Source organism: Nocardiopsis flavescens, assembly GCF_900141985.1.
GTDB lineage: Bacteria > Actinomycetota > Actinomycetes > Streptosporangiales > Streptosporangiaceae > Nocardiopsis > Nocardiopsis flavescens.
The window spans coordinates 115,011-169,318 of record NZ_FQZK01000014.1 but is presented as its reverse complement, the minus strand read 5'-3'; the positions used below and the strand labels follow the sequence as shown (position 1 = coordinate 169,318).

The window sequence follows — 54,308 nt, the reverse complement described above, 5'->3', positions numbered from 1 at the left end:
CCCGGTTACTTTCCGAACCCGGTCGTTAAGTCTCCTTGCGCTGATGGTACTGCCCTGTGGTGGGGTGGGAGAGTAGGTTGCTGCCACGGTTTTTTTCGGGTTGAGGGCCCCTCGTCTTTTGGCGGGGGGCTTTCCCTGTTGTTGGGGTGTGTTGTGGGGGGTTGTCCTTGGGGCGGCCCCCTTTTTTTGTGTGGTGTGGGGGTGGCCGGCTGGAGGGTTTTTCACCCGACCGGGGTGGTCGGCCCCAGCCGGTTGGCGGACCGCGACCTGCGCCACAGCCGTAGAGCGTCGCTCTCACCCTGGCCGCAGGGGGTGAGAGCTCGACCGGAGTTCTCCGAAAGCCCGGCCGCTTGGAAAGGGCGGCCAGCGGAGCGTGGACCTGGCCCCGGCGCGGTCGGCGCACGGCAGACCACTGGGGCGGTGCGTTCGATGCACGTCGCCGGTGGTGGGGGTGTCATCCGGGGCTGGGTCGAGCGAGGCGATCCCACCCCAGACACAGCGGCGGGAGGAATGCCCCCTGAAAAGGGCGGTGGGCGCGGCAAGCGGCCCGTACGTAGAGCACACCCATGCCCTCCCAACGCCGTAGGGGGTGAAACGTGCACGGTCTTCGGGCCCCAGGCACAACCCGTGAGCGTTGATCCATACCCCGACCCCAGGGGGTGTGGGGAGGGCGTACTCGGCTCCGCGAACCCGTGGGGGTGAAGGCCGCGCTTATCTGCCGGCCGCACCACGGGGGGTCGTCCACCCGCCCGGAGCCCTCGGCCACAGCGGGAGGGTGTCGCGTCCACGCCAGGTCGCTCGGGGTAAGGCCACGCGCACCTGCTCCGCTCGGCCATGTGGGGGTGGAGGCGGCACACACGCGCGACCCCGGACCCGTTTCCCGCCCTCAGTTCCCGCCCGCATCCAGCAGCCAGTGGTAGCGCAGCCTCAGCGCCCGCTCTGTACTGGCCAGCGCAGCCCCCACGGCGAGCGTGAAGTTGAGCCAGAAGGGCAACCGGACGGGCGAGGTGAAGGTCCCCAGGTTCTCCGCGATCGGCGGTATCTGCGACAGCGGTTCGGCGATCTGCACGAGGTTCAGGCCCACCCCGATGACGAGCATGAGCACCGACACGGTGCCGATCGTGCGGCTCAGTGCCGGGTGGTCGTGTTCGAGGCGGGCCCGTCTGCCCGCACTGGACTTCGGGTCCGGAACGAGCTGGTGCTCCTCGCCCTCGGCGGTGACGTAGTGGCAGCGCTTGAGTCCGAAGCCGCTCATCGCGACCTCGATGAGGCCGCCTTCCACGGGGAAGGCGGCGGGGGTCTTGGAACGGGCGTGGTGGCGGCCGTCGAGGTAGAGATCCGCGGAGATCTCCCCGTCCTTGTCGCCCCAGTGCTTGATGTCGACGGTGTAGGTTCCCGGGCGCAGCCCGTCGGGGGAGGGGTAGAGGTGGAACAGTGAACGCCCGAACGGCACCTGCCACCAGCGGAGCGGCTTGAGGGGGCGCCCGTCGCCCTGTTGGACCCGTCGGATCGCCCGTTCGCGCCGCCATGCCTTGAACACGATTCCCCGCTCTCTGTGCCGGCCTCTGTGTCGGTCTCCGGGGCGGGTGCCGTCCCGTTCGGTTCCGTCCCCTGCACCGGTCCAACGGGTTCCCCTGACCGGACTAGCACACTGTGATACATCCCTGAACGGCAAACTATCACAGTGTGCTAGTAAGGTGGTCTGATGAAGCGGAGGTCCACGAGATGACGGACGAGTACGAGCGGCTCGGCAGCCGCGACAGGGTTCTGCTGGCGGCGATGAAGATGATCGGGGAGAACCCCGGCGCCAAGCTCAGCGTGCGCGGGGTCGCCGCGAGGGCTGGGGTGAGCACCGGGTCCCTCAGGTACCACTTCCCGACCCAGCGCGAACTCCAGGACGAGGTGCTGACCCGCCTGTACGACGTCGTCGTCTCCGAGGGCCGGATCAACGACCGGACCGTTTCCGCCCGGGACCGCCTCGTCGACTGCTTGCGCCAGGTCCTTGCTCCCGCCGGCGTGGGAACCCGTGCGCGGGAGGCGTCGCGGGTCCTCTACGAGCAGTTCATCCTTTCCGAACCGACCGAACAGGTGCGGCAGGCGTACTTCGCGCTTGAGCAAGAGGGCCGGCGGCGTGTGGAGTACTGGCTGACGGTGCTCACCAACGAGGGGGCGATCCCCGCAGGGGACACCTCTCGGCGGGTGAACTTCCTGCTCACGATTCTCAACGGGCTTGCGCTGGAGAGAGCGCTTCCCGCAGAGGAGGGGATCCTTCGGAGTGAGAACGAGACGTTGTACATGGCGGTCGACGCGGTCATGAGTGATGGCGTGGGGTGAAGGCCGCAGGCACCTTTCCCGCTCTGCTCCAGGGGCTGCCCACCCACCGGGGGTCTCGGCCACGGCGGGAGGGTGTCGCTCCCTGCTGAAGTTGTGGGGGGTGAGAGCTGCGGGTATCTGCTCCGTCCTGCTTTTAGGGGTTTGTCCATCCGCTCGGGGCGCCCGGCCACTGCCCGGGATTGGACCGGGGCCTGTGCCGTAGTGGTTGTTCTCCGAACCGGAGTGCCCGGCCACCCGAACCAGGGCGCCCGGCCACTGCCGGTCGGCGGACCGCGACCCCGGCCAGAGCGGGAGGGTGTCGCTCCTCGCTCAGGTTGTGGGGGTGAGAGCTCGACCGGAGTTTTCCAAAAGCTCAGCCGCTTGGGGTGGGCGGCCAGCGGAGCGTGGACCTGGCCCCGGCGCAGTCGGTGGGCGGCAGATTTTCAGTGGGAAGCGTTGGGCGCACGTCGCCGGTGGCGGGGGTGTCTTCCGGGGCTGGGTCGAGCGAGGCGATCCCAGCCCAGACCCAGCGGCGGGAGGAATGCCCCCTGAAAAGGACCAGGCGCGCGAGGAGCGGCCCGTACGTAGAGCACACCCATGCCCTCCCAATGCCATAGGGGGTGAAACGTGCGCTGTCTTGGGGCCCAAGGCACAGCCGGTGAGCGTTGATCGGCACCCCGACCCCGGGGGGTGTGGGGAAGGCGTACCTCCCTCCGCAGACACACGGGGGTGAAGGCCGCGCGCACCTGCTCCGCCGCGCCCCTGGGGGTTGTCCACCCGCCCGGAGCCCCCAACCCCAGCCGGAGGGTGCCGCACTGCCTGGTCGCAGGGGGTGGAAGCCGCGCGTACCTGCTCGCTCGACCGCGCGGGGGTGAAGGCCGCGCGCACCTGCTTGCTCGCGGCCTCGGTGTGTCGTGGTGCGGGAGGGCGCTTGGGTGCGGGTTACTGCGTCTGGGGCTGGTGTTCCAAGCGAGGTCGGGAGCGACCGCGCGCTTCCGGTCGGACCCTTCCTCCGTTTCCACGTGGTGGGGCGGGGCAGGCCTCGCCCCCGGACAGCACACCCCCACCACCCGGGACGTGCATCCAACGCTCCTGCCCGGTGGTCTGCCGCCAGTTGCATCGTGGGGGCGGATCCGGCTCCGCCGGTCTGTACCTTCCCAAGCGGTGACCGTCCTGGAAACCAAAGGTCCTGGCCGGGCGCGACCACAGACCGCCCTTCCCAACGGGTGACCGTTCTGGAGACCTCGGAGTTCGTCTCACCCCCTCGGGCGGAGGTTCCGGGAGCGTGCCCCGAAACCCCCTGCGGCGGGCCGGGCGAGTACCCGCGGCCTCCACCCCGCGCGACCTTGCGTGGGAGCGATGCCCTCCGGCCGTGGCCGGGGGCTCCAGGCGGGTGGACAACCCCCACCGGCTGGGCGGGGAGGGTACCCGCGGCCCCTCACCCCCATGGGTCTGCGGAGCCGGGTACGCCCTCGTCAACCCCCTGGAGTCGGGGTGCCGCTCCATGCTCACGGGCTGTGCCCGGGGCCCAGAGACCGTGCACGCTTCACCCCCTACGGCGTTGGGAGGGCATGGGTGTGCTCTACGTACGGGCCGCTCCTCGCGCCCCCCACCCTTTGCAGGGGGCATTCCTCCCACCCCAAGCGGTCGGGCTGGGATCGCCTCGCTCGACCCAGCCCCGGATGACACCCCCACCGCTCCGGACGTGCATCGAACGCACCGGCCCAGCGCTCTGCCGCCCACCGACTGCGCCGGGGCCAGGTCCACGCTCCGCTGGCCGCCCTTTCCACATGGCTGAGCTTTCGGAGAACTCCGGTCGAGCTCTCACCCCCGTCACCTGAGCTGGGAGCGACACCCTCCGGCCATGGCGAAGGCCCCGGTCCGCCGACCGGCGGGGGCCGGGCGCACCGGTCGGGTGAAAAACCACCATGGCGCAGGCCCCCGGTCACCTCAGTGACTGGGACCAGGCGCTTCGGCCGGGTCGGGGACCACGTGCTCCAGGCCCGCTGGGCAGGGGCCGGTGCCGGCCTCCAACGGCGGCTGTGGAGGCCGCTGTTCCGCGCTGGGCTGGGACTTTGAGCACTTGGACTTTGGCGGTGCCCATCTACTCGATGACGTAAGCTGGACGGCACGAGTACTTGATGCGCTGCTACTGCTCAGTGGCAGCGCTTTTGACTGTTGACGGACGGGTTGGATGACTGAGGACAGCCGATCGGGAGACCGCCAGGACTCCGGAGCGAACGAGCACAGCGGTGACCGCTCAGGCGCGTCTTACGGTCGGGGACGTGGTGACGACTCCCGCTCCCGTTCCGGATACCGGGGCGACCGCGACGACCGCAGCGGCGGGTTCCGCGGCGGCGACCGGGACCGTGGTGGTTACCGGGGCCGTGATGACCGTGGCGGTTACCGTGGCGGTGACCGGGACCGCCGGGACGACCGCGGCGGGGATGACCGCGGTGGTTACCGGGGCCGCGATGACCGGCGCGACGACCGCAGTGGCGGGTTCCGCGGCGGCGACCGCCGTGAAGGCGGCTACCGCGGCGACCGCGACGGTAGGAATGACCGTGGCGGCTACCAGGGCCGTGATGACCGTGGCGGTTACCGTGGTGGTGACCGGGACCGGCGTGACGACCGGGGCGGGTTCCGCGGTGGCGACCGTCGTGAGGGCGGCTACCAGGGCCGCGATGACCGTGGCGGTTACCGTGGTGGCGACCGGGACCGGCGCGACGACCGCGGCGGTTACCAGGGCCGCGACGATCGCGGCGGCTACCAGCGGCGGGACGACCGGGGCGGCGACCGTCGTGAGGGCGGGTTCCGTGGTGGTGACCGGGACCGGCGTGACGACCGGGGCGGTTCTCGCGGTGGCGACCGCCGTGAGGGCGGCTACCAGCGGCGTGACGACCGTGGTGGTGACCGGGACCGGCGTGACGATCGCGGCGGTCCCCGGGGTCGGGACGACCACGGCGGTTACCGCGGTGGTGACCGTCGTGAGGGCGGGTTCCGTGGTGGTGACCGTGACCGGGGCGGTTACCGCCGTGAGGGTGGTTACCAGGGCCGCGATGACCGCGGTGGCTACCGTGGTGGCGACCGGGACCGGCGTGACGATCGCGGTGGTCCCCGGGGTCGGGACGACCGCGGCGGTTACCGTGGTGACCGGCGGGACGACCGGCGCGGTGGCGGATACCGCAACGACCGGGGCGGGTACCGGGGCCGCGACGACCGGGGCGGTCCCCGTGAGGACCGGGACCCCGCGGACATCGCACCGCCGCTTCCCGAGGAGGCGACCTACGACCAGCTCGACTCGGACACCAGGCGCGACCTCAGCTCGCTGCCCAAGTCCCTGGCGGAGCTGGTCGGCAAGCACATCGTGGCCGCCGGCCTCCTCGTGGACGAGGACCCCGAGCGGGCCTACACCCACGCCGCCTACGCCCGGCGCAAGGCCTCCCGGGTGCCCGGCGTCCGTGAGGCCTCCGGTGTGGCCGCTTACACGGTCGGCAAGTGGCAGGAGGCCCTCTCCGACCTGCGCGCGGCGCGGCGGATGAGCGGCCGGGACAACTTCCTGGCGATCATGGCCGACTGCGAGCGCGGCCTGGGCCGCCCGGAACGGGCCCTGGAGATCACCGGGGACCCCGCCGCCGAGCAGCTGGACGCCGCCGAGCGCATCGAGCTGCGCATCGTGGCGGCCGGCGCCCGGCGGGACATGGGCGACACCAAGGCGGCTCTGGCCGAGCTCCAGGTGCCGGAGCTCAAGGAGCGCCGGGCCCGTCCGTGGATCGCGCGCCTCTTCTACGCCTACGCCGACGTCCTGGAGGAGCTGGGCCGGGTGGAGGACGCCCGCGAGTACTTCTCGCGCGCGTCCGCCGTGGACACCGACGGTGTGACCGACGCCGACGAGCGCCTGGCCGTCCTGGAGGGTGTCGAGCTGGTCGACGTGGACCTGGAGGACGGCATCGTCTGGACCGACGCCGAGGAGCAGGACTTCTCGGAGCCGGAGGACGAGCCGGAGGCCGCTCCCGCCGCTCCCGCCCGTGACGTGCGGGCCCGCGAGGACGAGGTCGGTCCCGACGAGGGGGACGGCCCCGGTGTCGAGGACGGCTTCGACGACGGGACCGGGGACGAGGACGGCGACCGGGCCGGGGACACCGCGGTCCGGAGTGACGACGGTGACCGGGCCGACGACGGCGACGACGCCGACGAGGTTCGCGACGACGCCGTCAAGCGCGACGCGGACGGCGGGGAGCGCGGCTGAGTCGGGATGCGACGGCACCGCCGGGCGGGAGTGAACCGCTCGGCGGTGCCGTCGTGCGTCTGGGGGTCCTGCCCCCGGCGTACGACTCCGTGGTGTGCCTGACCCGCCGGGGCGGCCGGGCACTGATGGTGCGGCACCGGCGGCGCGCCTGGGAGTTCCCCGGCGGGCACGCCGAGGCCGGGGAGGGCGTGGCCGACACCGCGCGGCGCGAGGCGGCGGAGGAGGCCGGGGCGACGCTGGGCGAGGTGCGGGCGGTCGGCCACTACGTCCTCGCCGACGGCCACGTCACCGTCGTCACCCACGCCCCCGTCCTGGGGTCGGTGCCCCTCAGCGGCGAGTTCGAGACGGTCGAGGTCCGCGAGTTCGACGTCCTGCCGCCCGAGGAGTGCCTGTCGTGGCCCGACGGCCTCTACGCCCACCTGCTGCGGGCCCTGGGCCTGCCCGGCGCCCGCCCCTGAGGCGGGCGGTCAGCCGACGGGCTTGACGTAGCCGGTCTCCCGGCCCAGCAGCGAGTAGCCCAGCCTGGTGTTGATGGCCAGCATCGGTGCGTTGTTCTCGTGGTTGCCGGTGGTGGCGTGGGTGAACCCCCGTTCGCGCGCACGCAGCAGCGCGGTGTGCTTGGCGTACCCCGCCAGCCCGCGCCCCCGGAACTCGCGCAGGGTTCCCGTCATCGACGACTCCATGCGCGTCCGCCTGTCGGAGGCGTAGCAGGTGATGCCCGCCGGGGTGCCCTCGTGCAGGAAGACCAGGCTCAGGTCCGGGTCGGAGAGCGGGTGTTCCCAGGGCCCGGCGATCCAGTCCTCCAGCGACATGAAGCCCACCCCCGGCGCGGCGCCCGGTTCGTCGGCGCTGGCGCTCCGGTCGAGTTCGTAGACCGTCCCGGGGTCGTCGGCGTAGTCGGAGAACGGGCGCAGTTCGACGCCCGCGGGCGGTTCCGGCGCCGGCGGCAGCAGGGACAGGTCCAGGCCCAGGATGTGGTGGGTGTCCTCGGCCTCGTAGCCGTGCGCGAGGGCGAGTTCGCGCAGGGCGGGGCCGCCCGCCTGGACGGCCTCGTCGGCGGCCTCGGTCCGCAGCGTGCGGGCTCCCCGTTCCACCAGGGCCTTCTCGGAGGCGGTCAGCAGGAGGGAGGCCAGGCCGCCGCCGCGGTGGTGCTCCGCGACGGTGGTGAGGAAGGTCAGGCCGTGCGGGTCCCGGCCCCGGGGCCGGGTGAGCAGTGAGCGGACGAAGCCCCCGATCCGGCCGTCCGCGTCCACGGCCACGAGCGGGACGTCCGTGGCGTGCGGGGTGGGGTGCTCCATCCGCCACCGCACGGCCTCCCCGGTGAGGACCCGGTAGGGGTGGTGGGCGCGCAGGAACGGCAGGACCGTGGGGACGTCCGCCGTTTCCAGCGGCCGGATCTCGAACGTCATGCGGTGAGCTTAGGTGGCCCCGATCACGTTCGCACCGGGTTTTCCCGGCGCCCCCGGGGGCCGGCGTTCCGCCCGTGCCCGTGCTTTTCCGGGGCGCCGAACAGGGCGTTCACCTTGGGCAGTGAGGCGGTGTCACCGTTGTCCCGTGACTTTTCCCGGTCCCGGTCCATGACGTGCCGTCACTGTCCGCGTCCGCGGGGTGACGGCAGTCTGGGGCGTGTCGTCGCCGGCGGATGCGGACGCCCCCGAGGGGCGGGCGCCGGGCCGGAGCACAACCGGGTACTCAGGAGGTCGGACATGGGACGAGGATGGCGGGCGGGCCGGAGCCTGCCGTTGCTGGCGGGCGCCGCCCTGGCGGGGTCGCTGGTCGCGGCGGCACCGGTCACCGCGGACGACCGGGGCGCGGAACCGGGGCCGGGCTTGGAGTGGGGTCCGTGTCCCGAGGACGTTGCCACCGGGTCGACCGCCCTGGAGTGCTCCACCCTCGCGGTGCCGCTGGACTACGGCGACCCGGACGGCGCGGAGATCGAGATCATGGTGTCGCGCCTGTCCTCGGCGGCGCCCGGCGAGCGGCGCGGCGTCCTGCTGCTCAATCCCGGCGGCCCGGGGAGCAGCGGGCTGGGGATGCCCGCCGACCTGGTGTCCCTGGGGATTCCCGGGAGCGTCCTGAACAGCTACGACCTCATCGGCATGGACCCCCGTGGAGTCGGCCGCTCCTCGCCGGTGAGCTGTGGTTTCACGACGGACCAGGACTACATCGGCAACGTTCCCCCGTACGCCGTCGACGACGACGCGGTCGTCGCGCAGGCCGGGATCGCCGAGGCGGTCGCCGCCCAGTGCGCCGGGAACGACGGGGCCGGGCTGCTTCCGCACCTGTCGACGGCGAACACGGCCCGTGACATGGACCGCGTCCGGGCCGCGCTGGGCGAGGAGGAGATCAGCTACTTCGGGGTGTCCTACGGGTCGGCGCTGGGCGCCGCCTACACCTCCCTGTTCCCCGGGCGCTCGGACCGGATCGTGCTGGACAGCAACGTCGGGGACACCTACCTGGGCTCCGAGGGCGTGCGCGCCTTCGGCCGGGGCGCGGAGGAGGCGTTCCCCGACTTCGCCGCGTGGGCGGCGCAGCGCCACGACACCTACGGGCTGGGGGCCACCCCCGGGGAGGTGCGGGAGACGTACTTCGAGATCGCGGAGAGGCTCGACGCGGAGCCGATGGAGGGCTTCGACGGACGCCACTTCCGCTTCTACACGTTCATCGGGCTGTACGGGGAGGCCAACTACACGACCGCCGCGCAGATGTGGCAGTCCGTGCACGACCCCGCCCCCGGGCAGGCCCCGCGGCTCCCGCAGGAGGAGGCGGCCGGGGGGCCCGTGCCCGCCTCGGGCGCCGGGGAGCCGGCGCCCGCCGACAACGCCTGGTCGTCGTTCCTGGCCGTGACCTGTGCGGACAGCGACTGGCCCGCGGATGTGGCCGACTACCGGAGCGCGGTCGCCGAGGACCGCGAGCGGTACCCGCTCCTGGGTGCGGCGACGGCGAACGTCATGCCCTGCGCCTTCTGGCACCACGAGCCGTCGGAGCCGCCGGTGGAGATCACCGGCCGCGGCCCGGAGAACGTGCTGATCCTGCAGAACCTCCGCGACGCCGGCACCCCCTACAGCGGCGGGGTGGCCCTGGACGAGAGGTTCGGGGAGCGCTCGCGGCTGGTGAGCGTCGACGCCAACGGCCACGGCGTCTATGTCTACGGAGACAACGAGTGCGCGTGGGACGTGACCACGCGCTACCTGGTGGACGGGGAGTTCCCGGAACAGGACGTCTCCTGCCGGTAGTCCGCGGCCCCGTGCCCGGGCGAGGGGGTCCGTCCCTCCCGGCGCCGGGGGGTGGTGCGCACCGCCACCCCCCGGCGTTCCCGTGCGCGGGGAGCGCGGGAGGGCGGCGGTGCCCTCACGCCCGGTTCTCGTCCTCCTGCCGGGCGGCCTCGGCGCGCTCCTGTTCGAGCCGGTCGAGCCAGTGCACGATGCCCGACACGTTGGCCTCGGCCCCGCTGAGGGTGTCCAGGACGGCGGCGGCCTCGGGTGAGGCGTCCGGGGGCAGCGGCCGGTAGCGGCTGACGACCTTGTCACGGACCATGGCGATGGCGTGGTCGAGGTCGCCGGTGGAGCCGTGTGAGGCGCGGACCGTGTCCACCCACAGGTGCAGCTCGGCCTCGGCGCGGTCGATGGTCTCGGCGACGTCCCCGACCGCCCCGAAGTGGGAGAACATCAGGCGTTGGGCGCCGATGTCGGAGAACAGCCGCAGGGTGTCCAGGCACGCGGGGAGGTCGAAGTCCGGCGGCGGGGTGGCCGGGCGGATGTCCCCGGTGAGCTGGTTGTAGACGCCCAGGGCGTCGCCCACGTACAGGTCGCCGGTGAGGGAGTCGACCAGGCCCATGTGGTGCTTGGCGTGCCCGGGGGCGTAGTGGGTGGAGAGCGTGCGGCCGCCGCCCAGGTCGATCTCGCCGGTCCGGCCGACGGAGCGGATGCGCCGCGCCTCGGTGGGGTGCATCCGTCCGAAGAGGGTGTCGAGGCGGTCGCCCCAGACCATGGCGGCGCTGCGCATGAGGCGGCCGGGGTCGGCGAGGTGGCGGGCGCCGCGCTCGTGCACGACGATCTCGGCGTTGGGGAAGAGGGCGGCCATGTCGCCGGTGCCGCCCGCGTGGTCGAGGTGGATGTGGGTGACGACGATGGTGGCCAGGTCGGCCGGGGACAGGCCCAGGGCGAGGACGGCGTCGTGCAGGACCCGTGCCGAGCCGGCGGTGCCGACCTCGATGATGCAGGGGCGCTCGGTGCGGATGAGGTAGCTGGACACGATACCGGGGTAGCCGGCGAGCATCGTGTCGATGGCGAAGATGTCGTCGCCCAGGGGGGTGATCCCCTCGGGCGGGCGGCTCACGTCCACGTCGTCGTGCACGGCGGTCACCCCTGTTCCCTGTGGTCGTCGCGGGTTCCGGGAGGAACCGCATCCGAATCCGACTCTAGGACACCCGCGGGGCCCGGGGCCGGACCGGGGCGGTTATCCACAGGTTCGGGCCGGCCCTTCCGCCGCCGGCCGGAGGCGGTGATCCTGAAATCGGGGGCACGCGCGACCGGCCGTCGTGCCGCCCGTGGGTGCGGGCCGGTCCACGGAGTCTTCGGAAGGGACGACGCATGGGGGAGAACGGTGTGCGGGGCGCGGCGGCGGACACGGGGGGCGCGGGTGCCTCCGGGGAGGCGCCGCGGGGGAGGCCGCCCGGGGGCGGGGGCGAGGAGGGGCACCGCAACGAGGTGCTGCTGGTGGGGCGGGTCACCGCCGAGCCGGTGTTCCGGGAGACGGCGTCCGGCGGTCGGCTGGCCGCCTGGCGGATGTGCGTGGGCCGGCCGCCCAGGGAGGGGGCGGCACGGCGCTCCGACGCCGTGTACTGCGTCGGCTTCGACACCGGGCTGCATCCGCAGGTGGGGCAGTGGCGGCTGGGCGACGTCGTGCAGGTGACGGGGGCGCTGCGCCGACGGGTGTGGCACGGGCGGGGCGACGTGCGCAGCATGTACGAGGTGGAGGCGTGCACGGCGGCGCTGGTGCGCCGGGCCCGCCCGGCGTCCGGGCCGCCTCCCGCCGAGGACCGGGACGCGGGCGCGGTGCCCGCCGCGGGCCCCGGGGCCGGCCGGGGGAGCGGGCGGTGAGGGCCCTCCCCGACCCGGTGCGGGCGGCGCTGTGGCGGGTGCGGCGGGGCGCGGCCGGCGCGGCGCGCGCGGTGTTCGGTGTCCTCGGTAGGGCCGGGGCGCGGGTGGGTCCTGTTCCCGGGCGGGGGTGTCCGCCGCCGCCTGCCCTCGGCTCCGGGGAGGTGGCGACCGCCGTTTCCGGGCGGGTGCGGGCGGGGCCCGGGGGTGTTCCGGTTCGGGAGTGGCCGTTGCGGGGTGCCTTGCGGTCCGGGAGGCGGCTGGAGAGGCCTGTTCCGGGACCGGTGCGGGCGGCATCGTGCGGTGTTCCGGCGCAGGCGGGTCCGCGTCCGTGTGCCCCCGGTGCGGCGAAAGTGCCGACCGCCGCCCCGGACCCGGGACGGCGGTCGCCGTACGGGCGGGCGTTCAGGCCCGGCTGGGCGATGCCGCGGCCGGGGTCACCAGCCCAGCGCGGCCAGGGCGGCGCGTGCGGCCGGGCCGGCAGGGTCCGTCTCGGGGTCCTCCCACACGGCGGTGCACAGGGCGCGCAGGCCGTCGAGGCGGTCGCCGGACCCCTCCGCGATCGGGCCGTCGGCGGTGCGGGTCACCGTCCAGCCGCCGCAGCGGGTACCGCCGTCGATCCGGTCCACGCCCGGGTGGGTGTCGTTCATGCCCGACACGTCCCACGACAGGTAGTTGGGGCGCCGGTGCTCGGGTGCGGCGAGCACGTCCTGCGGGGTGGCCACCCCCGACAGCACGAGCAGGCCCGCGGCGCCGTGCACGATCGCCCCCTCGATGTCGGTGTCCAGCCGGTCGCCGACGATGAGCGGGTCGCGCGCTCCCGTGCGCCGCATGCCCTCCTCGTGCAGGGGCCGCATGGGCTTGCCCGCGATGATCGGCTCGACGCCGGTGGCGTGCGAGATCACCCGCACGAAGGACCCGTTGGCGGGGGTGACGCCCCACTCGGTGGGGGCGGTCGCGTCGTCGTTGCTGGCCACGTACAGGGCACCGCGGGACACGGCCAGGCTGCCCTGGTCGAGGAGGTCGCGGCTCATCGAGCGGGAGTAGCCCTGCACCACGGCGACCACGGAGTCGCCGGCGACGGTGACCGGGACCAGGCCCATGCGGCGCACCGCCTGGCGCAGCCCGGTGTCCCCGACCACCAGGACCTGCGAGCCCTGCGGGTGGCGCTCCGAGACCAGGCGGGCGGCGGCCTCGGCGGAGGTCACCACGTCCTGCGGGGTGGCGTTGACGCCCAGCTGGGTGAGGTGTTCGGCGATGCGGGCCGGGGTGCGGCCCGCGTTGTTGGTCACGAACGCCACCCGGGCTCCCGCGGCCCGCGCCTTGTCGACGGCCTCCGGTGCGGCGGGCACCGCGTTCGGGCCGATGTAGACGACCCCGTCCAGGTCCAGGAGCATCGCGTCGTGGATCGTGCTCAGGGGGCGCTCGGCGGCGAGCAGGGACATGGCGGACCCGTTCCGTACGGCTGCGGTGGACGTCACCCAGGGTATGACCCGCCCCCGGGAGGCGCGGGCGCGGGCCCGCCCGCCGGGTGTGCGGTGCGTCGCAGCACCGTGCGCGCCCCCGGCCCGGGGTCGGGCCCGGACGGTGCGGGGCCGGGTGGGCCGGGGTGCGGTGGTGCGGGGCCGAACGGGCCGGGGGCGGTGGGCGGTCTCGGAACCGGGCGGGCCGAGCGGGCCGGGGGTGGTTCCGGGACGGGCGGTTCAGGAACGGTGGGCGGTCAACCACGCGGTGGCGAAGTCCACGGCCCCGCCGACCGTGAACAGCCGGGCCGCGGCCGAGCCGACCGTGCCGGTGGTGACGGCTCCCGTGGCCTCGAAGGCCTCGCCCAGGGCGGCGAAGTCACCGGAGTCCAGGGCGGTGTCCGTGAAGGTCGCCCAGGCGCGTGCGCCGCCCGGGGCGGAGACCGCGCAGCCGACCGGTTCGGTGCGGGGGTCGGGGACCCGGTACTCGGCGAGGTGGAAGGCGGTGCAGGTGTCGTAGCCGGTGCCCAGGAGGAGGACGCGGGCGTCCGCCAGGCGTCCCAGCGGTGAGTCCTCGCCCAGGCGGCAGGTGAGGGGGTGGGGCTCCATGAGGGCGCGGGCCCGCGGGCCCGCGGCGGCGAAGGAGGTCTGCGGGTGCGGGCTGCGCACCGCCCCCGGGAGGGTGCGCACGGCTTCGGCGATGCGGCCCATGCGGGCGCCGGGGGTGGTGAGCGGGTCGAACCCCGGGGTGTGGTCGCGGATGGTCGGCCACCAGGCCGCGGGGACGGGCGGGTCGCGCCAGGCGGAGGGCTCGCTGTTGTCCATGGTCTGGGCGGGCACCACCAGCGTGCCGGAGGGGCCCAGGGCGTCCTGTAGGGCCTGGACGGCGGCCTGCGCGCCGCCGCACACCCAGCCCAGGGCGGAGAGGGAGGAGTGGACCAGGACGGTGTCGCCCCGGCGCAGCCCCAGGGCGGCCAGGTCCGCGGCCAGGGAGCGCCGGGTGCGCGGCGCGTCCTGCGCGGGGTCCGGTGCGGTGGTCATGGGGCTGGTCTCCTCGTCCGGGGTGCGGTGGACCGCAGTACGACCGTGCGGTCGGCACGGTGGGCCGCGGGGCGGTCGGCCGGGAGCATGGGGCCATGGTGACGAAGACGAGGGCGCGGGCCGCGGCGGCGGTCCTGGCGGCGGTGCTGCCGCTCCTGTCCTGGGCGGGGCCCGCCGCGGCGGGCGCGGACCCGTCCGTGGATGGTCTCACGGCCGCGGCGGTGGACGCACGGGTGCGCTCCCACCTGGAGGGAGCGCCGCTGCCCGGGGCGGCGGTCGCCGTGACGCGGGGGAGCGGGGTGGTGCGGGCGGCCGGGTACGGGACCGACGCGCGCGGGGAGCCGATGACGGCCGACACCCCCATGGGCCTGGCGTCGGTGAGCAAGGCGTTCACCGCGCTGGCGGTGGTGTCCCTGGCGAGGGAGGGGAGGCTGGACCTGGACGACCCGGTGGTCGAGCACCTGCCGGAGTTCGCCGTGGACGACCCGCGCGGTGCGCGGATCACGGTGCGGCAGCTGCTCACGCACACCTCCGGCATGTCCGACCGGGGGTTCCGGGAGAAGAGCGGTCCGGTCCCGGCCGACCTGGAGGGGGCGGTGGCCCGGCTGGCGGACGCCCGTATGGTCGCCGACCCGGGGGAGGCCTCGCACTACCACAACCCGAACTACCAGGTCGCGGCCCGGATGGTGGAGGTGCTGGAGGGGGAGCCGTTCGACCGGGTGCTGCGCGCGCGGGTGCTGGACCCGCTGGGCATGCACGACACGGTCACGGTGGACACCGCGGCGGACGTGTTCGCCGCCGGGGTCGCCCGCGGCCACGTCCCCGTGCTGGGGGCGGCCCCGGCCCTGCCGGAGCCGCCGGGGTACTTCAACGGCAGCGGCGGCATGGTCTCCACGGCACACGACATGGCGCGGTGGCTCGTCGCCCAGGGCACCGGCGGCCGTGCCGCGGACGGCGCCCCCGGGCTGCCCGCGGACGTGCTCGCCGCCACGCACACCCCGCTCGGCGGTGACGGTCCCGCCGCCGACCAGGCTTTGGGCTGGACGGTCCGGGAGGGCGAGGGGGAGGCGCCGCTGCTGGTGCACGGCGGCATCCAGTTCACCTACACCGCGCACCACGCGGTGCTGCCCGGCGGGGTGGGGATCGCGGTGATGGCCGGCACGGGCGTGGGCGCGGGCGACGCCTCCGCGCTGCTGTGGGACCTGGTGGCCCTGGCGCAGGGGCGGGGGCCGGTCGGGTCTTCGGCGCCGTGGCTGCTGGCGCTGGACCTGGCCTGCCTGGCCGGGGCGGCGGCGGTGGTCGCCGGTGCGGTGCGCGGGGTGCGCCGGGCCGGCGCGTGGGCGGGGGACGGCCGCAGGTGGCGGCGGGCGGCCGGGGCCGCGGGCGCCGCCGCGGTGGTGGCCGCGGCGCTGTTCCCGCACCGGTGGATCAGCCTGGCGGCGGGCGGCCGCGACGCCACCTGGGTGCAGGCCCTGTACACGGTGCCCTCGGTGGTGGTCCTGCTCGTCGTCGCCGCCGCGGCGCTCGCGGTGGTCTGGGCGGTGCGCCTGCGGGCCCTGGCCGCACCCCGCGGCCGGGGCCCGCAGACGGGGGTCAGCCCGGCGGGAGCGGGTCCAGCAGGCGCATGACCAGCCCGGTGCGCGGTTTGGGGCCGAACGAGGTCGACTTGCGCGGGGTGAGTTCGCCCTGCGCGGCGATCGCGTAGACCAGGTGGACGTCCAGGGCGGGCACGATGACCGCGGTGCCCTTCTCGTGGTGGGCGGCGGCGACCGCCTCGGCGGGGTCGTCGTGGACCATGCGCACCGCCTCCTCGGGGAATCCGTACAGCGGCAGCAGCAGTTCGTGCAGCGCGGCGGTGGGCAGGTGCCGCCACCGGGGGGAGCGGCCGGGCATGGCCCGGGCCAGGGCGTCCTCGTCGAAGTCGTGCACCAGGTGGGCGCCCCCGTCGGGGGAGGCGAGCAGGAGGGCGGGCCCCTCCACGGCGGCCAGGTCGGGTGCGGACACCCGGTCCAGGGCCTCGACCGCGGCGACGGAGCGGGCGGCGGCGACGGCGTCCTCGGCGCGCAGGCCCGGCAGTACGCGGTGGATGGCGCCCAGCCGGGGCGGGTGGGTGTCGCTGTCCACGAGCAGCGCCAGACCGTACGCCCAGCCGGGGGCGTCGCGGGCGGCGTGCAGGCGGCGGTAGGCGGCGTAGCGGTGGTGGCCGTCGGCGATGAGGGCGGAGCGGCCGGCCAGGTCGGCGGCGACCCGCGCGTGGACCGCGGGGTCGGTCACCGCCCACAGGCGGTGCTCGGCGCCGTCGCGGGTGCGGGCCTCCACCAGGGGCGGGTCGGCGGCGGACTCGGCGGTGGCGGAGGCGGCCCCGCCCGCGCCGCGGTAGAGCAGGAAGATGGGTTCGAGGTTGGCCCGGGCCGCCCCCATGAGGGTGAACCGGTCGTGGACGGGGGCGTCGGCGACGTCCTCGTGCGGCAGGACGGCGGGCTCGCGGCCGTCCTCGGGCAGGCGCAGGGCGCCGATCAGGCCGCGCTGGCGGCGGCCGTCCCCGGTGACCTGTTCGTACACGTACAGGGCGGGCCGGGGGTCGGGGGCCAGGGCGCCGGTGTCGATCCAGTCGTGCAGCAGCGCGGCGGCGGTGCGGTAGCGGCGGGGGATCCCCCCGCCGGTGCCGTCGGCGTCGGCGCGGCCGAGTTCGAAGGGGAGGGTGACGCGGGCGGCGTTGTAGGGGTCGGACCGCTGTAGCGCCCGTGCCTCCTCGGCGTCGGGGACGTCGTAGGGCGGGGCCAGGAGACGGGCGAGGTCGAATCCCCCGTCGATGAACCGGTCGAGGTCTCCGTGCGTGTAGCGCAGGCCGCGGAAGGGTTCCAGCTCCAGAGGTTGGCGTGGCATCCCAGCAAGGTACCGTCCGGTCACAGGAGCCGGCGCAGGCGCAGGAGGTCCCCCGCGCTCGCTTTCACCTTGACGCGCCGGGTGAGGAGCGCCCGGGCCGGATCGAGGCGGCCCTCGGCGATGTCGACGAGGTCGGTGCTGTTCACGGTGACGCGTACCTGGGGTTCGGGGGCCGGGTCGTTCTCGGGCCGGGGGGTGACGCCGGTGAGCCCGTCGACGGTCAGGCGCATGTCGAAGGCGGTCGCCAGGTCGGGCACGAGCACGCTGACGGAGCGTTCGCGGATGACCCTGCGCCGCCCGGACTCGGGTTCGGCGAGGATGCGCTCGTTGACCTTCGCGATGCCTTCGAGGCATGCGTCGATGCTGTTCATGGCCACATGATGCCGTACGCGGGGCGGGCGCGGCGGGCCGCGGCGCCGGTTCCGCCAAAGGGACGAACGGGACCACCTCCCGGTTTCGCGTGCCGGGGGCGGCGCGCCCCGGGTAGCGTTGAACGCGCAACCCCCCGTCGCACGGCACCCCTCCCGCTACCCGGTGCCGTTTCCCCTGCTTGTCTTCCGGTCCGTCAAGGAGTACGCGAATCATGGTCGTCGACGCGGTGCGCACGTATCTCGATGCCGCCAGTGGCCTCACCGAGCTGTCCCGCAAGGAGGCGGTGGCCGCGGCCAAGGTCCTGCTGCGGGCGGGCGGCCCGGCCGCGCCCGCGTCGGAGCCCGAGCCCGGCGGGACGCCGCCGCGGGTGGGCCCGTCCATCCAGGCGCTGGCCGGGGAGCTGCTGGAGACCAGCCGCGCCAACCGGGAGGCGCTGGCGGAGCTGGTGCGCGCGGAGGTCGAGCACCGCCTGGAGCGCATGGACGTGGTGCCGCGCTCCGAGCACGAGCGGCTGGTGCGCCGCGTGGTGGAGCTGGAGCGGCGGCTGGCGGCCCGGCAGGGCCGGGAGTGGTCGCCCGCGGTCCCGGCCGTGGAGGTGCGGGAGGTGGAGGTCGAGGAGGTGCCGGCCGCCGCCGTCCCGGCCGCGCCCGCCGTAGGCGCCGTCGCGGAGAAGCCGCCCGTCGCGGAGGCGGACGCTGCGGCGCCGGGCCGCGGGGCGCCCGAGCCGGACGCCGACGCCGCGCAGGCTCCCGCCGGGGGCACGCCGGCCAAGACGACGGCGGCCAAGCCCGCCGCCAAGGGCACCCGCTCGCGTACGGGTTCGGCCAAGAGGGCCACAAAGGCGCGCAGTGCCACCAAGAAGTAGGGCCGCGGCGGCGTAGGGTCGTCGCGGACCGTCGACATCGGGAGGGGCCGTGGATCCCAAGGAACAGGCCGAGGAGCTGGCCGCCCGGACCCTGGAGGGCACCCGGGAGCGGCTGGCCGGGCTGGCGGGCCTGCCCACCGCCGGGCACGTGGAGGTGTTCGACTCCCTGCACCGCGAGCTGTCCGCGGTGCTGGGGGCCCTGGACCAGGACCCGGCGCAGCGACCGCCGGTATCGTAGGTGACCATGGCAAAACGTACTCGGCTCGACGCGGAACTGGTCCGCCGCGGGCACGCACGCTCACGCGGCCACGCGGCCGAGATCATCGAGGGCGGATTCGTGAAGGTGGCCGGGATCGTCGCCTCCAAGGCCGCCACCCAGGTCGGACAGGACCAGCCCATCGTGGTGCGGGCGCCCTCCGACGAGCCGCCCTACGTGTCCCGCGGGGCGCACAAGCTCATCGGCGCCCTGGACGCGTTCGCCCTGGACGTCGCCGACCGGCGCGCCCTGGACGCGGGCGCCTCCACCGGCGGGTTCACCGACGTCCTGCTGCGCCGCGGGGCGGCGCACGTGACCGCCGTGGACGTGGGCTACGGCCAGCTGGCGTGGTCGCTGCGCAGCAACGACCGGGTGCGGGTCATGGAGCGGGTCAACGTCCGCGAGCTCACCCCCGAGATGGTCGGGGAGCCCCGGCCGGACCTGGTGGTGGGCGACCTGTCGTTCATCTCCCTGAAGCTGGTGCTGGGCCCGCTCCAGGGCGCGGTCTCCCCGGACGCGGACTTCGCCATGATGGTCAAGCCCCAGTTCGAGGTGGGCAAGAACCGCGTCGGCGCCGGCGGTGTCGTGCGCGAGCCGGGCCTGCGCGCCGAGGCGGTGGCCGACGTGGCCGCCCACGCGCTCACCCTGGGGCTGGGCACGGTCGACGTGGCGGCCAGCCCCCTGCCCGGCCCCTCGGGCAACGTCGAGTACTTCCTGTGGCTGCGCTCGGGGGCCGCGGCCCTGGACCCGGAGCGGCTGGAGCGGGCGGTGGCGGAGGGGCCCCGTTAGGGCGTGGCACCCTGTCGCAGGAGTCCGGTAACGTGACCCGGCCGGGTGGGCGCACAGGCTCCCCGGCCCGCATTCGAACCTCCCCCGCGGGGGCGGTGGACGTAAGGGGACGACGATGACCAGGACCGGCGGACGCAGCGTTCTCCTGCTGGCCCACACCGGTCGGCCCGCGGCGGTGCGCAGCGCCCGCCTGGTCCACGAGAGCCTGAGCGGCGCCGGGATGACCGTGCGCATGCTCAAGGAGGAGGTGGACGAGCTCGCCGAGGCGGGCTGCGTCCTGTCCCCGATCGAGGTCGTCGGACCCGACGCGGCGGCCCAGGGCGTGGAGCTGGTCATGGTGCTGGGCGGGGACGGCACCCTGCTGCGGGCGGCCGAGCTGGCCCGGCCCGCGGGCGCCCCCCTGCTGGGCGTCAACCTGGGGCACGTCGGGTTCCTGGCCGAGGCCGAGCGCGAGGACCTGGGCGCGACCGTGCGCAGCGTCGTGGAGCACAACTACGACGTCGAGGAGCGGATGACCCTGGACGTGGCCGTGTTCAACGGCGGCCGCGCCGACGGGGTCCCGACGGTGCGCACGTGGGCGCTCAACGACGCCACGCTGGAGAAGGGCGAGTCGCGGCGGATCGTGGAGGCGGTCCTGGAGATCGACGGGCGCCCGCTGTCGCGGTGGGCGGCCGACGGAGTGGTGTGCGCCACTCCGACGGGGTCGACCGCGCACGCCTTCTCCGCGGGCGGCCCGGTGGTGTGGCCGGACGTGGAAGCCCTGCTGGTGGTGCCTTTGAGCGCGCACGCGCTGTTCGCCCGGCCGCTGGTGGTGGGGCCCCACGCCACGGTCGCGCTGGAGATCATGCCGGACACGGCGCCGGGCGTGCTCTGGTGCGATGGACGGCGTATGGTCGAATTGCCCGCCGGGGCACGGATCGAGATCACCCGTGCCGATACGCCGGTCAGGTTGGCCCGGTTGCACCGGGCCCCGTTCACCGACCGGCTGGTGGCCAAGTTCGGGCTCCCCGTGGCGGGCTGGCGCGGCCGCCGGGAGCAGGGCCACTGACCGCGCCCGCACCCGCGGTCCGCGGGTGCGGCGCCCCGGCAGGGGGCGCGCGGGAGAACGCCAAGACAAGTGGGGCCGACGATCAGGAGAGGGTTCGGTGCTCGAAGAAGTCCGCATCCAGGGACTCGGGGTCATCGAGGACGCCGTGTTGGAACTGTCACCGGGGCTGACCGTCGTCACCGGTGAGACCGGCGCAGGTAAGACCATGGTCGTCACCGGGCTGGGGCTGCTCTTCGGCGGTCGCGCCGACCCCCAGCGGGTGCGCCCCGGGGCCGACCGGGCCCTGGTCGAGGGCCGCCTGTCGGTGCCCGGCGGGGGCCGGGTGGCCGAGCGGGTGGCCGAGGCCGGCGGCGAGCTGGACGAGGACGTGCTGATTCTGGCGCGCACGGTGTCGGCCGAGGGCCGCTCCCGTGCCACGCTGGGCGGCCGGTCGGCGCCGGTGAGCCTGCTGGCCTACCTGGCCGACGACCTCGTGGCCGTGCACGGCCAGTCCGACCAGCAGCGGCTGCTGCGCACCGACCGCCAGCGCGGGTCGCTGGACAGGTTCGCGGGCGAGGAGCTGACCAAGGCGCTCAAGCAGTACGCGGTGGCGCACCGGCGCCACCGCGAGGTGTCCGAGGAGCTGACGGAGCTGACGGAGCGGGCGCGCGAGCGCGCCCAGGAGGCCGACATGCTCCGGTTCGGGGTCGAGGAGATCGGCGCGGCCGAACCGGTCCCGGGCGAGGACGCCGAACTCCTGGAGGAGGAGACCCGGCTGGCGCACGCCGACGGGCTGCGCATGGCCGCGACCACCGCCCACGAGGCGCTGGCCGGGGACCCGGCCTCCGACGTGGAGGTCGACGTGTCGGCGCTGCTGTCGGCGGCCCGCCAGGCGGTGGCGGCGGTGCGCGAGCACGACCCCGCGCTGGCGGCCATCGGCGACCGGCTGGACGAGGCCTCCTACATCCTGACCGACGCCGCCACGGAGCTGGCGTCCTACGCCGAGTCGGTGGACGCCGACCCGGCCCGGCTGGCGCACGTGCAGGAGCGCCGCGCGCTGCTGACGTCGCTGTCGCGCAAGTACGGGCCGACCGCCGACGACATCCTGGGGTGGGCCCAGGACGCGGCCAAGCGGCTCTCCTCCCTGGAGGGCGACGACGAGCGCATCGAGGAGCTGCGGGCCGAGGCCGAGGAGCTGTACGGGCGGATGGACCGCTGGGCGGGCGAGCTCACCCGGATCCGCACCGAGGCGGCCGAGCGGTTCGGCGCGGCGGTCACCGAGGAGCTGACGGCGCTGGCGATGCCGCACGCGCGGGTGAGCGTGCGGATCACCACGGGGGAGGAGTTCGGCTCCCACGGGCGCGACGACGTGGAACTGCTGCTGGCGCCCCACCCCAGCGCCCGGCCGCTGGCGCTGCACAAGGGCGCCTCGGGCGGTGAGCTGTCCCGGGTGATGCTGGCGATCGAGGTGGTGTTCGCGGGCGCCGACCCGGTTCCCACGTTCGTGTTCGACGAGGTCGACGCGGGTGTGGGCGGCAAGGCGGCGGTGGAGATCGGCCGCAGGCTGGCGCGCCTGGCGCGGCGCTCCCAGGTGATCGTGGTCACCCACCTGCCGCAGGTGGCGGCGTTCGCCGACGCCCACCTGGTGGTGGAGAAGTCCACCGACGGCCTGGTGACCGAGAGCGGGGTGGTCCGCCTGGACCGGGACGGTCGGGTGCGTGAGCTGTCGCGGATGCTCGCGGGTCTGGAGGACTCCGAGCTGGGCCGTGCGCACGCCGAGGAACTGCTGGTCAACGCCGATCCGGAGCGTGCGTACCCGGCGGTGTGAGGGTGGTGCCGGCGGGACCTCCGTGATCGGTGAGGGGTGAGTCGCCCCGAGTCGGGTAGGTGCCCGGACGCGGCGTCTTCGGGCGCCCGTGGACCGAACACGCCGACCGCCACGCTTTTATTACTCTGCGTAGGCGCGTTCTGACAGTATGCCAGCGATGAAGGTATCGGATGCGCTCAGCGCCACAGTCATGCGGTTCCGCCGAACCCGGGCGGACTCTCCCACCGGGCTGGTCGCTCCCGTGCGCTCGGACCGGCGCACCAAGAACCTGACCAAGCGCCTGCGCCCCGGCGACATCGCGGTCATCGACCACGTCGACCTGGACCGCGTCAGCGCCGAGGCGCTGGTCGGGTGCGGGGTGTCGGCGGTCGTCAACGTCGCCCGGAGCATCTCGGGCCGCTACCCCAACCAGGGCCCGGAGCTGATCACGGGGGCGGGCATCCCACTGGTCGACGACGTCGACCCCGAGGTGTTCACCCGGGTGCACGACGGCGAGCGGCTGCGCCTGGACGGCGGCGTGCTCTACCGGGGCACGGAGCCGGTGGCCCGCGGCACCGAGCAGACCCCCGAGACGGTCGCCGCCGCCATGGCCGAGGCCCGCGCCGGGCTGGCCACCCAGCTGGAGGCGTTCGCCGCCAACACCATGGCCTACCTCCAGCACGAGCGGGACCTGCTGCTGGACGGCATCGGCATCCCGGAGATCTCCACCGCCATGGAGGGCCGCCACGTCCTGATCGTCGTGCGCGGCTACCACTACCGGGAGGACATCGCCGCGCTGCGGCCCTACATCCGCGAGTTCCGGCCGGTGATCATCGCCGTGGACGGCGGCGCCGACGCGGTGATGGAGGCCGGGTACCGGCCCGACATCATCGTCGGCGACTTCGACTCGGTGTCGGACCGTGCGCTGGCCAGCGGCGCCGAGCTGGTCGTGCACGCCTACCGGGACGGCCGGGCCCCCGGGCTCCGGCGCCTGACCGACCTGGGGTACCCGGCCGTGGTCTTCCCCGCGACCGGCACCAGCGAGGACGTGGCGATGATGCTCGCGGACGGGTCCGGGGCCTCCCTCATCGTGGCGGTGGGCACGCACGCCACCCTGGAGGAGTTCCTGGACAAGGGCCGCTCGGGCATGGCCAGCACCTTCCTCACCCGGCTCCGGGTGGGCGGCAAGCTCGTGGACGCCAAGGGCGTGAGCCGCCTGTACCGCTCGCGGATCTCCCCGTGGGCGCTGCTCGGGCTGGTCGCGGCCTGCCTGCTCACGATCGTGGTCGCCGCCTACAGCTCACCGGCCGGGCAGGTCTACCTCACGTTCCTCGCGGCGCGCTGGGACGCCTTCACCTACTGGCTGACGGGGCTGTTCACGTGATCGATTTCCGCTACCACCTGGTATCCATCATCGCGGTGTTCCTGGCGCTGACGGTGGGGCTCGTCCTGGGCACCACCATGCTCCAGGACCCCCTGCTCAACACCTTGCAGAACGAGACCGCCGACCTGCGGGGCCAGACCGAGGACCTGCGCACCGAGCGCGACGTCGCCGACCGGGTCAACGCCGGGGGCGACCAGCTCGCCGACGCCGCGGCCGAGGACCTGCTGCACGACCGGCTCCGCGACCTGGACGTGGTCCTGGTGCAGGCGCCGGGGGCCGACGCCGACACCGCGGCCGCCCTGGGCGACCGGATCGAGGAGGCCGGGGGTTCGGTCGCCGGCCGGGTCGAGGTCCGGTCCGAGTTCGTCGACCCGGCCAACACCGCGTTCGTCGACGAGCTGTCCCTCCAGGTGTCCGCCGACCCGGGCGGGCTGGAGGGCGTGGGGACCTACGAGAAGGCGGGCACCGAGATCGGCCGCGCCCTGGCCCGCGGGCCCGAACGCGACACCGACGCCGACGGGGACGGCGAGGGCGACGGTGAGAAGGACGACAAGGACGAGAAGGACGGGCACGACCCGGCCGCGACACTGGCCACGTTCGTCGAGGGGGGCCTGGTCTCGGTGCACGGCGACCCCGCCGGGACGGTGGACGCCGCGGTGGTGCTCGCCCCCGCCTCGGCCGAGCAGGCCGGACACGAGGACCGCGAGGCGGTGAACACGGTGCTGGCGGCGTTCACGGCGGCCCTGCACGGCCGCGTCGAGGGGTTGGTGCTGGCGGGGGACGTGCCGTCCTCGCGCGGGCACGGCATGCTCGCCCGGGCCCGCGCCGAGGAGGCGGTCTTCGCGACCGTGGACATGGCGGGGCGCCCGATGGGCGACATCGTCGCGGTGCTGGCGCTGGCCGAGGACATCGGCGGCGACGGCGGTGCCTACGGGGTGGGGGAGGGGGTGCGCGGGTTCATGCCGGACCCGCTGCCCGAGCCCCGGGAGTCGGCCTCGCCGTCGCCCTCGCCCTCCCCGTCGCCGGGCGGGGACGAGGCCCGCCGCGCCTCCCGGGAGGGCGAGTGATGGGCTTCGCCTCCCGGATCGCGGGCACCGGCCGCCGCGCGGTCCCGACCCCGGCGGTGCAGGGGGTGGTCGGCGCCGCGGTGGCGGCGGTGGCCGCCCGCGCCGCCTACACCCTGCTCACCCGCGCCACCCCCGACGTGCGCCCTGTACGGGTGCCCGGCCCCCGGGCCGAGCCCGGCGGCCGGCCGGCCGCCGGGCCCTCCACGGCGCCGCGGGCGGCCCGGCCGGTCGCGGCCTCCCCGGTCGCGGCCGACCTGCTCTTCGGGGCCGCCGGCGGCCCCGGCGCCCCCGCCGCGTGCGGCGCCGCCGGCCCGGGCTCCGCGGGCGCACGGGGCCGGGCCGCCACCGGCGCGGCCGACCTGCTCTTCGGTCCCCCGCGCGGTTCCGGCGCCCCCGCGCCGCCCCCGGATCCCGACCCGGACCCGGACGCGTCCGGCCCCCGGGACACGGCGGATCCCGCCCCCGCGCCGGTGTCGGACCCCTCGCGGGCGGGGGCGTGGTGGCGCACCAACTTCCGCGGCCGCCGGGTGACCCTCCAGGAGGGCCCCGCGCTGGCCTACGGGGTGTGCGCGGCGAGCCTGCTCACCCCCGGCCCGGACCCGCGTGCGCGGGCGGCCACGGCGCTGGCCGCCGCCGGGGCCGCGGGGTTCGGCGCCTACGACGACCTCGCCGGCTCGGCCGGGTCCCGCGGCCTGCGCGGCCACCTCGGTGCCCTGGCCCGGGGCCGGGTGACCACCGGGGCGGTGAAGATGGCGGGCATCGGCGCGACCGGGCTGGCCGCCGCCGCCCTGCTGCGGCGCGGCCCGCTGGACACCCTGGTGGACGGGGCGCTCATCGCCGCCGGGGCCAACCTGGTCAACCTGTTCGACCTGCGCCCGGGCCGCGCCGTCAAGGTCGGGCTGCTGGCCGCGCTGCCGGGCCTGGCCTCCCCGGCGGCCCCGCTGCTGGCGCCCACCGTCGGCGCCTGCGCCGCGCTGCTCCCCGACGACCTGGCCGAGCGCTCCATGCTCGGCGACGCGGGCGCCAACGCCCTGGGCGCGGCGCTGTGCGCCGCCGCCGCGGCCCGCGCCCCCCGGCGGGTGCGGCTGGCGCTGCTGGGCGGGGTGGTCGCCCTGACGCTGGCCAGCGAGGTCACGAGCTTCTCCGCCGTCATCGACCGGGTGCCGCCGCTGCGGGCCTTGGACCGCTGGGGGCGGTGCGCGTGAGGGGCCCGGGGTGTCCCGTATCGCCGCCGGGGTGACACACGGGGTCGGCCGGGCCGCGCTGCTCATCGCCGTGGTCACCGTGGGCGCCCGGGTGGCCGGGTTCGGGCGCACGGTGGTCTTCTCCCAGACGGTGGGGGACACCTGCCTGGGCACCGCCTACATCACCGCCAACCAGCTGCCCGCGGTACTGTTCGAGATCGTCATCGGCGGGGCGCTGACCGCGGTGGTGGTGCCGGTGCTGGCCGCCGCCGCGGAGCGGGGCGAGCGGGAGGGCGTGGAGCGCACCGCCTCGGCGCTGCTCACCTGGGTGCTGCTGCTGTCGGTGCCGCTGGCCGGGCTGATCGCGCTGGCCGCCCCCCACCTGATGGCGCTGATGCTGGGCCCGGGCGCGGGCTGCGACCCCCGGGCGCTCGCGGAGCTGTCGGTGCGGATGCTCCTGGTGTTCGCCCCGCAGGTGGTGTTCTACGGGCTGGCGGCGGTGCTGTACGGGGTGCTGCAGTCCCACCGTGCGTACCTGTCCCCGGCGGTGGCGCCGCTGGTGTCGAGCGTGGTGGTGATCTGCTCCTACCTGCTGTTCGTGCCGCTGGGCGGCGCCCACCGCGACGACCCGGACGGGCTCTCGGCGGGGGCCGAGCTGGTGCTGTCGCTGGGCACCACGGCCGGGGTGCTCGCCCTGTTCCTGACGGTGCTGGGGCCCGCGGTACGGCTGGGGCTGCGCTGGCGCCCGCGGCTGGCCTTCCCGCCCGGGGTCGGGCGGCGGGTGCGGTCGCTGGCGGCGGCCTCCCTGGTGCCCCTGATCGCGATGCAGGCCTGCCTGCTCCTGTCGGTCGCCCTGGCCAACAGGGGTGGCGGCGCGGGTGCGTCGGTGCTGTACTCCTACGCGTGGGCCCTGTTCACCCTGCCCTACGGGGTGATCGCGGTGCCGATCGCGACCAGCGCGTTCACCGCCCTGGCGGTGGCGCACGCCGACCGCGACCGGGGCGCGTACGCGGAGCTGGTGGCGGGACCCGCCCGGGCGGCGGCGGTGCTGACCGCCGCGGTGGGCACCGCGCTGGCGGCGGCGGCGCTGCCGGTGGCGGAGGTGTTCGCCCGTCAGGATCCCGCGGCGCTGGCGCGCGCCCTGGCGGCCTACGCCCCGGGTGTGGTGGGGTTCGGCCTGGTGGCGCTGTACAGCCGGGCGCTCTACGCCTCCCACCACGGCAGGCCCGCCGCCGCGGCCCAGACCGCGGGCTGGCTGCTGGTGATGGCGGGCTCGGTGGTGTCGGTCGCGCTGGTGCCCCGGGGGTGGGCGATCGCGGCGCTGGGCTGGTCGACGACGCTGGGGCTGACCTGTGCGGCGCTGGCGTGCGCGGCGGCCGTGCGCAGGGTGCACGGCGCGCCGGCGCTGGCCGGGGCGGGGCGCACGGCCGCGGCGGTCGCGGCGGGCGGTGTGCTGGGATGGGCGGCGGGCCGCCCGGTGGCCGGGGCGCTGGCGGGCGGCGGGGTGTGGCCCTCGGTGGGGGCGGCCCTGGTGTCGGGCGCCCTGGCGGTGGTGGTGTTCGCCCTGGTGGCCGCCGCGGTCGACCGGTCGGCGGCACGGGCGGCCCTGGATCGGGTCCGGAGCGTGTTCGAACGCAGGAGGGGGAGCCGGTGAACGGCAGGATCGCGTTGGTGCTGGGGACCAGTACCGGTGGGGCGGGCAGGCACGTGCTGTCCCTGGGCGAGGGGCTGGTGCGCCGGGGGTACCGGGTAGCCGTGGTCGGCCCGGCCTCGGCCGAGAGGGAGTTCGGCTTCACGGACGCCGGGATGCGCTACGCGCCGGTGCGGATCGGGGCGGCGCCCTCGGCCGCGGACCCGGCGACGGTGCTGCGGCTGCGCTCGGTGCTCCGGGGGGCGGACGTGGTGCACGCGCACGGGATGCGGGCCGGGGCGCTGTGCGCGCTGGCCGGGGTGCGGCCGCTGGTGGTGACCGCGCACAACGCGCCGCCCCCGGTGGGCGGCCCGAGGGCGGCGGCCTACCCGGTGCTGGAGAGGATCGTCGCGCTGCGCGCCGACGTGGTGCTGGGGGTATCGGGCGACCTGGTGCGGCGGCTGGAGCGGGCGGGCGCCCGCGACGCCCGCCACGCCGTGGTGGCCGCCCCCGACACGGGGCCGCCGGTCAAGGGGCGCGAGGCGACCCGCTCGGACCTGGCGGTGCTGCCCGAGCGGCCGCTGCTGCTGACCATCGCCCGGCTGGCCGAGCAGAAGGGCCTGGACATGCTGCTGGCGGCGGCCCCGCGGATCGCCGACCGGCGTCCGGAGCCGGTCGTGGCCATCGCGGGGGACGGGCCGCTGTGGGGGACCCTGCACGACACCGCGGCGGAGCTGGGGGCCGACGTGCGCATGCTCGGGCACCGCGCCGACGTGGCCGACCTCCTGGCGGCCGCGGACGTGTTCTGCCTGACCAGCCAGTGGGAGGGGCCCTCGCTGGTGATCATGGAGGCGCTGCGGGCCGGGCTGCCGGTGGTGGCCACCCGGGTCGGCGGCATCCCCGACCTGTACGCGGGGACGGTGCTCATGGTGCCGCCCGGCGACCCGGCGGCGTTCGCGGCGGCGGTGGGGCGGGTGCTGGACGACCCGGGGCTCGCCGCGGACCTGCGGGAGCGGTCCAGGGCGGCGGCGCGGTCGCTGCCGGGCGAGGAGGACGCGGTGGCGGCGGCCTGCGACGTGTACAAATCCGTGCTGGGCCGGTGAGGCGCGCCGGGGGGCGGGAATACCGCCGGCGCCTCGCACCTTGTGTCCCTGGGGTCCCGGTTCGTCCGTCCAGTATCTCCAGGGAGCGGATGATGTGTCCCCGGGGTCGCTCGAATTCATCCTCCGCGCCACTTCTACGGAGAGGGCGCGGTGTGGCATCGTGGTCACAGGCAGGGCGTGCGCGGTCACATCGTGCGGCCGGTATCCTTGCCTGGCATGTGAGGGGAGTATCCCTGTCGCGGCGGCGCCGTCATCACGGAACACAAGGGCGTGTTCCCGGTACCGTCGGTTCGCACCCTTCGGGGTTCGAGCGGGAGAGACCTCCGGCAGTTCGACGTGCGTGCAAACAGCCCGCGCGCACTGACCGGAGGAGTAGACGACAGTGAACGTACCCTTGTGGGTCTGGGCCGCCACGATCGGCGCCATGATCGCGATCCTGGTCATCGACCTGGCGATCGTGGACCACCCGTGGAGCAAGAAGAAGGGCCCCCAGGAGTTCGGGGTCAAGCAGGCGGCCTGGTGGGCCGCCTTCTACATCGGCATCGCCATCCTCTTCGGCTTCGGCGTCTGGTACTACGGCGGCGCGACCGCCGGTGCCGAGTACTTCGCCGGGTTCGTCACCGAGAAGAGCCTGAGCGTCGACAACCTCTTCGTGTTCTACCTGCTGATGGGCTCCTTCGCGGTGCCCAAGAAGTACCAGCACGAGGTGCTGCTCGTCGGCATCGTCATCGCGCTGATCATGCGCGGTATCTTCATCGTCCTCGGCGCCCAGGTCATCAACGCCTGGAGCGAGGTCTTCTACCTGTTCGGCGCCTTCCTCATCTACACCGGCTACAAGATCGTCCGGGACCACGTGAAGGGCGACGAGGAGCAGAAGGACTTCACCCAGACGCCGGTCGTGCGCCTGGTCAAGCGGTTCTGGCCGGTCACCCAGGACTACCACGGCTCGCACCTGACGGTGAAGATCGAGGGCCGGCGCCACATCACCCCGATGCTGCTGGTCATCCTGGCCATCGGCGTCATCGACCTGGTGTTCGCGGTCGACTCGATCCCGGCGATCTTCGGCCTCACCCAGGACGCCTACATCGTCTTCACCGCCAACGCCTTCGCCCTGCTGGGCCTGCGCCAGCTGTACTTCCTGCTGGCCGGCCTGATGGACCGCCTGGCCTACATCAGCTGGGGCCTGTCGGCCATCATGGTGTTCATCGGCGTGAAGATGATCCTGCACGCGCTGCACGAGAACGGCATCCACGTCTTCGAGATCAGCACCGGCGTCTCGCTGACCGTGATCCTCGGGGTCATGGCGGTCACCATCGTCGGCAGCCTCGTCAAGTCGGCGGCGGACAAGCGCAACGAGCCCCCCGCCGTGGAGGAGGAGGGCGAGAGGGACAACGCGGGCGACCGCTCCTAGCCCCTCCCTCCGAGTGCTCCCGTCCGGGGGCGGCCCCGCACGCCGGGGCCGCCCCCGGATCCTTTGTTCTCCCGGGAGGTCCGGCGAAAACCCTGCCATCGAACACGCGTTCGTCTATAGTGGGTCCCGTGTCGGCGCCGGAGTGTCAGGGCGCGGCACTTCTCCGTTGCGGAAGAAACCGTCGGCGGAGGTCGTTAGGCTTGACGGACGGGGTGGGCCCACGGCCCTCCCCCACCCCCTTCAGCGGCCCGGATCCGGGGCCGGGGCGGTCGTCCGGGAGTCTCGACCGCCGCACCACGAACCACACACGGGCAGGCCGACGCCCGGCCTGTGCCCTGTGCGCCACAGCCGAAGGATGTCTCACTCGATGGTCGAACAACTGGTAGTCCGGGGCGCCCGGGAGCACAACCTCAAGGACGTGTCGCTGGACCTTCCCCGCGACGCCATGATCGTGTTCACCGGCCTGTCCGGTTCGGGAAAGTCCTCGCTGGCCTTCGACACGATCTTCGCGGAGGGCCAGCGCCGCTACGTCGAGTCCCTCTCCGCGTACGCCCGCCAGTTCCTGGGGCAGATGGACAAGCCCGACGTGGACTTCATCGAGGGCCTGTCCCCGGCGGTGTCCATCGACCAGAAGTCCACCAGCCGCAACCCGCGCTCCACCGTCGGCACCATCACCGAGGTGTACGACTACCTGCGGCTGCTGTGGGCCCGCGTCGGCGTCCCCCACTGCCCCGAGTGCCGCCGGGAGATCTCCCGGCAGAGCCCGCAGCAGATCGTCGACCGGGTCCTGGAGATGACCGAGGGCACCCGCTTCCAGGTGCTGGCCCCGGTCGTGCGCGGCCGCAAGGGCGAGTACCTCGAACTCTTCAAGGACCTGCAGTCCAAGGGGTACACCCGCGCCGTCGTGGACGGCGCGTCGGTGCGCCTGGACGAGCCGCCCAAGCTCGGGCGCTACGACAAGCACGACATCGCGGTGATCGTGGACCGGCTCTCCGTCAAGGAGGGCTCCCGCGGGCGGCTGACCGACTCGGTGGAGACCGCGCTCAAGCTGGCCGGCGGCACCATCGTGCTGGACTTCGTCGACCTGCCCGAGGACGACCCCGAGCGCGAGAAGGTGTTCTCCGAGCACCTGTACTGCCCCTACGACGACCTCTCCTTCGAGCAGCTGGAGCCGCGCTCCTTCTCCTTCAACGCCCCCTACGGCGCCTGCCCGGACTGCTCCGGCCTGGGCACCCGCATGGAGGTCGACCCGGAGCTGATCGTCCCCGACCCGGAGAAGTCGCTGGCCGAGGGCGCCCTGGCCCCCTGGTCGGGCGGGCAGAACGGCGGGTACTGGGAGCGGCTGCTGGTCGCCCTGGGCGAGGCGATCGGCTTCGGCCTGGACACCTCCTGGGAGAAGCTGCCCAAGCGCGCCCGCAAGGCGATCCTGGAGGGGCACGAGACCCAGGTCCACGTCAGCTACCGCACCCGGTACAACCGCGAGCGCTCCTACTACACCGACTTCGAGGGCGTCATCCCCTGGGTCAAGCGCCGCTACACCGAGACCGAGAGCGACTACGGCCGCGAGCGCCTGGAAGGCTACATGCGCACCGTGCCCTGCCCGGCCTGCGAGGGCACCCGGCTGCGCCCGGTGGTGCTCGCCGTGACCGTGGGCGGGCGGTCGATCGCCGAGGTGGCGTCGATGTCGCTGGCCGACAGCGCCCGCTTCCTGGCCGACCTGAGCCTCTCGGACCGGGACATGGTCATCGCCGCCCAGGTCCTCAAGGAGATCAACGCGCGGCTGGGCTTCCTGCTCGACGTGGGCCTGGACTACCTCACCCTGGCCCGCTCCTCGGGGTCGCTCTCGGGCGGCGAGGCCCAGCGCATCCGGCTGGCCACCCAGATCGGCTCGGGCCTGGTGGGCGTGCTCTACGTCCTGGACGAGCCGTCCATCGGCCTGCACCAGCGCGACAACGCCCGCCTGCTGGAGACCCTCCAGCGGCTGCGCGACATCGGCAACACCCTCATCGTCGTCGAGCACGACGAGGACACCATCCGCGCCGCCGACTGGGTGGTCGACATCGGCCCCGGCGCGGGCGAGCACGGGGGCCACGTCGTGGTGTCGGGCATCGTCGACGAGCTGCTCACCAACGAGGAGTCGCTCACCGGCGACTACCTGGCCGGGCGCCGCGGCATCGAGGTCCCCTCGGTGCGCCGGCCGCTGACCCGGGGGCACGAGCTGGTCGTCCGGGGCGCCCGCGAGAACAACCTGCACGACGTCGACGTCGCGTTCCCGCTCGGGGTGTTCACCGCCGTCACCGGGGTGTCGGGCTCGGGCAAGTCCACCCTGGTCAACGAGATCCTGTACAAGGCGCTGGCCAAGGAGCTCAACGGGGCGCGCGACGTGCCCGGCCGCCACCTGCGGGTCAACGGCCTCAACAAGGTCGACAAGGTCGTCCACGTCGACCAGAGCCCGATCGGGCGCACCCCGCGCTCCAACCCGGCCACCTACTCGGGCGTGTTCGACCACATCCGCAAGCTGTTCGCGCAGACCACCGACGCCAAGACGCGCGGCTACCAGCCGGGCCGGTTCTCGTTCAACGTCAAGGGCGGGCGCTGCGAGGCCTGCTCCGGCGACGGCACGCTCAAGATCGAGATGCAGTTCCTGCCGGACGTCTACGTCCCCTGCGAGGTGTGCCACGGCGCCCGGTACAACCGGGAGACGCTCCAGGTCAAGTACAAGGGCAAGAGCATCTCCGAGGTCCTGGACATGCCGATCTCGGAGGCGCTGGAGTTCTTCGAGCCGGTCAACGCGATCCGCCGCCACCTGCAGACCCTCACCGACGTGGGGCTGGGGTACGTGCGCCTGGGCCAGCCCGCCACGACGCTCTCGGGCGGGGAGGCGCAGCGGGTCAAGCTCGCCGCCGAGCTGCAGCGCCGCTCCACCGGGCGCACCGTGTACGTGCTGGACGAGCCCACCACCGGCCTGCACTTCGAGGACATCCGCAAGCTGCTGGGCGTGCTCGACCGGCTGGCGGACTCCGGCAACACGGTGATCGTCATCGAGCACAACCTGGACGTCATCAAGACGGCCGACCACCTCATCGACATGGGCCCCGAGGGCGGCTCCGGCGGCGGCACGGTGATCGCCCAGGGCACCCCGGAGGAGGTCGCGGCGGTCGCCGACTCCTACACCGGGCGGTTCCTGGCCAAGATGCTCTGAGCCGCGACCGCGCGCGGCCGGCCCGCCCCCGGGCCTGTTCCCCGGGGCGGGCCGCCGCCGTGTACGGCCCCTCATGGCCGGCCCGTTTCCGCGTCCCGGCCCGCGTTCGCGGCGCCGGGCCGGCCGGGCGCCCGGCGCCAGCCGTCGGCGGCGGCTTCGGGCGGACCCGGATCGAAGCACTCCACGGCGCCTACTACAGTGCGTCGTAGGTTTGGACGTGCTGGTGAGGAGCGTTGGGTCGTGGCGGTCGAGAAGACGTGCGGGTGCGGGGTGAGCAGGCGCCGCCTGTTCGGGACGGCCGGGGCGGTCGCCGCCGCCGGAGCCGTCACCGCGGTGAGCGCCTGCGGCGGGGAGCCCCCCAAGCCGCAGGACGTCCGGCGGGGCCAGGTGGTCGGCCAGACCACCGACGTCCCCGAGGGCGGCGGGACCGTCTTCAGCCACAGCAAGCTGGTCGTCACCCAGCCCGAGAGCGGTGACTACCGGGCCTTCGCCGCCTCCTGCACCCACGGCGGCTGCACCGTCCAGGAGGTGGGGGACGGGGTCATCCGCTGCCTGTGCCACGGCAGCGAGTTCGACTACACCACCGGCGAGGTCGTCACCGGCCCGGCGCAGGAGGCGCTGGAGGAGTTCACGCTCACGGTGGAGGGCACCGACATCATCCTCGACTGACCCCGTGCGCGCGAACGCCCCGGGACCGTCGCGGTCCCGGGGCGTTCGGCTGTACAGGGGGCTCAGGCGTCCTCGACGGCGTCCTCGCGGTCGCCGGAGCCGTTGCGCTCCGAGCGCCGCAGCGCCGCCGAGGCGGCCGCGGCGCGGACGAACTCCTCCTCGGCGGCCACCACCTCGGTGCGGTTGCGCGGCAGCGACTGCGGGTAGTGCTCGACCAGCCAGCCGATGAGGTGCTCGCGGATCTCGCAGGCGATGTTCCACTGGGCGCCGGTGTCGGCGGCGGTGGCCACGACGCGCACCATCACCTCGCCGTTCTCGGTGATGTCCACCACCTGGCAGGACCAGCTGCGCCCGTCCCAGTTGTCACTGGAGGTGATGAGGCGCCCCGCCTCCTCGCGCAGCTCGGCGATCGGGACCTCCCAGTCCAGCGGCATCATCACCTTGGCGGTGATCGCCGTGCCGTGCTTGGTCCAGTTCTCGAAGCTGGTCGTGGTGAAGTTCGCGACCGGCACCACCAGGCGGCGCTCGTCCCAGATCTTGATGGTGACGTTGACCAGGGTCAGCTCCTCGACCCGGCCCCACTCGCCCTCGACCACGACGACGTCGCCGATGCGCAGGGCGTCGCTGAACGCCAGCTGCAGGCCGGCGAACAGGTTGCCCAGGGTGGACTGCGCGGCCACACCGGCGACGATGCCGATGATGCCGGCCGAGGCCAGCAGCCCCGCGCCCAGCGCCTGTACCTGCGGGAAGGTGAACAGGATCGCGGAGATCGCCACGACCACGATGACGGAGGTGACGACCCGGCGCAGCAGCCGCATCTGCGTCTGGAGGCGGCGGGCCTTGCGGTCGGCGTCGCCGTTGGCGTGGGACAGCCGGGCCAGGATGGTGTCGGTGACGGCGTGGGCGAGGCTGATGCCCAGGGCGGTCAGCGAGGCGATCATCAGGATGACCATCGCGTGCCGGAGCGTGCCGAAGGTGGCCCAGCCCACGTCGGAGACGCTGGGCAGCCCCAGGTTGGCGCCCACCACCGCGCCGGCGGCGTATCCGGAGTACCGGGTCCTCACCACCAGGTAGTCGGCGATGCTCCATACCTTGGCGAGCTTGTGCTTGAGCACCCAGCGCGCGGCGAACACCAGGGCCACGGAGATGGCCACGGCGATGCCGAGGACGATCCAGGCCCAATATTCGTCGAGGTCCACGGCGCAAGGCCCCCTTGTCGTTCATGTCGGAAAGGGTCGTGTACCCGCCCAACCTAGAGCATCCGGATACCCGATCGTGACGTTCGGGCGACCCGATCGTGGTCCTGGGCGGGTGCGTCCGGCCACCGGTCGCGGTGAGCCGGGGCACGAGTGGCCGGATGTCACCGGCAGCCACCAGAATGGGGGTATGCCTGCGACACCTCACCTGCGTCCCGCGCCCGGTTCCATCCCGACCTCACCGGGGGTCTACCGGTTCCGGGACGGCGCGGGACGGGTCATCTACGTCGGCAAGGCCAAGAACCTGCGCTCGCGCCTGTCGTCGTACTTCCGGGACTTCGCGGGCCTGCACCCGCGCACCCAGCAGATGGTCTCCACCGCCGCCGACGTCGACTGGACGATCGTGGGCACCGAGGTGGAGGCGCTCCAGCTGGAGTACTCCTGGATCAAGGAGTACGACCCGCGGTTCAACGTCAAGTACCGCGACGACAAGAGCTACCCCTACCTGGCGGTGACCCTCGACGAGGAGTTCCCGCGCGTGCAGGTCATGCGCGGGGCCAAGCGCAGGGGGGTGCGCTACTTCGGCCCCTACTCGCACGCCTGGGCGATCCGCGAGACCGTGGACCTGCTGCTGCGCGTCTTCCCGGTGCGGACCTGCTCGGCCGGGGTGTTCCGCGGCGCCCGCACCAGCGGCCGCCCCTGCCTGCTCGGCTACATCGGCAAGTGCTCGGCACCGTGCACCGGGAAGATCTCCCCGCCGGACCACCGCGCCCTGGCCGACGACTTCTGCTCGTTCCTGGCCGGGGACACCGGCCGGTTCATCCGCCACCTGGAGAGCGGCATGAAGGAGGCCGCCCAGGAGATGGAGTACGAGCGCGCGGCCCGGCTGCGCGACGACATCGAGGCCCTGCGCGCGGCCCTGGAGAAGCAGGCGGTGGTGCTGCCCGACTCCACCGACTGCGACGTGATCGCCCTGGCCGAGGACCCGCTGGAGGCGGCCGTGCAGATCTTCTACGTGCGCGGCGGCCGCATCCGCGGCCAGCGCGGCTACGTGGTGGACAAGGTCGACGACGCCGGGTCCGCCGAACTCATGGCGACGTTCCTGCGCCAGCTCTACGGCTCCGCCGAGGGCGCCCTGGAGAGCGAGGGGACCGGCACCGCCGTGCCCCGTGAGGTGCTGGTCTCCCACGAACCCGCGGATCCGGGCCCCCTCGCCGGGTGGCTGGCCGACCACCGGGGCGCCCAGGTGGACCTGCGGGTCCCCCGGCGCGGCGACAAGCGCGCGCTGATGGAGACCGTGGAGAAGAACGCCCGCGAGGCGCTGGCCCGGCACAAGACCCACCGGGCGGGGGACCTGAGCACCCGCAGCCGCGCCCTCAACGAGCTCCAGGAGGCCCTGGAGCTGGAGGAGGCGCCGCTGCGCATCGAGTGCTTCGACATCTCCAACCTCCAGGGCGAGCACGTGGTGGCGTCCATGGTGGTGTTCGAGGACGGGCTCGCCCGCAAGTCCGAGTACCGCCGCTTCTCGGTGCGCGGGAGCGGCGAGGGCGGCGCCGAGCAGCACGACGTGGCGGCCATGTACGAGGTGGTCCGGCGCAGGTTCCGCCGCTACCTGGAGGAGAGCGCGCGCAACGGGGAGGTCGCCCGGATGGGGGAGACCGGCGGCGGGGCGGCGGAACAGGACGGTCACCCGATCGACGACGAGCCGAAACCCGGGAAGTTCGCCTACCCCCCTAACCTGGTGGTGGTGGACGGAGCGCGCCCCCAGGCCCAGGCCGCGCGCCGTGCCCTGGACGAGTTGGGCATCGACGACATCGCCGTGTGCGGTCTGGCCAAGCGCTTGGAGGAGGTGTGGTTGCCCGACGACGAGGACCCGGTCATCCTGCCGCGTACCAGCGAGGGCCTGTACCTGCTCCAGCGGGTGCGCGACGAGGCGCACCGCTTCGCCATCGCCTACCACCGCCAGAAGCGCGCCAAGGCGCTCACCGGGAGCGCCCTGGACGAGCTGCCCGGCCTGGGTCCGGCCCGCCGCACCGCCCTGATCAAGGAGTTCGGGTCGGTCAAGCGGCTGGCGGCGGCCACGGCGGAGGAGATCGCCGCGGTGCCGGGCATCGGCCCCAAACTGGCCGAGGCCGTGCACGAGCACTTGTCCGGGGGCCCGTCGGCACGGGAGACCGACGGGGCACCGGTACCGAACAGCACTGACGGGGGAGGAGACACATGACGGTCGAACTGGGCGGGGAGCTGCCGCCCGAGGTGGTCGTCGTCACCGGGATGTCCGGTGCGGGCCGGAGCACGGCCGCCAGGGCCCTGGAGGACCTGGACTGGTTCGTGGTGGACAACCTGCCGCCGGGCCTGCTGCCGACGATGATCGAGCTGGCGGGCCGCACCCACGGGGCGGTGCCCCGGGTGGCGGTGGTCGTGGACGTGCGGTCGCTGGCGTTCACCGAGGACCTGCTGTCCACGGTGGAGGAGCTGCGCAAGCGCGACATCACGGCGCGGGTGCTCTACCTGGAGGCGGGCGACGAGGCGCTGGTGCGCCGCTTCGAGGGCGTGCGCAGACCCCACCCGCTCCAGGGCGACGGCAGGCTGACCGACGGCATCGCCCGCGAGCGCGAGACCCTGCGCGCCATCCGCGGCGAGGCCGACCTGGTCATCGACACCTCCCAGCTCAACGTGCACCAGCTCAAGGCCCGGGTGATCGGGTTCTTCGGGGAGAGCGACGAGGCGCGCCCGCGCGCCAACGTGGTCTCCTTCGGGTTCAAGCACGGGCTGCCGGTCGACGCCGACCTCGTCCTGGACTGCCGGTTCCTGCCCAACCCCCACTGGATCCCGGAGCTGCGGCCGATGAACGGCCGCGACGAGCCGGTGCGCGACTACGTGCTGTCCCAGGACGGGGCCAAGGAGATGCTGGAGGCCTACAGCGAGGTTCTCAAGCTCACCATCGAGGGCTACCAGCGCGAGGGAAAGCACTACATGACCCTGGCGGTGGGCTGTACCGGCGGCAAGCACCGGAGCGTGGCCATGGCCGAGCAGTTCTCGGAGCGGCTGCGGGCCCAGGGCGTGGAGGTCCACGTGGTGCACCGGGACGTGGGCCGGGAGTAGCGGTCCCCGGGCCCCGTCCCCGGCCGTGCCCCGGGCCGGCCGGGCGGGGCGCGGGGCCCGGGGCGACACGGCCCGGCCGTTCGGGTGAACCGAATCGCCAAGCGGGCCGTCTTCCCTTACATTGACTCGGTCACCGCCGGTGCCGATACCCCGTGGGGACAGGGGCTCCGGCGGTTCGGGGGCGTCGGTCGCACCCGCCGTCCTCGGCGGTGCGCCCACCGCTGCACACGGGTACGAGGGGCAGGCCACGACCATGGCGAAGAGCACCGGACCGGACGGGGACGGACCGCGTCCGCCCCGGGTGGTCGCGTTGGGCGGCGGGCACGGCCTGTACGCGTCGCTGTCGGCGCTGCGCCGGGTGACCACCGACGTGACCGCGGTGGTGACGGTCGCCGACGACGGCGGGTCCAGCGGGCGGCTGCGCCGCGAGCTGGGGGTGCTGCCGCCGGGGGACCTGCGGATGGCGCTGGCGGCCCTGTGCGGGGACGACGAGTGGGGCCACACCTGGAGCCAGGTGCTCCAGCACCGGTTCCGCTCGGAGGGCGACCTGCACGGCCACGCGGTGGGCAACCTGCTCATCGTGGCGCTGTGGGAGCTGCTGGGCGACTCCGTGGCCGGCCTCGACTGGGTGGGGCAGCTGCTGGGCGCGCACGGGCGGGTGCTGCCGATGTCCTCGGTGCCGCTGGACATCTCCGCCGAGGTGGTGGGCGCCGACCCCGAGCGGCCCGGCGAGGTGACGACGATCCGCGGCCAGGTGGCCTGCGCGAGCACGGCCGGCCGGGTGCGGTCGATCTCGCTGATCCCGGAGGAGCCCCCGGCGGGGCCGCAGGCGGTCAAGGCGGTGCGCGAGGCGGACTGGGTGGTGTTCGGCCCGGGCTCCTGGTTCACCAGCGTCCTGCCGCACCTGCTGGTGCCGGACCTGGCGCACGCCCTGGTGACCACGCGGGCCAAGAGGGTGGTGGCGCTCAACCTGTCGCCCCAGCGCGGGGAGACCGACGACTTCCGGCCCGAGACCTACCTGGAGGTGCTCCGCGACCACGCGCCCAAGCTGGGCGTGGACGTGGTGCTGGCCGACCGGGGCGCGGTGGAGGACCGCGAACCGCTGGAGGCCGCCGCGCGGGACCTGGGCGCGCGGCTGGAGCTGGCCGACCTGGCGGCGGGCGACGGCAGCCCCCGGCACGACCCGGAGCTGCTGGCGCGGGCGTTCGAGAGGATCGTGGCCGACTGACGGGTTCCCCGTGGGGGCGGGCGGGGAAGACCGGCGCCATGGGTCACGACATCGGTGTGGAGCGGGTCTACGACGAGGTGCGCGGGGAGCCGCCGCCGGGCGAGCTGTTCCTGGTGGACCGGATCTGGCCGCGCGGGGTCCGCAAGAGCTCCCTGGAGGGCGTGCGGTGGGTCAAGGAGGCGGGCCCCAGCGCGGACCTGCGCTCCTGGTTCGGCCACGACCCGGACCGGTTCGAGGAGTTCGCCCGCCGGTACCGGGAGGAGCTGTCCGGGAACCGGGCGGTGCTGGAGCCGATCCTGGAGGCGGCGCGCCGCGGTCCGGTGACGCTGCTGTATTCGGCGCGCGACGAGGAGCACAACCAGGCGGTGGTGCTGCGGGACCACCTGGCGGAGCTGTTGTCGGGGCGGGCCGGGGGCAATTGACCGCACACCGGCATGAAGGCCGTGACCTGCGCCCGCGCGGGTGCGGGGGTCTCGGCAACACGCCGTCCCAGGGTCGGCACCGAGCGTCTCGTAACGTAGTCTGCCTCGAAGAAAGTCGCTCGTGGCGGGGCCGCGGCGGCGCCACCGGTGCCCGTGCGCGCGGCACCGGTCAGGGTCGTTTCAAGGGGGAGGTTCGCAGCGATGGCGATGACCGGCGTGGTGAAGGATGAATTGAGCCGTCTGGCCATTCTGAAGCCATGCTGCCGCAAGGCGGAGGTGTCCACCATCCTGCGGTTCACCGGCGGGCTCCACCTCGTGGGCGGCCGGATCGTGATCGAGGCCGAGCTGGACACCGGGGCCGCGGCGCGGCGCCTGCGCAAGGACATCTCCGAGGTGTTCGGGCACGAGTCCGAGGTCGTCGTGCTCTCCCCGAGCGGCCTGCGCAAGGGCAACCGGTACGTGGTGCGGGTGATCAAGGACGGCGAGTCGCTGGCCCGGCAGACGGGTCTGGTCGACAACAACGGGCGCCCGGTGCGCGGCCTGCCCCGGCACGTGGTGGCGGGCGGGTCCTGCGACTCGGAGTCGGCGTGGCGGGGCGCGTTCATCGCGCACGGCTCGCTGACCGAGCCGGGCCGGTCGATGTCGCTGGAGGTCACCTGCCCCGGGCCGGAGGCGGCGCTGGCGCTGGTGGGCGCGGCGCGGCGGCTCAAGGTGCACGCCAAGGCCCGCGAGGTGCGCGGGGTGGACCGGGTCGTGGTGCGCGACGGGGACTCCATCGGCGCGCTGCTGACCCTGCTCGGCGCCCACCAGAGCGTGCTGGCCTGGGAGGAGCGCCGGATGCGCCGGGAGGTGCGGGCGACCGCGAACCGGCTGGCGAACTTCGACGACGCCAACCTGCGGCGCAGCGCCCGCGCGGCGGTGGCGGCCGGGGCACGGGTGGAGCGGGCGCTGGAGATCCTGGGGGAGGACGCCCCCGAGCACCTGGTGGCCGCGGGCAAGCTGCGCCTGGCGCACAAGCAGGCGTCGCTGGAGGAGCTGGGCCAGCTGTCGGTGCCGCCGCTGACCAAGGACGCCATCGCCGGACGTATCCGCAGGCTGCTGGCCATGGCGGACAAGCGGGCGGCGGATCTGGGAATCGAGGGGACCGAGGCGAACCTCACTCCGGACATGCTGGTGCCCTGACCTGCGGCTGCGCGTTCGGGGCGGTGACATGCGCGTAACGCCGATGTTCGGCTTTGTTAACGGCGAGAAGTAGCCGATAACTTCGGCAAATGGTATAGACCTCTTCGCTTTCCGATGTCAGGATGGTCGCGAATCCGCGAGTCGTTCGGAGTGCGCTCGGCATGGGTCGGCAACCGGCCCCCGCGTGCCCTCCGCTAGGCTCTTTGTGAACACCCGATGCGGCGTAACACCTGTTCACAGCCGTTCGTGCGGTGTACTCCGCGGTCCGGGCGAGAGCCGGTCGGCAATGCCGGGTGTAATTGAAGTGCGATATATGAGGGGATTGGTTCCGTGACCATCCGTGTAGGCGTCAACGGCTTCGGCCGCATCGGCCGCAATTTCTGGCGCGCGGTCGCCGCTGGCGGCAGCGACATCGAAATCGTCGCGGTCAACGACCTCACCGACACCAAGACGCTCGCGCACCTGCTCAAGTACGACACCGTGCTCGGCACCCTCGAGGGCGACGTCACGGTGGGCGAGGACTCCATCCGCGTCGGCGACAAGACCATCAAGGTCCTGGCCCAGCGGGACCCGGCGCAGCTGCCCTGGGGCGAGCTGAACGTCGACGTCGTCATCGAGTCGACCGGCCGCTTCACCAAGGCCGAGGACGCCAAGAAGCACCTGGCCGCCGGCGCCAAGAAGGTCATCATCTCCGCCCCGGCCAAGGGCGAGGACATCACCGTCGTCATGGGCGTCAACGACGACAAGTACGACGCGGCCAACCACCACGTCATCTCCAACGCCTCCTGCACCACCAACTGTGTGGCGCCGATGGCGAAGGTCCTCCTGGACGCCTTCGGCATCGAGCAGGGCCTGATGACCACGGTCCACGCGTACACCAACGACCAGGTCATCCTGGACTTCCCGCACTCGGACCTGCGCCGGGCCCGTGCCGCCGCGCAGAACATCATCCCGACCACCACCGGTGCCGCCAAGGCCACCGCCCTGGTCATCCCCGAGCTCAAGGGCAAGCTGGACGGCATGGCCATGCGCGTCCCCGTGCCGGACGGCTCCGTCACCGACCTCGTCGTCACCCTGGGCCGCGAGGTCACCACCGAAGAGGTCAACGCCGCGTTCAAGGCCGCCGCCGAGGGGCCGCTCAAGGACGTGCTGGTCTACACCGAGGACCCGATCGTCTCCTCCGACATCGTCGGCACCTCGCCCTCCTGCACCTTCGACTCCAGCCTGACCATGGCCTTCGGCAAGCAGGTCAAGATCGTCGGCTGGTACGACAACGAGTGGGGCTACTCCAACCGCCTGGTCGACCTGGCCAAGCTGGCCGGCACCGGCCTGTAGGGCGCCCGGCCCCCGCGGCCCCCGGCGCGTGACACGGCACCCCTCCGCCCGCACTGCGCGCGGAGGGGTGCCGTCGTGGGCGCGCCCCTCTCCCGGCCCCTGCGAGCAGGGGCGGCAAGACCCGATATTCGTGACGAGGAGACCAGCATGCGGACGATCGACGACCTCGACGTCTCCGGCAAGCGCGTGTTCGTCCGGGCCGACCTGAACGTGCCCCTGGACGGCGACCGGATCACCGACGACGGGCGCATCCGTGCGGCCCTGCCGACCATCGAGGCGCTTCGCGGGCGCGGTGCCCGCGTCATCGTCGCCGCCCACCTGGGCCGCCCCAAGGGCGCCCCGGACCCCCGCTACTCCCTGCGCCCGGTGGCGGCCCGCCTGGGCGAGCTGCTCGGCACCGAGGTGACCTTCGCCGCCGACACCGCGGGCGAGTCCGCCCGCGCCGTCTCCGCCGGCCTGGCCGACGGCGCCGTGGCGCTGCTGGAGAACGTGCGCTTCGAGCCCGGGGAGACCAGCAAGGACGACGCCGAGCGCGGCGAGCTGGCCGACCGGTTCGCGCAGCTGGCCGACCTGTACGTGGGCGACGCGTTCGGCGCCGTGCACCGCAGGCACGCCAGCGTCTACGACCTGCCCGGCAGGCTCCCGCACGCCGTCGGCGGCCTGGTGCTCACCGAGGTCGAGGTCCTCAAGAAGCTCACCACGGACCCGCAGCGCCCCTACGCCGTGGTCCTGGGCGGCTCCAAGGTCTCCGACAAGCTCGGCGTCATCGACAACCTCCTGGGCACCGCCGACCGCATCCTCATCGGCGGCGGCATGGTCTTCACCTTCCTCAAGGCCCAGGGCCACGAGGTCGGCACCAGCCTGCTGGAGACCGACCAGCTCGACACCGTCCGGGGCTACCTGGAGCGGGCCGAGCGCGAGGGCGTGGAGATCGTCCTGCCGGTGGACGTCGTGGCGGCCGAGAAGTTCGCCGCCGACGCCGCGCACGCCGACGTCGGCGTGGACGCCATCCCGGCCGACCGCATGGGCCTGGACATCGGCCCCCGCAGCCGCGCCCTGTTCGCGGAGAAGCTCGCCGACGCCAGGACCGTGTTCTGGAACGGCCCCATGGGCGTGTTCGAGATGGAGCCGTACGCCGGGGGCACCCGCGCCCTGGCCGCGGCCCTCATCGACTCCGACGCCTTCACCGTGGTCGGCGGCGGCGACTCGGCCGCGGCCGTGCGCGCCCTCGGCTTCGACGAGGCGGCCTTCGGCCACATCTCCACCGGCGGCGGTGCCAGCCTGGAGTACCTGGAGGGCAAGGACCTCCCCGGCATCGACGCCCTGCGCTGACACGAGACCCCGAGACTTTCGAGGAAGGACCCCCATGACCCAGAGGCAGCCGCTCATCGCGGGCAACTGGAAGATGAACAACAACCACCTGGAGGCCATCGCGCTCGTCCAGAAGCTGGCGTTCTCCCTGGAGGACAAGGACTACGAGTCCGTCGAGGTCGTCGTCCTGCCCCCGTTCACCGACATCCGCAGCGTTCAGACGCTGGTGGACGGCGACAAGCTGCGCATCGGCTACGGCGCCCAGGACATCTCCGCGCACGACAAGGGCGCCTACACCGGTGAGATCTCCGGCTCCATGCTGGCCAAGCTGGACTGCGCCTACGTGCTGGTGGGCCACTCCGAGCGCCGCGAGTACCACAACGAGGACGACGCGCTGGTCAACGCCAAGGTCAAGGCCGCGTTCAAGAACGACATCGTGCCGCTGCTGTGCGTGGGCGAGGGCCTGGACGTCCGCAAGGCCGGCGAGCAGGTCGGGCACGTGCTGTCCCAGCTGGACGGCGCACTCAAGGAGATCCCGGTCGAGCAGGCCGAGCGCCTCGTGATCGCCTACGAGCCGGTGTGGGCCATCGGCACCGGCGAGGTCGCCACCCCGGCCGACGCCCAGGAGGTGTGCTCGGCGATCCGCGGACGCCTGGCCGAGCTGTACTCCTCCGACGTCGCCGACAAGGTGCGCGTGCTCTACGGCGGCTCGGTCAAGGGCGACAACGCCCCCGGCATCATGGCGGAGAAGGACGTGGACGGCGCCCTGGTGGGCGGCGCCTGCCTGAAGGCCGAGGAGTTCGTCAAGGTCATCCGGTTCTCCGAGAACGGCTGACCCCCTCCCTCCCCGCCCGGCGCGGTCGCACTCCGTTGTGCAACGGTGACGGGCGGGGCGCCCGACGGGTCCCCTGGTCGGGCTACACTTCGCTGTGGGGTTCCTGCGTCCCTCGCCGTTTCCCCGCCCGTGTCGCTCAGGACACGGTAAAATCCGAAATCGTCCCCGATCTCCTCCTCCCCCTGAACCGGGCCGGCGCCGCGACGGCGCCGACGGGACGGGAGGGAAGCGGGGGATCGAGGTGTCCATTCCCCCGCTGCGGGGTCGAGCTACGGGTGAGCGTGTGATCCTCGGTCTGTCCATCTTCGTGATGCTTCTCAGCGTGCTGCTGGTCCTCCTGGTGCTGCTGCACAAGGGCAAGGGCGGCGGCCTCTCCGACATGTTCGGCGGCGGTGTCACCTCCTCGCTCGGTGGATCGTCGGTGGTCGAGCGCAACCTCGACCGCATGACCATCGTCGTGGCCGTCGTCTGGATCATCGCCGGCGTGGTCCTGGGCCTGCTGATCAACCGGGGAATGTGACCCGCGGCCCAGCGCGGGGGCTCACCCTCCACAGTCGAGCTCGCCACAGTCACCGGTGAGCGTGTTCTCCGAAGGAGTTTTTCGTGGGTAGTGGCAGTGCCATCCGTGGCAGCCGGGTCGGAGCCGGCCCGATGGGCGAGGCGGAGCGGGGCGAGGCCGCCCCGCGCATCCGGGTCCCGTTCTACTGCGCGAACCTGCACGAGGTCGTGCCCAGTTTCGCCAGCGAGGCACTCGTCCCCGACGAGTGGGACTGCCCCCGCTGCGGGTTCCCCGCGGGCAAGGACAAGGCGAACCCCCCGTCGCCGCCGCGCACCGAGCCCTACAAGACCCACCTGGCGTACGTGAAGGAGCGGCGCAGCGCCGAGGAGGGCAAGCTCATCCTGGACGAGGCCCTCGCCAAGCTGCGCGCCGACCGCGCCGCGGTGGAGGCCCACATGCGCGCCGCCCGCAACTAGCCTCCCCCGTTTCGAACCTGCCCGGGGCCCGTCGCCTGCGCGACGGGCCCTGTCGGCGTTCACGGCCCGGGGCAAAGCCGAGAGAAGCGGATAATTTCCTCATTCTCGGGACTGGTGTGGTGGGTGGGACGTACAGTGAGCAGCGCAGACCCCTCGCAACCCCCTCCCAAGGAGTTGGTGTCCATGTCCGCATGCCCTACCGGCGGGGACCACGACTGGATTCTCGGTGACGACCGCAAGTTCCAGTGCGCCAAGTGCGGAGCTCAGAGCGCGCGCAGGTTCTGAGCCGCGGGTCCCGGCTGGACGGTGCCGCGTCCGGCCAGCTCCCCCTTGCGGTCCGTGGCCCGCCACGTCACCGGCTCGCCCAGGGTCTCGGCCACCCCCTTGGCCCAGCGCTCCAGGGGCTCGAACATCTCCGGGCCCTCCACCAGGACGGTGCGGCCCTGGTAGGCCATCCCGTCCAGGACGACGACCTCGCCACCGGACCTCAGCTCGGTGTCGTACTCGCTCACGCCCGGTCTCGTGTTGGGGTTCATGGGTCGGACTCTAACGGCCCGCCCTTCCCCCCACCCGGGATTTCGCCGTATCGTTCCACACCGTTCCCTGCCAAAACGCCTACATGGCCGTACAAGTGGGCATCTCGGGCGCACTGAGCACCGCGGGCGAGGTGGACAATGGACGCATGGCTTCCCCCGACCCCTCGGACGTCCCTGTGACACGGGGCGTCCCCTCGGACCTGACCCATGCGCCCGCCGGTGTCTCCCACCTGCGCAGGTACGTCAGCCTGCGCGGCCCCAATGCCCGGATGTGGATCGCCGTGGGCTACTTCTCGGTCATCCTGACCGCCGGGTTCCTCGTCGTCCTGGCCTCCACGTTCCTGCACGTGATCAACGGGGAGACGACGGTCGGGTCGGTGGCGCTGTGGGCCTCGGCCTCGCTCGCGATGATGTTCATCGGCCCGGTGAGCAACGTGTTCGTCCTGCGCGGCCTGCCCCAGCGGATCACCCGGCAGGGGATCAGCGCCGACAGCGACGGCGTCATCGTGCTCCAGGAGCGCAAGTGGTGGTTCCCGGGCGAGGGCACCTTCATCGCCTGGCCGGAGATCCGGCGCGTGCGCGAGGAGACGGTGGTGGCCCACCGGACCACCTACTTCATCGAGTTCTCGCTGGACACCCACCGCACCGAGGCCGAGCTGCCCTCCTGGGCCGAGAACGCCGCCGCCCTGGGCCTGGCGGGGGACCCGGACGCGGCCACCCAGTTCTACGTCCAGGTGCCCGCCGACCTCAAGGAGAAGATCCTGCGCATGATCGAGCGCACGTCGCCCTTCCCCGACATCGTCCGGCGGGTCGGCCCCAAGACCGCCTAGGACCCTTTCCCGCCGGCCCTTCCGCGGGGCGCTCCCCCCCCGGGGGGCACGGCTCAGGAGGGGCGGCCGCCGAGCCGCCGGGTCAGCTCGGCGGCGGCGTCGCGCACCCGCCCGGCCAGCGCCTGCGGGGTGACCGGACGGGCGCGGGGCACCGTCAGGCTGATCGCCGCCGCCGGGCGGCCGTTGTGGTCCAGCGCCGCGGCGGCCACCGACACGAAACCCTCCGTCACCTGGCCGTCCTCCAGGGACCAGCCCTGCCGCGCCTCCTCGGCCAGCACCCGCCGCAGCTCGGCCGGGGCGGCCGGCCCGCGCCCGGTGCGGTCGGTGAACGCCGCCTGCGCGGGGTACAGGGCGCGCACCTGGGCGCGCGGCAGCAGCGCCAGCATCGCCCGACCGGACGCGGTCAGGTGCGCGGGCAGGCGCACGCCCACCCCGGTGATCAGCGGCGGCGCGTGCGGCGGCTGCTCCTTGAGCAGGTAGAGGGTGTCCGCACCGTGCAGCACCCCCAGGTGCGAGGTGGCCCCGGTGGCCTCGGTCAGGCGGGTCAGCAGCGGCCGGGCCAGCCGCTCCATGCCGTCGTGGCGCAGGTACGCCGAACCGATCTCGAAGGCGGCCACGCCCAATCCCCACCGCCGCTCCTCCGGCAGGTGGACGACGAACCCCTCCTCGGCCATCGCCTCCAGCAGCTGGTACACGCTGGAGCGGGGGATGCCCAGCCCGGCCGCGATCGCCGCCGCCGACACCGGCCCCGAGCGCGTCGCCAGGAAACGCAGCAGCCGCAGGGCACGGGTCGCCGCGGGCACGATGCTCATGTCCCCAGTCTCCCACGGGGCCGGCGAGGGATGTCCGGTATGTCAGACACAAGGGCCGTGTCGGGCCTGTGGGCCGGGGCGGTCGGCGGTGTCGAATGGGGGTCATGTCCACAGCAGCAGCTCCCGTCGCCGTCGGCGGCGCCCCCCTCACCCCGGCGGAGGTCCTGGCGGTCGCCCGCCACGGCGCCCGCGTCACCCTCACCGAGGAGACCCGCAAGGCCGTCCGGCACGGCCGCGAGCGGGTCGAGACCCTGGCCCGCGGCGAGGTCCCCGCCTACGGTGTCAGCACCGGGTTCGGCGCCCTGGCCACCCGCCACATCGCCCCCGACCTGCGGGCCCGCCTCCAGCGCTCGCTCATCCGCTCGCACGCCGCGGGCACCGGGCCCGAGGTGGAGCGCGAGGTGGTGCGCGCGCTGATGCTGCTGCGCCTGCGCACCCTGGCCTCGGGCAACACCGGGGTGGAGGTCGCCACCGTCGAGACCCTGGCCGCCCTCCTCAACGCCGGGATCACCCCCCTCGTGTACGAGTACGGCAGCCTGGGCTGCTCCGGAGACCTGGCCCCGCTGTCCCACGTCGCGCTGGCCCTGATGGGCGAGGGCGAGGTGCGCGACGCCGGCGGCGCGCTCGTCTCCGCCTCCGCCGCCCTGCGCGCGGCGGGCATCGCGCCCGTGGAACTGGGCGCCAAGGAGGGCCTGGCGCTCATCAACGGCACCGACGGCATGCTCGGCATGCTGGCCCTGGCCTGCATGGACCTGGACCGGCTGCTCAAGGTCGCCGACATCACCGCCGCCATGAGCGTGGAGGCCCTGCTGGGCACCGACCGGGTCTTCGCCGAGGACCTCCAGCGGATGCGCCCCCACCCCGGGCAGGCCGCCTCCGCCGCCAACCTGCGCGCCCTGCTCGCCGACTCGCCCATCGTCGCCTCCCACCGGGGCCCCGACTGCAACCGCGTCCAGGACGCCTACTCCCTGCGCTGCGCCCCCCAGGTCGCCGGGGCCGCCCGCGACACCCTCTCCCACGCGCTGACCGTCGCCGAACGCGAACTGGACAGCGTCATCGACAACCCGGTGGTGCTCGACGACGGCCGGGTGGAGTCCAACGGCAACTTCCACGGCGCCCCGGTGGCGTACGTGCTGGACTTCCTGGCCATCGCCGTCGCCGACGTGGCCTCCATCGCCGAGCGGCGCACCGACCGCATGCTCGACGTGTCGCGCTCGCACGGGCTGCCCGCGTTCCTGGCCGACGACCCCGGCGTCGACTCCGGGCACATGATCGCCCAGTACACCCAGGCCGCCGTCGTCTCCGAGCTCAAGCGCCTGGCGGTGCCCGCCAGCGTCGACTCCATCCCGAGCTCGGCCATGCAGGAGGACCACGTGTCCATGGGCTGGTCGGCCGCCCGCAAGCTGCGCCGCGCCGTCGACGGCCTGACCGCCGTGCTCGCCGTGGAACTCCTGACCGCCGCACGCGCCCTGGACCTGCGCTCGCCGCTGGAGCCCGGCCCGGCCACCGGCGCCGTGGTGCGCACCCTGCGCGAGCACGTCCCCGGCCCCGGCCCCGACCGCTACCTGGCCCCCGAGATCGCCCTGGTCCAGGGCCTCATCGCGGACGGATCGGTCCTCGACTCCGCCGCTTCCGTCACCCCGCTGCACTGAGACCCCAGGAGGGCACCGACCATGAGCACCCCGCGCACCGTCCGCGCAGCCCGCGGCACCACCCTGTCGGCCAAGGGCTGGCAGCAGGAGGCCGCCCTGCGCATGTTCCACAACAACCTGGACCCCGAGGTCGCCGAGCACCCCGACGAGCTGGTCGTCTACGGCGGCACCGGCAAGGCCGCCCGCGACTGGCGCAGCTTCGACCGCATCACCGCCTCCCTGCGCGACCTGGAGGGCGACGAGACCCTGTTGGTGCAGTCCGGCCGCCCGGTCGGCATCATGCGCACACACGAGTGGGCGCCCCGCGTCCTCATCGCCAACTCCAACCTGGTGGGCGACTGGGCGAACTGGCCCGAGTTCCGCCGCCTGGAGGCCCAGGGCCTGACCATGTACGGGCAGATGACCGCCGGTTCGTGGATCTACATCGGCACCCAGGGCATCCTCCAGGGCACCTACGAGACGTTCGCCGCGGTGGCGGCCAAGCGCTTCGGCGGCACCCTGGCCGGCACCGTCACCCTGACCGCGGGACTGGGCGGCATGGGCGGCGCCCAGCCGCTCGCGGTCACCATGAACGACGGAGTGGCGATCGTGGTGGAGTGCGACTCCAGCCGCATCGACCGCCGTATCGAGCACCGCTACCTGGACGTGCGCGCCGACGGCCTGGACCACGCCCTGGAGCTGGCGGCGGCGGCCCGCGACGCGCGCCGGCCGCTGTCCATCGGCGTCCTGGGCAACGCCGCCGAGGTGTTCCCCGAGCTGCTCTCGCGCGGGGCGCCCGTCGACATCGTCACCGACCAGACCTCCGCCCACGACCCGCTGGCCTACCTGCCGGCCGGGGTCGCCTTCGAGGACTGGAGGGCCCTGGCCGCCGCCGGGCCCGAGGAGTTCACCAAGCGGGCCCGCGCGTCGATGGCCGCGCACGTCGAGGCGATGGTCGGGTTCATGGACGCGGGCGCGGAGGTGTTCGACTACGGCAACTCCATCCGCGACGAGGCCCGCAGCGGCGGGTTCACCCGGGCGTTCGACTTCCCCGGGTTCGTGCCCGCCTACATCCGGCCGCTGTTCTGCGAGGGCCGGGGCCCGTTCCGGTGGGCGGCGCTGTCGGGCGACCCCGCCGACATCGCCCGCACCGACCGGGCGGTCCTGGACCTGTTCCCCGAGAACGAGCACCTGGCCCGGTGGATCCGGATGGCCGGGGAGCGGGTCGCGTTCCAGGGCCTGCCCGCCCGCATCTGCTGGCTGGGCCAGGGCGAGCGGGCCGCGGCCGGGCAGCGGTTCAACGAGCTGGTGGCGGCCGGGGAGGTCTCCGCGCCGCTGGCCATCGGCCGCGACCACCTGGACACCGGGTCGGTGGCCTCCCCCTACCGGGAGACCGAGGGCATGAAGGACGGGTCGGACGCCATCGCCGACTGGCCGCTGCTGAACGCGCTGGTCAACACCTCCTCGGGCGCCTCCTGGGTGTCCATCCACCACGGCGGGGGCGTGGGCATGGGCCGGTCCCTGCACGCCGGCCAGGTCAGCGTCGCGGACGGCACCGACCTCGCCGCCGCCAAGCTGGAGCGGGTGCTCACCAACGACCCGGCCATGGGCGTCATCCGCCATGTGGACGCCGGGTACGAGGAGGCGGACCGGGTCGCCCGGGCCCACGGCATCCGCGTTCCCATGCGCGAGGGGGAGTAGGTTCCCGGTGGCGCAGAACGGCACCGCCCCCGACCCGGGGGCGTTCGATCGGATGTGGGCGGACCTGGCCCCCGTGGGCCGGGACGACGACGGCGGATACCGCCGGTTCAGCTGGGCGGGCGCCGACACCGACGCCCGGGCCTGGTTCGTCCAGGAGGCGAAGGCGCGCGGGCTGGACGTGCGGACCGACTGCAACGGCAACCTGTGGGCCTGGTGGGGCGCCCCGGGACGGGGCGCCGTGGCCACCGGCTCCCACCTGGACTCGGTGCCCTCGGGCGGGGCGTTCGACGGGCCGCTGGGGGTGGTGAGCGCGCTGGCGGCGGTGGACGAGCTGCGCCGGCGCGGGGTGCGCCCGGCGCGGCCGCTGGCCGTGGTGGTGTTCGTCGAGGAGGAGGGCGGCCGGTTCGGCGTCCCCTGCCTGGGCAGCCGGCTGAGCACCGGGGAGATCTCCCCGGAGCGGGCCCGGGGGCTGGCCGACGCCGACGGGACCACCTGGGCGGCGGCGATGGAGCGTGCCGGTCTGGACCCGGCGGGCATCGGCGCCGACCCCGGGACCCTGGGGCTGCTCGACGTCTTCGTGGAGCTGCACGTGGAGCAGGGCCGGGCCCTGGAGGACACCCCGCACGCGGTGGGGGTGGGCTCCTCCATCTGGCCGCACGGCCGGTGGCGGCTGGACTTCACCGGCCGCGCCGACCACGCCGGGACCACCCGCCTGGAGGACCGCGGCGACCCCATGCCGCCCTTCGCGCACACCATCCTGGCCGCCCGCGCGATGGCCGCCGAGCACGGCGCCCGCGCGACCGTCGCCAAGGCCCGGATCGCCCCCAACGGCACCAACGCGATCCCTTCGCTGGTCAACGCCTGGCTGGACGCACGCGCCGCCGACGAGGCCGCGCTGGAGGCGGTGGTGGCGGGGGTGCGCGACGCCGCCGAGCGGGCCGCCCGCGAGCACGGGGTGGGGGTGGCGGTGAGCGCCGAGTCCCGCACCCCGCTGGTGACGTTCGCCGAGGGCCTGCGCGACCGGCTCGGCGCGGTGGTCGCCCGGGGCGGGCCGGCCGTTCCGGTGCTGCCCACCGGCGCCGGCCACGACGCCGGGGTGCTGGCCGCGCACGTGCCCACCGCGATGCTCTACGTGCGCAACCCCACCGGGGTGTCGCACTCCCCGCACGAGTGGGCCCGCCCGGACGACTGCCACGCCGGGGTGGACGCCCTGGCCGACGTCCTGTCCGACCTGCTCACCGGGGAGGCGGTCCGATGAGCGCCCCCGTCCGCCTGTGGTGCGAGTGGGCCTGGACCGGCTCCGCCGACGGCGCCCCCGAGCCCGGGGTGCTGCTGGAGGTCGCTGACGGCCGGTTCTCCTCGGTGGCGGCCGGGGTGGCGGCGCCCGCCGACGCCGAGGTCCTGGCCGGGGTGACCCTGCCGGGCCTGGCCGACGCGCACTCGCACGCCTTCCACCGTGCGCTGCGCGGGCGCACGCACGCCGACGGCGGCTCGTTCTGGACCTGGCGCGAGGTGATGTACCGGGTGGCCGACCGGCTGGACCCGGGCTCCTACCTGCGCCTGGCCCGGGCGGTCTACGCGGAGATGGCCCTGGCCGGGGTGACGTGCGTGGGCGAGTTCCACTACCTGCACCACGCCCCCGGCGGGGCCCGCTACGCCGACCCCAACGAGATGGGCCGGGCGCTGGTGGCCGCCGCCGCCGACGCCGGGGTCCGGCTGACCCTGCTTGACGTGTGCTACCTGGCGGGCGGCCTGGACCCGGACGGGTCCTACCGGCCGCTGGCCGGACCCCAGCGGCGGTTCGGCGACGGCGACGCCGCCGGGTGGGCCGAGCGGGTCCGCGCGTTCGGCCCGCTGCCCGGACACGCGCTGCTGGGCACGGCCGCCCACTCGGTGCGCGCGGTCCCGCCGTGGGCGCTGGCCGAGGTGGCGGCCGCCGCCGCGGGGATCGGCGGGCCGGTGCACGCCCACCTGTCGGAGCAGCCGGACGAGAACGCCGTGTGCCTGGCCGCGCACGGGCGCACCCCCACCGCGGTGCTCGCCGACGCCGGGCTGCTGGGGGAGCGCACCAGCCTCGTGCACGCCACCCACCTCACCGACGGCGACGTCGCCGCCGTCCGCGGCACCCGCTCGACCGTGTGCCTGTGCCCCACCACCGAGCGCGACCTGGCCGACGGCCTGCCCCGCACCGGCGACCTGGACGCGCGCAGGCTGAGCCTGGGCAGCGACCAGCACGCCCGCATCGACATGTTCGAGGAGGCGCGCGCGGTGGAGCTGCACGAGCGGCTGCGCACCCACCGCCGGGGGACGCTGGGCGCGGGCGACCTGCTGCGCGCCGCCACCGCCCACGGCTCCCTGGGCTGGGACGACGCCGGGAGATTCGCCCCCGGTGCCCGCGCCGACCTGGTCAACGTGCCCCTGGAGGGGGTGCGGCTGGCCGGGGCGGACCCGGCGCGCGGGACGGACGCGGTGGTGTTCGGCGCCGACGCCGGCGACGTGCGCCACGTGATGGCCGACGGCCGCTGGACCGTCCGCGACGGCGTCCACACCCGCATGCCCGACCTCGCCCGCGACCTCGACACGGAGATCAAGGAGATCCTCAAGTGAGCGACGTGCCCGTGAGCATCCTCATCGACGACATCGCCACCCTGGTCACCAACGACCCCGCGCTGGGGGAGGGCAGGGTCGGCGCCGTCGAGGACGCCGCCCTGGTGGTCGAGGGGGGAGAGGTCGCCTGGGCGGGGCCCCGGGGCAGGGCCCCGGCCGCCGACGCCCGGGTGGACGCCGCCGGGCGGTGCGTCATCCCCGGGTTCGTGGACTCCCACTCCCACATCGTCTTCGCGGGGGACCGCAGCCGCGAGTTCGCCGCCCGGATGAGCGGCACCCCCTACTCCGCGGGGGGCATCCGCACCACCGTGGCGGCCACCCGGGCGGCCTCGGACGCCGACCTGCTGGCGCGGGCGCGCGGGCTCGCCGCGGAGGCGCGCGCCCAGGGCACGACCACCCTGGAGGTCAAGTCCGGCTACGGGCTGACCGTCGCCGACGAGGCGCGCTCCCTGGAGGTGGCGGGACGGGTGACCGACGAGGTCACCTTCCTGGGGGCGCACGTGGTGGCCCCCGAGTACGCCGACGACCCGCAGGGGTACGTGGACCTGGTCACCGGGCCGATGCTGGACGCGTGCGCCCCGCACGCGCGGTGGATCGACGTGTTCTGCGAGCGCGGGGCGTTCGACGAGCAGGCCTCGCGCCGGGTGCTGGAGGCCGGTGTGCGGCGCGGGCTGCTGCCCCGTGTGCACGGCAACCAGCTGGGCGAGGGGCCGGGGGTGCGGCTGGCCGTGGAGGTGGGCGCGGCGTCGGTGGACCACTGCACCTACCTGTCGGCCGAGGACGTC

The 54,308-nt window shown here is 74.2% G+C and carries 46 protein-coding genes and 1 rRNA gene (1 of these 47 only partly in view); 36 read left to right on the top strand and 11 right to left on the bottom strand.

Annotated features, from left to right (window positions below; all coding sequences use genetic code 11):
* Nucleotides 1-89: ribosomal RNA gene (gene rrf, locus BUE45_RS34145) — 5S ribosomal RNA — on the top strand; the annotation flags it as partial.
* A gap of 797 nt (nt 90-886) precedes the next feature.
* Here the strand turns inward: rrf and BUE45_RS21645 are convergent.
* A complete protein-coding gene (locus tag BUE45_RS21645; RefSeq protein ID WP_073381210.1) occupies nt 887-1,540 on the bottom strand; it encodes a hypothetical protein in 654 nt (217 codons plus the stop codon).
* Between the two features lie 185 nt (nt 1,541-1,725).
* Here BUE45_RS21645 and BUE45_RS21640 point away from each other — a divergent pair, with 185 nt between their 5' ends.
* Nucleotides 1,726-2,334: a TetR/AcrR family transcriptional regulator gene (locus BUE45_RS21640; protein ID WP_073381209.1), complete on the top strand. Its 609-nt coding sequence runs from the start codon at nt 1,726-1,728 to the stop codon at nt 2,332-2,334.
* Between the two features lie 2,239 nt (nt 2,335-4,573).
* Here the strand turns inward: BUE45_RS21640 and BUE45_RS32985 are convergent.
* Nucleotides 4,574-5,677 (bottom strand): hypothetical protein, encoded by a 1,104-nt coding sequence (locus BUE45_RS32985; RefSeq protein ID WP_218619576.1) that lies wholly within the window; start codon nt 5,675-5,677, stop codon nt 4,574-4,576.
* A 3-nt stretch (nt 5,678-5,680) separates the two neighbouring features.
* Here BUE45_RS32985 and BUE45_RS32980 point away from each other — a divergent pair, with 3 nt between their 5' ends.
* Together BUE45_RS32980 and BUE45_RS21630 are read left to right on the top strand one after the other, a co-directional pair.
* On the top strand, nt 5,681-6,562 hold the full coding sequence (locus BUE45_RS32980; RefSeq protein ID WP_245833399.1) for a tetratricopeptide repeat protein: 882 nt from the start codon (nt 5,681-5,683) through the stop codon (nt 6,560-6,562).
* 53 nt (nt 6,563-6,615) lie between these two features.
* Nucleotides 6,616-7,020: an NUDIX domain-containing protein gene (locus tag BUE45_RS21630; RefSeq protein ID WP_073381208.1), complete on the top strand. Its 405-nt coding sequence runs from the start codon at nt 6,616-6,618 to the stop codon at nt 7,018-7,020.
* 9 nt (nt 7,021-7,029) lie between these two features.
* Here BUE45_RS21630 and BUE45_RS21625 read toward each other — a convergent pair whose 3' ends face one another.
* Complete coding sequence (locus tag BUE45_RS21625) at nt 7,030-7,971, bottom strand: GNAT family N-acetyltransferase (RefSeq protein ID WP_073381207.1); 942 nt, start codon at nt 7,969-7,971, stop codon at nt 7,030-7,032.
* 297 nt (nt 7,972-8,268) lie between these two features.
* On the opposite strand from BUE45_RS21625, the gene BUE45_RS21620 reads away from it, so the two are divergent.
* Nucleotides 8,269-9,798, top strand: coding sequence for an alpha/beta hydrolase (locus BUE45_RS21620; protein WP_073381206.1), 1,530 nt, complete (start codon nt 8,269-8,271; stop codon nt 9,796-9,798).
* Nucleotides 9,799-9,913: 115 nt separating this feature from the next.
* Here the strand turns inward: BUE45_RS21620 and BUE45_RS21615 are convergent, their stop codons facing one another.
* A complete protein-coding gene (locus BUE45_RS21615; protein ID WP_178378611.1) occupies nt 9,914-10,918 on the bottom strand; it encodes an MBL fold metallo-hydrolase in 1,005 nt (334 codons plus the stop codon).
* A gap of 236 nt (nt 10,919-11,154) precedes the next feature.
* Here BUE45_RS21615 and BUE45_RS21610 point away from each other — a divergent pair, with 236 nt between their 5' ends.
* Complete coding sequence (locus BUE45_RS21610; protein ID WP_073381204.1) at nt 11,155-11,664, top strand: single-stranded DNA-binding protein; 510 nt, start codon at nt 11,155-11,157, stop codon at nt 11,662-11,664.
* 434 nt (nt 11,665-12,098) lie between these two features.
* On the opposite strand, the gene BUE45_RS21605 is transcribed toward BUE45_RS21610, so the two are convergent.
* Both BUE45_RS21605 and BUE45_RS21600 read right to left on the bottom strand, forming a co-directional pair.
* Complete coding sequence (locus BUE45_RS21605) at nt 12,099-13,106, bottom strand: HAD-IIA family hydrolase (RefSeq protein ID WP_073381203.1); 1,008 nt, start codon at nt 13,104-13,106, stop codon at nt 12,099-12,101.
* A 258-nt stretch (nt 13,107-13,364) separates the two neighbouring features.
* The gene (locus tag BUE45_RS21600) at nt 13,365-14,165 is read right to left on the bottom strand and encodes an AAC(3) family N-acetyltransferase (protein ID WP_073381202.1); all 801 of its coding nucleotides are present in this window, start codon (nt 14,163-14,165) and stop codon (nt 13,365-13,367) included.
* Between the two features lie 95 nt (nt 14,166-14,260).
* Here BUE45_RS21600 and BUE45_RS21595 point away from each other — a divergent pair, with 95 nt between their 5' ends.
* The gene (locus BUE45_RS21595; protein ID WP_073381201.1) at nt 14,261-15,793 is read left to right on the top strand and encodes a serine hydrolase domain-containing protein; all 1,533 of its coding nucleotides are present in this window, start codon (nt 14,261-14,263) and stop codon (nt 15,791-15,793) included.
* Here BUE45_RS21595 and BUE45_RS21590 read toward each other — a convergent pair.
* Both BUE45_RS21590 and BUE45_RS21585 read right to left on the bottom strand, forming a co-directional pair.
* Entirely contained in the window at nt 15,759-17,051 is a 1,293-nt protein-coding gene (locus BUE45_RS21590; protein ID WP_073381200.1) for a DUF1015 domain-containing protein, read from the bottom strand. The genes BUE45_RS21595 and BUE45_RS21590 overlap by 35 nt on opposite strands.
* 20 nt (nt 17,052-17,071) lie before the next feature.
* A complete protein-coding gene (locus BUE45_RS21585; protein WP_073381199.1) occupies nt 17,072-17,422 on the bottom strand; it encodes an SCP2 sterol-binding domain-containing protein in 351 nt (116 codons plus the stop codon).
* A 212-nt stretch (nt 17,423-17,634) separates the two neighbouring features.
* On the opposite strand from BUE45_RS21585, the gene BUE45_RS21580 reads away from it, so the two are divergent.
* The 13 genes from BUE45_RS21580 to BUE45_RS21520 all read left to right on the top strand — a co-directional run bounded on the left by BUE45_RS21580 (nt 17,635) and on the right by BUE45_RS21520 (nt 33,817).
* Nucleotides 17,635-18,288 carry a hypothetical protein gene (locus BUE45_RS21580; RefSeq protein ID WP_073381198.1) on the top strand — a complete coding sequence of 218 codons (654 nt, stop codon included), beginning with the start codon at nt 17,635-17,637 and terminating at the stop codon, nt 18,286-18,288.
* Nucleotides 18,289-18,337: 49 nt separating this feature from the next.
* A complete protein-coding gene (locus tag BUE45_RS21575; RefSeq protein ID WP_073381197.1) occupies nt 18,338-18,526 on the top strand; it encodes a hypothetical protein in 189 nt (62 codons plus the stop codon).
* 6 nt (nt 18,527-18,532) lie between these two features.
* Nucleotides 18,533-19,333, top strand: coding sequence for a TlyA family RNA methyltransferase (locus BUE45_RS21570; protein WP_073381226.1), 801 nt, complete (start codon nt 18,533-18,535; stop codon nt 19,331-19,333).
* 115 nt (nt 19,334-19,448) lie between these two features.
* Nucleotides 19,449-20,381, top strand: coding sequence for an NAD kinase (locus BUE45_RS21565; RefSeq protein WP_073381196.1), 933 nt, complete (start codon nt 19,449-19,451; stop codon nt 20,379-20,381).
* A gap of 97 nt (nt 20,382-20,478) precedes the next feature.
* A complete protein-coding gene (gene recN / locus BUE45_RS21560) occupies nt 20,479-22,188 on the top strand; it encodes a DNA repair protein RecN (protein WP_073381195.1) in 1,710 nt (569 codons plus the stop codon).
* A 190-nt stretch (nt 22,189-22,378) separates the two neighbouring features.
* Complete coding sequence (gene steA, locus BUE45_RS21555) at nt 22,379-23,551, top strand: putative cytokinetic ring protein SteA (protein ID WP_073381194.1); 1,173 nt, start codon at nt 22,379-22,381, stop codon at nt 23,549-23,551.
* Nucleotides 23,548-24,618, top strand: coding sequence for a copper transporter (locus BUE45_RS21550; protein ID WP_073381193.1), 1,071 nt, complete (start codon nt 23,548-23,550; stop codon nt 24,616-24,618). The genes steA and BUE45_RS21550 overlap by 4 nt, the downstream gene beginning before the upstream one ends.
* A 254-nt stretch (nt 24,619-24,872) precedes the next feature.
* Complete coding sequence (locus tag BUE45_RS34100) at nt 24,873-25,823, top strand: hypothetical protein (protein ID WP_449406661.1); 951 nt, start codon at nt 24,873-24,875, stop codon at nt 25,821-25,823.
* A 10-nt stretch (nt 25,824-25,833) separates the two neighbouring features.
* A complete protein-coding gene (murJ, locus tag BUE45_RS21540) occupies nt 25,834-27,456 on the top strand; it encodes a murein biosynthesis integral membrane protein MurJ (RefSeq protein WP_073381192.1) in 1,623 nt (540 codons plus the stop codon).
* On the top strand, nt 27,453-28,535 hold the full coding sequence (locus tag BUE45_RS21535) for a glycosyltransferase family 4 protein (RefSeq protein WP_073381191.1): 1,083 nt from the start codon (nt 27,453-27,455) through the stop codon (nt 28,533-28,535). The genes murJ and BUE45_RS21535 overlap by 4 nt, the downstream gene beginning before the upstream one ends.
* Nucleotides 28,536-28,917: 382 nt before the next feature.
* Entirely contained in the window at nt 28,918-29,946 is a 1,029-nt protein-coding gene (locus tag BUE45_RS21530) for a TerC family protein (protein WP_073381190.1), read from the top strand.
* A 367-nt stretch (nt 29,947-30,313) separates the two neighbouring features.
* A complete protein-coding gene (uvrA, locus tag BUE45_RS21525; RefSeq protein ID WP_073381189.1) occupies nt 30,314-33,148 on the top strand; it encodes an excinuclease ABC subunit UvrA in 2,835 nt (944 codons plus the stop codon).
* Between the two features lie 270 nt (nt 33,149-33,418).
* Nucleotides 33,419-33,817: a Rieske (2Fe-2S) protein gene (locus BUE45_RS21520; protein WP_073381224.1), complete on the top strand. Its 399-nt coding sequence runs from the start codon at nt 33,419-33,421 to the stop codon at nt 33,815-33,817.
* A gap of 62 nt (nt 33,818-33,879) precedes the next feature.
* Here BUE45_RS21520 and BUE45_RS21515 read toward each other — a convergent pair whose 3' ends face one another.
* Nucleotides 33,880-35,016: a mechanosensitive ion channel family protein gene (locus BUE45_RS21515; protein WP_073381188.1), complete on the bottom strand. Its 1,137-nt coding sequence runs from the start codon at nt 35,014-35,016 to the stop codon at nt 33,880-33,882.
* Nucleotides 35,017-35,203: 187 nt separating this feature from the next.
* Between BUE45_RS21515 and uvrC the strand changes: the two genes are divergently transcribed.
* The 10 genes from uvrC to BUE45_RS21465 all read left to right on the top strand — a co-directional run bounded on the left by uvrC (nt 35,204) and on the right by BUE45_RS21465 (nt 45,406).
* Complete coding sequence (gene uvrC, locus BUE45_RS21510; protein ID WP_073381187.1) at nt 35,204-37,237, top strand: excinuclease ABC subunit UvrC; 2,034 nt, start codon at nt 35,204-35,206, stop codon at nt 37,235-37,237.
* Nucleotides 37,234-38,118, top strand: a complete 885-nt coding sequence (rapZ, locus tag BUE45_RS21505; protein ID WP_073381186.1) for an RNase adapter RapZ — start codon at nt 37,234-37,236, stop codon at nt 38,116-38,118. Before uvrC ends, rapZ begins: the two co-directional genes overlap by 4 nt.
* Nucleotides 38,119-38,371: 253 nt before the next feature.
* Entirely contained in the window at nt 38,372-39,346 is a 975-nt protein-coding gene (locus BUE45_RS21500) for a gluconeogenesis factor YvcK family protein (protein ID WP_178378608.1), read from the top strand.
* A gap of 38 nt (nt 39,347-39,384) precedes the next feature.
* Entirely contained in the window at nt 39,385-39,768 is a 384-nt protein-coding gene (locus tag BUE45_RS21495; protein WP_073381185.1) for a DUF488 domain-containing protein, read from the top strand.
* A 201-nt stretch (nt 39,769-39,969) separates the two neighbouring features.
* Nucleotides 39,970-40,950: a DNA-binding protein WhiA gene (gene whiA / locus BUE45_RS21490; RefSeq protein ID WP_073381184.1), complete on the top strand. Its 981-nt coding sequence runs from the start codon at nt 39,970-39,972 to the stop codon at nt 40,948-40,950.
* A 330-nt stretch (nt 40,951-41,280) separates the two neighbouring features.
* The gene (gap, locus tag BUE45_RS21485; RefSeq protein WP_073381183.1) at nt 41,281-42,285 is read left to right on the top strand and encodes a type I glyceraldehyde-3-phosphate dehydrogenase; all 1,005 of its coding nucleotides are present in this window, start codon (nt 41,281-41,283) and stop codon (nt 42,283-42,285) included.
* Between the two features lie 147 nt (nt 42,286-42,432).
* Entirely contained in the window at nt 42,433-43,617 is a 1,185-nt protein-coding gene (locus BUE45_RS21480; RefSeq protein WP_073381182.1) for a phosphoglycerate kinase, read from the top strand.
* Nucleotides 43,618-43,651: 34 nt separating this feature from the next.
* Nucleotides 43,652-44,431: a triose-phosphate isomerase gene (tpiA, locus tag BUE45_RS21475; RefSeq protein WP_073381181.1), complete on the top strand. Its 780-nt coding sequence runs from the start codon at nt 43,652-43,654 to the stop codon at nt 44,429-44,431.
* A 283-nt stretch (nt 44,432-44,714) separates the two neighbouring features.
* Entirely contained in the window at nt 44,715-44,951 is a 237-nt protein-coding gene (gene secG / locus BUE45_RS21470; RefSeq protein WP_073381180.1) for a preprotein translocase subunit SecG, read from the top strand.
* An 83-nt stretch (nt 44,952-45,034) separates the two neighbouring features.
* Complete coding sequence (locus tag BUE45_RS21465) at nt 45,035-45,406, top strand: RNA polymerase-binding protein RbpA (protein ID WP_073381179.1); 372 nt, start codon at nt 45,035-45,037, stop codon at nt 45,404-45,406.
* 263 nt (nt 45,407-45,669) lie between these two features.
* On the opposite strand, the gene BUE45_RS21460 is transcribed toward BUE45_RS21465, so the two are convergent.
* On the bottom strand, nt 45,670-45,942 hold the full coding sequence (locus BUE45_RS21460) for a hypothetical protein (protein ID WP_073381178.1): 273 nt from the start codon (nt 45,940-45,942) through the stop codon (nt 45,670-45,672).
* A gap of 146 nt (nt 45,943-46,088) precedes the next feature.
* On the opposite strand from BUE45_RS21460, the gene BUE45_RS21455 reads away from it, so the two are divergent.
* The gene (locus tag BUE45_RS21455) at nt 46,089-46,772 is read left to right on the top strand and encodes a hypothetical protein (protein ID WP_073381177.1); all 684 of its coding nucleotides are present in this window, start codon (nt 46,089-46,091) and stop codon (nt 46,770-46,772) included.
* A 53-nt stretch (nt 46,773-46,825) separates the two neighbouring features.
* Here BUE45_RS21455 and BUE45_RS21450 read toward each other — a convergent pair whose 3' ends face one another.
* Nucleotides 46,826-47,584 carry an IclR family transcriptional regulator gene (locus tag BUE45_RS21450; RefSeq protein ID WP_073381176.1) on the bottom strand — a complete coding sequence of 253 codons (759 nt, stop codon included), beginning with the start codon at nt 47,582-47,584 and terminating at the stop codon, nt 46,826-46,828.
* Nucleotides 47,585-47,688: 104 nt separating this feature from the next.
* Between BUE45_RS21450 and hutH the strand changes: the two genes are divergently transcribed.
* The 5 genes in view from hutH to hutI are tightly spaced (at most 52 nt apart) and all read left to right on the top strand, a layout consistent with a single transcriptional unit that may run on beyond the window.
* A complete protein-coding gene (hutH, locus tag BUE45_RS21445; RefSeq protein WP_073381175.1) occupies nt 47,689-49,236 on the top strand; it encodes a histidine ammonia-lyase in 1,548 nt (515 codons plus the stop codon).
* Nucleotides 49,237-49,257: 21 nt separating this feature from the next.
* On the top strand, nt 49,258-50,916 hold the full coding sequence (gene hutU / locus BUE45_RS21440) for a urocanate hydratase (protein WP_073381174.1): 1,659 nt from the start codon (nt 49,258-49,260) through the stop codon (nt 50,914-50,916).
* A gap of 52 nt (nt 50,917-50,968) precedes the next feature.
* On the top strand, nt 50,969-52,174 hold the full coding sequence (locus BUE45_RS21435) for an allantoate amidohydrolase (protein ID WP_073381222.1): 1,206 nt from the start codon (nt 50,969-50,971) through the stop codon (nt 52,172-52,174).
* Nucleotides 52,171-53,523 carry a formimidoylglutamate deiminase gene (locus BUE45_RS21430; protein ID WP_073381173.1) on the top strand — a complete coding sequence of 451 codons (1,353 nt, stop codon included), beginning with the start codon at nt 52,171-52,173 and terminating at the stop codon, nt 53,521-53,523. Before BUE45_RS21435 ends, BUE45_RS21430 begins: the two co-directional genes overlap by 4 nt.
* Nucleotides 53,520-54,308: the 5' portion of an imidazolonepropionase gene (hutI, locus tag BUE45_RS21425; RefSeq protein ID WP_073381172.1), read on the top strand. The gene runs 417 nt beyond the window's last position; the window shows 789 of its 1,206 coding nt (coding positions 1-789); its start codon is at nt 53,520-53,522; its stop codon lies beyond the right edge, outside the window. Before BUE45_RS21430 ends, hutI begins: the two co-directional genes overlap by 4 nt.

Bases quoted from the DNA above. Each gene is read 5' to 3' on its own strand.
- BUE45_RS21605 (WP_073381203.1), bottom strand. From the start codon at position 13,106: ATGTCCCTGCTCGCCGCCGAGCGCCCCCTGAGCACGATCCACGACGCG.
- whiA (WP_073381184.1), top strand. From the start codon at position 39,970: ATGGCGATGACCGGCGTGGTGAAGGATGAATTGAGCCGTCTGGCCATT.
- hutH (WP_073381175.1), top strand. From the start codon at position 47,689: ATGTCCACAGCAGCAGCTCCCGTCGCCGTCGGCGGCGCCCCCCTCACC.
- uvrC (WP_073381187.1), top strand. From the start codon at position 35,204: ATGCCTGCGACACCTCACCTGCGTCCCGCGCCCGGTTCCATCCCGACC.
- BUE45_RS21495 (WP_073381185.1), top strand. From the start codon at position 39,385: ATGGGTCACGACATCGGTGTGGAGCGGGTCTACGACGAGGTGCGCGGG.
- BUE45_RS21570 (WP_073381226.1), top strand. From the start codon at position 18,533: ATGGCAAAACGTACTCGGCTCGACGCGGAACTGGTCCGCCGCGGGCAC.
- hutU (WP_073381174.1), top strand. From the start codon at position 49,258: ATGAGCACCCCGCGCACCGTCCGCGCAGCCCGCGGCACCACCCTGTCG.
- uvrA (WP_073381189.1), top strand. From the start codon at position 30,314: ATGGTCGAACAACTGGTAGTCCGGGGCGCCCGGGAGCACAACCTCAAG.
- BUE45_RS21600 (WP_073381202.1), bottom strand. From the start codon at position 14,165: ATGACCACCGCACCGGACCCCGCGCAGGACGCGCCGCGCACCCGGCGC.
- BUE45_RS21565 (WP_073381196.1), top strand. From the start codon at position 19,449: ATGACCAGGACCGGCGGACGCAGCGTTCTCCTGCTGGCCCACACCGGT.
- BUE45_RS21590 (WP_073381200.1), bottom strand. From the start codon at position 17,051: ATGCCACGCCAACCTCTGGAGCTGGAACCCTTCCGCGGCCTGCGCTAC.
- BUE45_RS21580 (WP_073381198.1), top strand. From the start codon at position 17,635: ATGGTCGTCGACGCGGTGCGCACGTATCTCGATGCCGCCAGTGGCCTC.
- steA (WP_073381194.1), top strand. From the start codon at position 22,379: ATGCGGTTCCGCCGAACCCGGGCGGACTCTCCCACCGGGCTGGTCGCT.
- BUE45_RS21620 (WP_073381206.1), top strand. From the start codon at position 8,269: ATGGGACGAGGATGGCGGGCGGGCCGGAGCCTGCCGTTGCTGGCGGGC.
- BUE45_RS21500 (WP_178378608.1), top strand. From the start codon at position 38,372: ATGGCGAAGAGCACCGGACCGGACGGGGACGGACCGCGTCCGCCCCGG.
- BUE45_RS21595 (WP_073381201.1), top strand. From the start codon at position 14,261: ATGGTGACGAAGACGAGGGCGCGGGCCGCGGCGGCGGTCCTGGCGGCG.
- BUE45_RS21455 (WP_073381177.1), top strand. From the start codon at position 46,089: ATGGCTTCCCCCGACCCCTCGGACGTCCCTGTGACACGGGGCGTCCCC.
- BUE45_RS21585 (WP_073381199.1), bottom strand. From the start codon at position 17,422: ATGAACAGCATCGACGCATGCCTCGAAGGCATCGCGAAGGTCAACGAG.
- BUE45_RS21430 (WP_073381173.1), top strand. From the start codon at position 52,171: ATGAGCGCCCCCGTCCGCCTGTGGTGCGAGTGGGCCTGGACCGGCTCC.
- rapZ (WP_073381186.1), top strand. From the start codon at position 37,234: ATGACGGTCGAACTGGGCGGGGAGCTGCCGCCCGAGGTGGTCGTCGTC.
- BUE45_RS21480 (WP_073381182.1), top strand. From the start codon at position 42,433: ATGCGGACGATCGACGACCTCGACGTCTCCGGCAAGCGCGTGTTCGTC.
- BUE45_RS21640 (WP_073381209.1), top strand. From the start codon at position 1,726: ATGACGGACGAGTACGAGCGGCTCGGCAGCCGCGACAGGGTTCTGCTG.
- tpiA (WP_073381181.1), top strand. From the start codon at position 43,652: ATGACCCAGAGGCAGCCGCTCATCGCGGGCAACTGGAAGATGAACAAC.
- BUE45_RS21450 (WP_073381176.1), bottom strand. From the start codon at position 47,584: ATGAGCATCGTGCCCGCGGCGACCCGTGCCCTGCGGCTGCTGCGTTTC.
- BUE45_RS21610 (WP_073381204.1), top strand. From the start codon at position 11,155: ATGGGGGAGAACGGTGTGCGGGGCGCGGCGGCGGACACGGGGGGCGCG.
- BUE45_RS21435 (WP_073381222.1), top strand. From the start codon at position 50,969: ATGTGGGCGGACCTGGCCCCCGTGGGCCGGGACGACGACGGCGGATAC.
- BUE45_RS21625 (WP_073381207.1), bottom strand. From the start codon at position 7,971: ATGACGTTCGAGATCCGGCCGCTGGAAACGGCGGACGTCCCCACGGTC.
- BUE45_RS21460 (WP_073381178.1), bottom strand. From the start codon at position 45,942: ATGAACCCCAACACGAGACCGGGCGTGAGCGAGTACGACACCGAGCTG.